Source organism: Comamonas sp. Tr-654 (assembly GCF_011752915.1).
In the GTDB taxonomy this organism is placed as follows: domain Bacteria; phylum Pseudomonadota; class Gammaproteobacteria; order Burkholderiales; family Burkholderiaceae_C; genus Comamonas.
The window spans coordinates 285752-342729 of the sequence record NZ_VWWQ01000007.1 but is presented as its reverse complement, the minus strand read 5'-3'; the positions used below and the strand labels follow the sequence as shown (position 1 = coordinate 342729).

Below are 56978 nucleotides of genomic sequence, written 5' to 3'. Positions count from 1 at the left end.
TGTCGCGGCATTGGGCACGGTGCTGGTGCATGTGCTGGTGGGGGCTGCCATCGGCGGGGTTGTCGTTATCTGTCTGGCGCTCTGGCGCAAGCTGCGTCCGGCCAAGGTCACGCACCAGTAGCGCATCTAGCATTGCCGGCAGTGCAGAGGTTTGCGCTGCATCAGCATTCAAGACTGGCGTGGCCGAAGGGCAACGCCGGTCTTTTTCTTTGAGGTGTTGGTCTGCGGGTTGACGTGGAACAAAGCTGCCAGGCAGTGGCTTTGTTTCAATCACTACCAAGGAAGGCGAACAAGCTTTCTGCCCATCTCTTCAAGGAAAAGCTCATGAAAAAAACTCTGATCGCGATTGCCGCTGCTGCCAGCGCCCTCACTGCCGGTACCGCTTTTGCCCAGTCTTCGTTTGACGGCTCCAGCTCCTGGATGGTCCGGGCGCGTGCCGTGCATCTGAACAGCGAAAACGGCGGCCCCGCAGGTGATGCCGGCGTCAGCATCAACAACAAATGGATGCCCGAGCTGGATGTTTCGTACTTCTTCACGCCCAATATCGCCGCCGAGCTGATTCTGACCTTTCCGCAGAAGCACGATGTACGCCTGAATGGCGACAAGATCGGCACGCTCAAGCATCTGCCTCCCACCTTGCTGGCGCAGTACCACTTCACCAACCTCGGTGCCTTCAAGCCTTACGTGGGTGCAGGTGTCAACTACACACGCTTCTCGAATGTGAGCATTCTCGATGGCGCCGTGACCGTGAAGAAGAACAGCGTCGGTGGCGCGCTGCAGATCGGCTTTGACTATGCGCTGGACAAGAACTGGTCGCTGAACTTCGACGTCAAGAAGGTCTATCTGGGCACCAAGGTTACGGGAGCCGGCGTGTTCCAGGACACCAAGTTCAAGGTCGACCCATGGCTGGTCGGCGTGGGCGTGGGCTATCGCTTCTGATAGTTTCACGGCAAAGAGTGTTCTCATCTGCGGCCTTCTTCCCGCAGGTGAGGCACGCACCGCAGGCTCTGTGGTGCATCGGGGTCAGCAGGCCGACATGGTCTGATGGCTCCGGAGGCTAGGGTGTATGTTTAATCGGTGTTCCGCGAGTGCGGGATACCGATTTTTTTTGGTGAGCTCCAGGATCAGTATTGGCTTTGTCAGCATTGCTGCAGGCACATGCAGTAAAAGTATCGCTGGCTTCAGTCCTACTTGCGCCTGTCGTCGACAGCGCTAGGCTTTAGGGCCCAAAGCAGTCTTGGCAGTGATGGCGCGGGCAATGGCTGTATCGCGCGATCGACTCATCAGGAGAATCAGCATGCGCGCGATACCGGACAGGCAGGCAGCATCCATCGAGTCTTTGTCTCGCGCAGGGCGCATTCCATTGCCTCTGGCCTCCTTGCTCCTGCCCGCAGAGCCTTGCACAGCCCCGCAGATGCCGCTGTGTGAAGAGCTGGCACAAGGGCTGATGCAGCGGCAGGCACAGATTTCCCCCAAATTCCTATATGACGCGCGCGGCTGCGCCTTGTTCGAGCAGATAACCGAGCTACCCGAGTACTACCCCACAAGAACCGAGGCTGCCATCATGGCCCGGTACGATCTGGAGATCGCCCAGGCTATGGAAGGCTGCCAGGTGCTGATAGAGCTGGGCGCGGGCAATTGCGAAAAGGTGCGACGCCTGTGCCGCAGCGTGGGGCCGCAGCAATTTCTGGGGGTGGATATTGCGGTCGAGTTCCTGCAGGCCGCGGTGGCCAGGCTGGAGCAGGACTTTCCTCGACTGAGGGCGCGTGCGGTTGCGGCGGATTTCACGGGGGACTGGCATTTGCCGCCGGGCGTGCCGAAGGCGCGGCGTGAGCTGTTCTATCCGGGCTCTTCGATCGGTAACTTCGACACCCAGCAGGCGCTGCATATGCTGCGGCACATGCATTCGCTCGTAGAGGGTGACGGCGGGCTGCTGATCGGTATCGATCTGCCCAAACCGGTTCCGGTCTTGCTGGCTGCCTACGATGATGAACAGGGCGTTACCGCCGAGTTCAACCTGAATGTGCTCAATCATGCAAACCGTCTGCTGGGCAGTGACTTCAATCTTCAGGATTGGGCGCATGAGGCGCGCTTCGACAGCCGGAACTCTCGCATAGAGATGCATTTGCGCGCCCGTCGCCCCGTCATGGTTTGCTGGCCTCAAGGTGTGCGTTACTTTGCCCAGGGCGAGACCGTCCACACGGAGAACAGCTACAAGTATCCTCTGTCTGATTTTCTCTCCATGCTGGCGCATGCGGGCTTTTCCGCTCCCCAGGTCTGGACCGATGAACAGCAATGGTTTGCCGTCATTCATGCACGTGCCTGAAGCCATGGTTCAGCCCCTTTTCGTCTCGTCCGAGGCAATGGACTGGACGGCGCTGGCGCTTCAGTTCGAGCGGGTGAGAGCCTGTACGCAAAAGCTGGCAGCGCCACTGTCCGCCGAAGATGCCTGCGTGCAATCCATGCCCGATGCCAGTCCCGCCAAATGGCATCTGGCCCATACCAGCTGGTTTTTTGAAACCTTTGTACTGGCTGCGCATCAGCAGGGGCATCAGGTTTTCGATGCCAGCTATCGCATGCTGTTCAACTCCTACTACCAGCAGGTGGGGGCACGGCATCCGCGAGCCCAGCGGGGCTTGTTGAGCAGGCCGTCCCTGGCGCAGATCATGACTTATCGCGCCGTGGTGGATGAGCAGATGCTGGCGCTGATGGCGGCCATGAAAGAGAGAAAGCCTGCGACGCAGCAGGCGGTGGCCCAGCTCATCACGTTGGGCCTGCAGCACGAGCAGCAGCATCAGGAGCTGCTGCTCACCGACATCAAGCATTTGCTTTCCTGCCACCCGCTTTGGCCTGCTTATGCAGCGGACTCACCGGCCGAGACGGATTCCGGGCCGGCCCATGCAGACCTCACATGGCAGCCGGTGGAGGCCGGCATCTACCGCATAGGCTATGGCGATGGCGATTTCGCCTTTGACAATGAGATGCCCAGGCACAGCGTCTATGTGCAGACTGCACAGATTGCATCGAGGCCGGTGAACAATGGCGAGTTTCTGCGCTTTGTGCTGGATGGCGGCTACCGCCAGCCGCAATGGTGGCTGGCCGAGGGCTGGGACTGGTGCCAGGCCCAGCAACTGAGCCACCCCTGCTACTGGAGGGATGCCGAAGGCCATGCAGGTGACGGGGGCTGGCAGGAGTTCAGCCTCTATGGCGTGAGGGCTCTGCACGCGCTGCGGCCTGTCTGTCATATCTCCTATTTCGAGGCCGATGCCTATGCGCGCTGGGCTGGTGCACGCCTGCCGACGGAGATGGAGTGGGAGGTGGCCATGGGCCTGCATGAATGGCCTGTATCCCGGCCCGGCCTGCATCCCGAGGCGTCGGCTGGCTGTCAGGGATCGGGAATCGGCCAGGTCTGGGAGTGGACGCAGTCATCCTATGCCGCCTACCCGGGCTTTCGGGTGGCCGAGGGCGCTGTGGGGGAGTACAACGGCAAGTTCATGGTCAACCAGTACGTGCTGCGCGGAGGCTCCTGCCTCACGCCTGCCGGCCATGCGCGGCTGACCTACCGCAATTTCTTTCCTGCAACGGCTCGCTGGCAGATGACGGGACTGCGCCTAGCGCGCGATGTGTGAAGTCGCGCGCCAGAGTGGGAAGCCGCTTCAGACCTGTTCCAGCGCCTGGTTCAGATCGGCCAGCAGATCGTCAATATGCTCGATGCCCACCGACAGGCGCACCATGCCTTCGGTGACGCCGGCCTTGGCCAGCTCATCGGCATCCAGCTGGCGGTGGGTGGTTGAGGCAGGGTGGGTCGCCAGCGACTTGGCATCGCCGATATTGACCAGGCGCGTGAACAGCTGCAGCGCATCCAGGAAACGCGCACCGGCCGCACGGCCTTCGTTGCCCTTGAGGCTGAAGGAGAGAATGCCCGAAGCACGGCCACCGGACTGCTTTTGCACGATGGCGTGATCGGGGTGGTCCTTGAGTCCGGCATAGCGCACCCATTCCACTTTCGGGTGTTGCAGCAGGGTTTCGGCAATCTTCTGCGTGTTTTCGCAGATGCGGTCCATGCGCAGAGCCAGGGTTTCAATGCCTTGCAGGATCTGGAAGGCGTTCTGCGGCGAAATGGCTGCACCCATATTGCGCAGCGGTACGACGCGGGCGCGGCCAATAAAGGCGGCGGGGCCCAGTGCTTCGGTGTAGACCACGCCGTGATAGCTGACGTCGGGCTCGTTGAGGCGCTTGAAGCGCGCCTTGTGCTCGGCCCAGGGGAACTTGCCGCTGTCCACGATCGCCCCGCCCACGCTGGTGCCGTGGCCGCCCAGGTACTTGGTCAGCGAGTGCACCACGATGTCTGCGCCATGTTCGAACGGCCGCAGCAGATAGGGCGAAGATACGGTGTTGTCGACAATCAGCGGAACGCCATGTCGGTGTGCCACGTCGGCCAGCGCACGGATATCGGTCACGTTGCCCAGCGGATTGCCGATGGATTCGATGAATACCGCCTTGGTCCTGGCGTCGATCAGCTTGCCGAAGCTTGCCGGATCGCGTGGATCGGCAAAGCGCACCTCGATGCCTTGCTGCGGAAAGGTGTGGGCAAACAGGTTGTAGGTGCCGCCATAGAGCGTGCTGGCCGACACGATGTTGTCACCCGCTTCGGCCAGAGTCTGGATCGCGGCGGTGATGGCGGCCATGCCCGATGCCAGTGCGAGTGCGGCAATGCCGCCTTCGAGTGCCGCGACGCGCTTTTCCAGCACGTCGGTGGTGGGGTTCATGATGCGCGTGTAGATATTGCCCGGGACCTTCAGATCAAACAGGTCGGCACCATGCTGGGCACTGTCAAACGCGTAGGCTACCGTCTGGTAGATGGGAACGGCCGCAGCCTTGGTGGTGGGATCTGGGGAATAGCCGGCATGTACGGCCAGTGTCTCTAAGCGCATATATGTGTCTCTTTGGCAAGTTATTCGAAGGCCGCAGCCCGGGCTTTGGCATCATTGATTATGGGCAGGTCGTCGACTCAGGAGAACGACCTAATGGCTATGTGCTTATGCCGCAGTGAAAGCCGGAGATACTTCTCTCCGGAGAATGGTTGACGTTGAATTCACAGTTTCCTGCGCGGAGAACCTAAATTGGGCCAGCCTGCAGATTTGTACTTTGCCTTGATCGCGCCGGCTTGCGTGATGCTGTTCGGGCTTGCCTTGCTGGCTTGCTGGTATGTGCAGCGCCGACAGCCGCGTGCCTTGTTTCTGCTCTGGCTGGTGGGCGGCTATGTGCTGCTCGCGACGGCTCTGGCTGCGCAAAGCCTGATGAGCAATGCGCAGCTGAGCCAGTTTGCCATGGTCACGGCATGTCTGTATCTGCTCGGTACCTGGTCGCTGGCGCAAGGCGTTTCCCTTAGGCTGGGGTCTGCGGGGGCGAGTGTGCCCGGCGGTATTCTGATCGCTGTCGTCGCCCTGTCCGTACTGTTCTACTTTTCGCGGATCGAGAATAACTTGTGGGTCCGCGTGCAATGTCTGGCTCTGGCGATGGCGCTGCAGCTGACCCTGGCCATACCGGCCTTTCTCAGAGCCGATTCCTCAAAGGACTGGCTGGAGCGCGGAGTGCGCTGGGCCTATGGGCTCAATGTCTGCAATGCCTTATTCCGGCCGGCTGCCGTCAGTTTGCTGCCTGTGCACGAAGTGCAGGAGCTGACCCGGTCCGGATACTGGCTGCTTACCCAGGCCATAGCGCTTCTGTTTGCAATGTGGTTTGCCGTAGGACTGCTGGCCTGTTCGGTCAGGGATGTGATGACGACATTGCGCGAAGAGCGCAACCGGGACTCCTTGACGCGCCTGCTCAATCGTCGTGCTTTCATGGAGGCCGCAGAGTCGCGCCTGGCCGATCAGCGGCTGGTGCCCTGGGCCGTGGTCGCCGTGGACATCGATCATTTCAAGTACATCAACGACAACTGGGGCCATGCGGCCGGCGATCAGGTGCTGCAGCAGCTGGCACAGCTGCTGACTCAGCAGGTCAGAGACTGTGACCTGGTTGCCCGCTTCGGCGGAGAGGAGTTCGTCTTGCTGCTCTCGCGAGTACAGCTGTTCGAAGCACAAGCCATTGTGGAGCGTGTGCGTGAGCGCTTGCAAAGCCATGAGCTCGGAGGGCTGCCTGCGCAACTGAGGGTGACAGCCAGCTTTGGCATTGCTGCACTCAGTTCCGCGCAGGATTTCGAGCAGGCACTGGCTCAGGCCGATGCGCTGCTCTACCAGGCCAAGAAGGCCGGGCGGGATTGCGTCATTAGCTCTGCGCAAGACGAGAGCCAGCCGCAATGGAAAATGATTGCCTGAGTTCCGCCTTCAGGCCCGGATCCCATGGCACCTTGCCTTCAGGATTCGGCTAGCGATCCGAGGCCCGAAACTTCAGGACCTCGGACTTCTGGGGGCGCGCCTTGGAAGGACGGGGAGGGTGCGTTCCCAGGCGGGCAGGTGCGCATAGATCACGGCCGGGGCATGGGCGTCATTGGCGGCATAGCGTCGCTGGGCCGGGCTGAGTTCTGCGGCGGCCCAGTTGGAGGTGGTGGTGCGCTTGGACTTGCGAAAGCTCTGCTGGAGTACCAGCGCTGCGGCGGCACGCACACCCACCGATGGGCCATAGCCGAGCCGCTTGAAGCGGCTGTCCAGATCCTGAATGTTGATCAGCGGCGCTCCCAGCCTGCGGGGCAGGGAGTGTTTATCGTTATCGAGCCCGAAGCCGACCTTGCAGATATGTTCTGCAGCCAGCACCATGCGCGACACTTCCAGAGCCATGGGTCTGTGCAGCTGCAGCAGCCAGACCTGGCTGGCCGTGGCGAGCTGCACTAGATGAGGGCCGTTATCCTGCTGGCCGATATTGAAGATGGGTTTGCTTTCCGTGTCAAAGCCGAGCACAGGCTCGGCATTCATGGCCTTGAAGGCGGCTTCAAATTCGGCTTCGGACTGTGGAAGGTGGATTGCATGTTCGGGCAATTCCAGAAATGGGGGGAGCAGGGCACTTTCGTCCTTGCTGGGAGCAATCAATCGGGGCATGCCGGTGATTACACACCAGCTTGGTGCTTATCCCCAGAACATGTGGTCTGGCCTGTGGGTAAATATCGGAATAAATGCGCAAAGCCTTGACTGGCAAGGCTTTGCCTGGGTTGCCTAAAAAATAGGCGGTCGATTCAGCGACGCTGAAACACGGGCCTGCGCTTTTGCAAGAAGGCAGTCACGCCTTCGAGGCTGTTGCTGGAGCGTGCGCAGGCCAGCATGGCTTCGCGCTCGGCACCCAGTTGCTGCTGAAGATCCTGTCGATGTGCCGAATCACAGAGATTCTTGATGCCCGCCAGGGAGTTGGTGGGGCCGCCGGCAAGTTCCTCGGCCAGCGCGGTTGCCGCTTCCAGCAGCTGTTCGGGCTCGTGCAGCTCGTCGATCAGGCCCATGCGCAGACAGTCCTCGGCGGCGATGGCGCGGTTGCTCATCAGAATGTATTTGGCCTTGGCTGCACCTGCACGGTGAGTGAGATAGCCCGATACCCCCAGATCGGGGCTCAGGCCGATGGCCGAATAGCCTCCGCGCAAGAACATGTGACGGCTGGCCAATACCAGGTCCGCACACAGCGCGAGCCCGATGCCGCCGCCGCCGACAGGGCCTTGAACGGCGCTGATGACTGGCAACGGCAGGCTGGCCAGCTGATGCATGACAGGATTGAGTACATCCAGCATGGCTCCGATCAGCGGTGCCAGCCGCTCGCGATGTTCGTCAAACTCGCTGATGTCACCTCCGACGCAGAACTGTTTGCCGCTTGCGGAAATGAGCAGGGCACCGATATCCGCATTCCAGGCCTGCTCCACCACCGCCTTCAGGTCGTGTGCCATGGCTGTGCTGATCACGTTGCCCCGCTCGGGCTGGTTCAGGACCAGATGACCTACGCCGTTGCGAACTTCCCAGAGAACCAGATCTAACATCAGGCGACCTTTCTTTCATATGCAGTCCATAAGATGGCACAGGACGGCCCTTGGCGTCTTGCGGATCTGGACAATGAGGGTGAATCGGTGAGGTTGGAAAAGCACATGCGCTGCTTTCGGTCAAGGCTGCATGCAGTGGCACACAGCCGATGCCTCGTCCTTGTCTTGCCGGTCATGCCGGCTTTACTCAGACGCGCTCATACAGAGTGACCACGCAGGCGCCACCCAGGCCCAGGTTGTGCTGCAGGGCCAGGCGTGCCTCTGGCACCTGGCGTTGATCTGCCTTGCCGCGCAGCTGCTGGACCAGCTCGGTGCACTGAGCCAGACCCGTGGCACCCAGCGGATGGCCCTTGGAGAGCAGACCACCCGAAGGGTTGGTGACGAATTTGCCGCCATAGGTGTTGTCGCCATCGAGCACAAACTTTTCTGCACCGCCGACGGGGCACAGCCCCAGAGCCTCGTAGGTCAGCAGCTCATTGTGGGCAAAGCAGTCGTGCAGCTCCACCACATCCACATCCGAAGGGTCGATGCCGGCTTGTTCATAGACTTGCCTGGCTGCGTTGCGGGCCATGCTGCAGCCCACCACTTCACGCATATCCCGGGCGGCAAAGGTTTCGGGGCCGTCGGTGGTCATGGCCTGGGCACGAATGCGCACGCTATGGTCCAGCCCGTGCCTGCCTGCATAGGCCTCGGACACCACGATGGCGGCCGCCGCGCCGCAGGTCGGCGGGCAGGCCATGAGACGGGTCATCACGCCTTGCCACATCATGGGCGCGGCCATGACTTCTTCCTCCGACACCTCGGTGCGAAACAGCGCCAGTGGATTGCGCGCCGCATGGCGGCTGGCTTTGGCACGAATCTTGGCAAAGGTGGACAGCTTGGTGCCGTACTGCTCCATATGGGCCTTGCCTGCTCCGCCGAAATAACGCAGCGCCAGAGGCACTTCGGCGTTGCCGACCAGTGCGTCCGTGGCTTCATCGAAGCGGTCAAACGGGCTGGGGCGGTCGCTGTAGACCGAGCCCAGTGCGCCAGGATTCATCTGCTCGAAACCCAGGGCCAGCACGCAGTCGGCAGCGCCGCTGGCGACTGCCTGGCGTGCGAGGAACAGAGCAGTGGAGCCGGTGGAGCAGTTGTTGTTGACGTTGACAATGGGAATGCCGCTCATCCCCACCTCGTACAGCGCGCGCTGGCCGGCAGTGGAGTCTCCGTACACATAGCCCACATAGGCCTGCTGCACCGAGGCATAGGAAATGCCGGCATCGGCAAGCGCCAGTTGTGTCGCGGTGGAGCCCATCTGGAAATAGGGATCGCTCCTGCCCGGTTTGGCAAAGGGAATCATGCCGACACCGGCAACAAACACATCGCGACTCATGGGGGCTCCTGAAAGGGGTTGGGACCTTATGCATGCTAGGAAAACCTCTTGCATTTGCCCATGGCGGAGTACATCGTCGATATGTCAAAAGACCTCATGTTGATCTGATGAAGACCCTTAAGAATATTCCCTATACCGTGTCGATGGAGCTGGTGCGGGGGATTGTGCAATCCATCGCGCGCAAAGGACATGCGCCGGAGCCCTTTCTTCTGCAGGCCGGCATAGCACCGCAGCTGCTGGAGCAGCCGGGAGCGCGTGTCAGCTCGGATCAGTACATTGCATTGATGTGGCGCGTGATCTCCGCGCTCAACGACGAGGCACTGGGCCTGTTCTCGCGCCCGCTCAAGCGCGGAAGTCTGGAGCTGATCGCGCGCGTGGCATCTGCAGAGCAGACGGTTGAGGGGGCTCTGGAGCGCATGTGCGAAGTCCACAATCTGCTGCAGGACGATGTGGAAGTGAGTCTGCTGGTCAGCGCCGGTGAGGCCGCCATCAGCGTGCGTTCCCTGAGCAACCGGCCTGCGGCCAACTTTCTGTACGAGTACCTGCTGCGCATTCTGTGGCGTATTGCTTCCTGGTTGATGGGGGGTGGGCTCAAGGTGCGACAGTTTGACTTTGCGTTTGCGCAGCCCGATTACGTCAGGGATTATGGGGAGGCCTTCCCCGCCCCCATGCGCTTCGGACAGGCAGTGGCGGCGTTCTGGTTTGAGGCCGGCTTGCTGCGGCGTGTATGCCGGCGCGACGAGAGCGCGCTGCGCAGCTTTGTCGCGAGCTGGCCTGCGGCAGCCGTCATCCCGGCGCGTGCCGGCAATGGCGTTGCGACTCTGGTGCATGCGCACCTGCAGCAAAGCCGACCGCTCTGGGCGGGGCTGGAGGCCACCGCAGCGGCGCTGCATATGTCGTCCCCTACCTTGCAGCGCAAACTGAGTGCTGCAGGCACCTCGTTTCAGGCCATCAAGGATGGGTTGCGTCGCGATATCGCCATCTCCCGTCTGGGTACCAGCACGGTCAGCTTTGCCACGCTGGCGGCGGATCTGGGCTTTGCGGATGCGGCCGCGTTCCAGCGCGCCTTCAAAGGCTGGACCGGGAGCCCACCGGGTCTTTACCGGGCCAGGGCAGTATAGAAATCGGTCTTCGGGTGCACTCGGGGTGGCTCGTTCGAGCTGCGGAAAACCCTTGCGTGAAAGTCCCAGATATTTTTGCCAATCAAGTGATTGGTAAAAATAAAAGACGCCGATATGCTGCATCCCATGCAAGCAGTTCATGAAGAATTTCCGACCGTCAAACGCGGACGCGGCAGGCCGCCCAAGTCCACCGAGGAACGCAATGAGAGCACGCGCCGCAGCGAGTTGGTGCGCGTCGCCGCCAGGCAGTTTCGCCTGCGCGGTTTTCACGGCAGCAGCACCCGCGACATTGCCGCTGCTGCAGGCATGCAACCGGGGTCCATCTTTTACTTTTTTGAGAGCAAGGAAGCAATACTGCACGCGGTGATGCAGGATGGAATGGCCCAGGCTGCGCAGAGCCAGAACGCCGCGCTGCAAGCGCTGGGGGCACGTGCCAATGGCGTGGAACGACTGCGCGCTCTGGTGCGCAACCACCTGCAGGTCATGGTGGGCGGCGAGAGCGACTTCATTCCCGTGATGCTCTATGAATGGCGCTTGCTCAGCGATGCGCAGCGCATGGAGGTCAGCGCACAAAAGGATGCCTACGAAGCGCAATGGATGCCCGTGCTGCAGGCGCTGCATCGCACCGGCAAGCTCAAGGCCCGTCCCGAAATCGCGCGACTGCTGATCTTCGGCGCGCTGAACTGGACCGCACAGTGGTTTTCCGAGGGCGGCAGCCTGAGCCTGGATGCGCTGACCGATCAATCTCTGGCCTTGTTCATTGGAGAGAGCTGATGTACCAATCCGTTTTTCGCCCTGAGCTGTTTGCCGGGCAAGTGGTTGTGGTTACCGGTGGCGGCTCGGGCATAGGCCGCTGCATCGCGCATGAGCTGGCTGCGCTGGGTGCACATGTGGCCCTGGTGGGGCGCAATGCGCAAAAGCTGCGCAGCGTGCAGGACGAACTGGCGCAGCAGGGAGCGCAAGCCAGCAGTCACAGCTGCGATATCCGCGACGAGGCGGCAGTCAAGGCAGTGGTCGAAGAGATACTGGCCCGGCACGGGCGTATCGACGCCTTGGTCAACAACGCGGGCGGACAGTACCTTTCGCCGCTTGCGTCCATCAGCGCCAAGGGCTGGCAGGCGGTGCTGGACACCAATCTCACCGGCGGCTTTCTCATGGCGCGCGAATGCTATGCACAGCACATGGCGCGGCAGGGTGGCTCCATCGTCAACATGGTGGCCGATATGTGGGGCTCCATGCCGGGCATGGGACATAGCGGCGCTGCGCGGGCGGGCATGGTCAGCTTCACCGAAACTGCTGCCGTGGAATGGGCCGCCCAAGGTGTGCGCGTCAACGCCATCGCACCGGGCTACATAGCCTCCAGCGGCATGGACCACTACCCGCCCGAGGCTGCGGCCATGTTGCGCAAGATGCCGGCAACCGTGCCCGCAGGGCGCTTTGGCAACGAGGCCGAAGTCTCCGCTGCCGTGGTCTTTCTGCTCAGTCCGGCGGCCAGCTTCATCAGCGGAACGGTTTTGCGGGTCGACGGCGCCCGCCCTCAGGTGCGCATGGGTATGGGCCCGGTGGCTGCCAGCGCCGAAGCGCAGCAGCGCGGCGCAGTGCGTGCATTTGACGGCTTCTCTCTCTACCAGACTCCCAAGGTGTTTCAGTCATGAACGTCTTTGCATCCCAATGGAATGCCGGTGGCGAGCTGGCGCAGCAGCGCCGGGCAGCCACGCTGGGTCGCATCGCCGCGCTGCGTGAGCTGGAGCAGCGGGCGGCTCTGGCATCGCAGCGGGCCAAGCCGCAGTTTGAAAAACGTGGCCAGCTGCTGCCGAGAGAGAGAGTGGCGCTGCTGCTGGATGCTGGCAGGCCATGGCTGCCGCTATGCACGCTGGCGGGCTTCATGCAGGACCAGGACGACCCGGCCAAGTCGGTTCCCGGAGGCGGAATGCTGGCGGGCATCGGTTTTGTCAGCGGTGTGCGCTGCATGGTGGTGGCCAGCGACTCAGGCATCGAGGCCGGAGCCATCCAGGAAAAAGGCCTGGACAAGATGCTGCGCGTGCAGGAGATCGCGTTGCAGAACAAGTTGCCCTTCATCCATCTGGTAGAGAGCGCGGGTGCCAATCTCATGCGCTACCGCGTCGAGGGCTTTGTGATGGGTGGCGCCTTGTTTCGCAACCTGGCGCGGTTGTCCGCGGCAGGTCTGCCGGTCATCACCGTGCAGCATGGCTCGGGAACGGCCGGCGGGGCCTATATGCCCGGGTTGTCGGACGTGGTCATCATGGTGCGCGGTCGCTCGCGTGCATTTCTGGCCGGGCCGCCCCTGCTCAAGGCGGCGACCGGCGAGATCGCGACCGAGGAGGAACTGGGCGGTGCCGAAATGCATACCAGTATCTCGGGGATGGGCGAGTATCTGGCGGAGGACGACCGCCATGCCCTAGGCCTGGCACGTGCCGTGGTGTCTCAGCTGTCTTCGTGGAGGGCGCCTGAGACGATTGGTACATATGCGAAGACTGCTATTGATTCAGGAGTTTTGGAGCCACGTTATGACGCCGATGAACTGCTGGGGTTGATGCCGGCACACCACCGCGAGCCGGTGGATATGCATGAGGTCATGGCGCGGCTGGTGGACGGCTCCGAGCTGCTGTTGTTCAAGTCCGGCTACGGAGCCGCCACGCTCTGTGCGCAGGCACACATCGGGGGCCATGCCGTGGGCCTGATCTCCAACAACGGCCCCATCGATGTGGCAGGTGCCAGCAAGGCCGCGCACTTCATTCAGTGGATGTGCCAGCTGGGCCACCCCATCATCTATCTGCAGAACACCACGGGCTATATGGTGGGCAAGGACAGCGAGCAGGCCGGCATGATCAAGCACGGCAGCAAGATGATTCAGGCCGTGACCAATGCCACCGTGCCGCAGATCACCATCCAGTGCGGCGCCAGCTTCGGTGCAGGCAACTACGGCATGTGCGGCCGAGGCTATGCGCCGCGCTTTCTTTTCAGCTGGCCCGGGGCCAAGACGGCGGTGATGGGCGGCGAGCAGGCGGCCAGCACCATGCGTCAGGTCACCGAGGCCGCCATGGCACGCAAAGGCCTGGCCGTCGATGCCGAGCTGATGCAAAAGCAGTACGACCATATCGTGGCCATGTTCGAAGCCCAGGCCGATGCGCTGGTCACCAGCGGCTTGCTGCTGGACGACGGCGTGATCGATCCGCGCGACACGCGCGCAGTGCTCTCGTTCTGCCTGCAGACCTTGCACGAAGCGCAGCAGCGAACGGTGCGCCCCATGCAGTTCGGGGTCGCGCGCATGTAGTGCCGCGCCGCTTCCCCCATTTCTTCCAAACAGAACTCGACGGAGACAAGCCATGCAATGGACCCATGAACATCTGGAAGTGCGCAAGACCCTCAAGCGCTATATCGACGAGAAGATCAATCCTCATGTCGATGAATGGGAGGAAGAGGAAATCTTTCCTGCACACCAGGTATTCAAGGGTCTGGGCGATCTGGGTCTGCTGGGCCTGACCAAGCCCGAAGCCTATGGCGGCTCGGGGCTGGACTATTCCTACAGTCTGATGATGGCCGAGACGCTGGGCCATATCCGCTGCGGCGGCGTGCCCATGGCGATTGGCGTGCAGACCGATATGTGCACGCCCGCTTTGGCCCGCTTTGGCAGCGATGGATTGCGCGAGCAGTTCCTGGCTCCCGCCATCGCGGGCGAGATGGTGGGCTGCATAGGCGTGAGCGAGCCCGGTGCGGGCAGCGATGTGTCGGGCATCAGAAGCCGTGCTCGCAAGGATGGCGACGACTACGTCATCAGCGGCCAGAAGATGTGGATCACCAACAGCATTCAGGCGGACTGGATGTGCATGCTGGTCAACACCAGCGAGGGGCCGATTCACAAGAACAAGAGTCTCATTATGGTGCCGCTGCGGGAGGGCCCGCGCGGCAAGCTGACCAAGGGCGTGGAAGTGGCGCAGAAGCTGCGCAAGATCGGCATGAACTCCTCGGACACGGGCCTGCTGTTCTTTGACGAGGTGCGCGTGCCGCAGCGCTATCTGGTGGGGCAGGAGGGTCAGGGCTTCATCTATCAGATGCAGCAGTTTCAGGAGGAGCGGCTCTGGGCCTCGGCCAGCGGCCTGCTCGCCATGGAGGACTGCATTCAGCAGACCATAGAGTGGGCACAGCAGCGACAGATGTTCGGCAGCACCCTGATCGATCAGCAATGGGTGCAGTTCAAGCTGGCCGAGCTGCAGACCGAAGTCGAGGCGCTGCGCGCGCTGACTTACCGTGCCGCCCAGATGTATATGGCGGGCCAGGATGCGCTGCAGCTGGCCAGCATGGCCAAGCTCAAGTCGGGGCGGCTGACGCGCGAAGTGGCTGACACCTGTCTGCAGTTCTGGGGCGGCATGGGCTTTACCTGGGACAACCGTGTCTCGCGTCTGTACCGCGACGGGCGTCTGGGCTCGATAGGCGGCGGTGCCGACGAGGTCATGCTGGGCATCATCGGCAAGACCATGGGGCTGATCAAGCGCCAGGCACATTGAGGAGCGGTGCATGACTCAGGTTCTTGAAATCGAACGCCTGCCCTTGGGCAACGGCTTTGTGGAATGGTGGCGGCTGAACTCGCCGCAAACTCGCAATGCGCTGACCGACGAGCTGGTGCAGGCCTTGCGCGAACAGGCCACAAGAGCGCAAAAGGATGCGCAGCTGCGCGTGGTGGTGCTGTGCGGCGCGGGCGGGCATTTCTGTGCCGGCGGCAGCCTGGGCGGCTTTGCCAGCAGCATAGGCTCGCCGCTGCCTGCGGGGGCGAAGGACCCGCTGGTTCAGGTCAACCGCGAGTTTGGTCAGCTGCTGCAGCAACTGGCAGAGCTGCCCCAGTTGCTGATCGCTGCCGTGCAGGGCGCGGCCATGGGCGGCGGTGTGGGGCTGGTCTGCGTGGCCGACTGGGTGGTGGCTGATCAGCAAGCCGTCTTCGCCACGCCGGAGGTGACGCTGGGCATCGTGCCTGCGCAGATTGCGCCTTTTGTGCTGCGCAGGCTGGGCGATGGCTTGGCGCGCCAATGGCTGCTGGGCGGTCAGCGTTGGTCCGCAAGTCAGGCACAGCAGGCAGGCCTGGTACAGGCCGTGATCCAGGCTACAGACGCTGTCCACTGGCAGAGCCAGCTGCAGCAGCAGCTCGAGATCTGCGCACAGGCCGCACCTCAGGCGGTTGCCGCCACCAAGAAGCTGCTGGCAGCCATTGGGGGGCAAAGTCTGGATGCATCGCTGAACCAAGGCGCGCAGGCCTTTGCCAGTGCGCTGCGCAGCGCTGAAGCGGGGGCAGGGCTCAAGGCCTTTTCCAGCAAGCAGCCCGCTCCCTGGACCTGCAAGGCAGGAGGCACATCATGAAGCGCATTCTGATTGCCAATCGTGGCGAGATTGCGCTGCGCATCATGGTCACGGCCAGGCGTATGGGCATAGAGACCGTGGCGGTGTACTCGGATGCGGATGCGCAAAGCCTCCATGTGCAGAAGTCCACGCAGGCCTATGCACTGGGCGGGTTGACATCGTCCCAGAGCTATCTGGACGTGAACAAGCTGCTGGAAGCCGCCAAGGCCACAGGGGCCGATGCCGTGCACCCCGGCTACGGCTTTCTCAGCGAGGATGCGGGCTTTGCCGAGGCCGTGCAGCAAGCGGGCCTGATCTGGATTGGCCCGCCGCCGGCGGCGATCCGCCAGCTCGGCAGCAAGGCCGCCGCCAAGCAGCTGGCCAAGGCCCATGGCGTGCCCTGTCTCCCGGGCTACGAAGGTGACGACCAGAGCGATGCGCGCTTTTCCGACGAAGCAGCCATGATCGGCTACCCCGTCATGGTCAAGGCCGTGGCCGGTGGCGGCGGGCGCGGCATGCGGCTGGTGGAAAGTGCCCAGCAACTGCATGGCGCTCTGAACAGCGCACGATCCGAAGCCCTGGCTGGCTTCGGCAATGGTGACTTGCTGGTGGAGCGTGCCGTCATGCATCCGCGTCATGTGGAAGTGCAGGTGTTTGCCGACGGGCATGGCCATGTGATTCATCTGGGGGAGCGCGATTGCTCGGTTCAGCGCCGCCACCAGAAGATCATCGAGGAAGCCCCCAGCCCGGCCGTCAATGCCGAGCAGCGCGAGCACATGGGCAACTGCGCCGTGGTCCTGGCCAAGGCCGCAGGATATGTGGGGGCAGGCACGGTGGAGTTCCTGGTCGAAGGCCGGCAGTTCTATCTGATGGAGATGAATACCAGACTGCAGGTCGAGCATCCTGTGACCGAGGCGTTGACGGGCCTGGATCTGGTCGAGTGGCAGATTCGCGTGGCGCGCGGCGAGGCCCTGCCGCTGACGCAGCAGCAGGTTCGGCTTGACGGCCATGCCATCGAGGTGCGGCTGTGCGCCGAAGACGAGAGCTTTCAGCCCCATACCGGCGTGGTGCGGCATTTCTCGGCACCCGAGGCTGCCGTCTTCAGCCGCGCGCCGCTGCGCTTTGACCATGCGTTGCATACCGGCAGCGAAGTCACTCCCTATTACGACGCCATGTTGGGCAAGCTGATCGTCCATGCGCCAACGCGAGAGCAAGCCATCGACCGGCTGATTCATGCACTGTGCAGCCTCTCGGTGCTGGGCTTGCCAACCAATCGCGCCTTTCTGATTGAGTGCCTGAACGACGAGGTGTTCAGGCGGGGCCAGGCTCTGATCTCCTATCTGGCGAGCGATGCGCCACGCTTGCAGCAGCTGCTGCGGGAAAAGGAAGTCCTGGCTCACCAGCGCTGGGGAGCGCTGTGCGCCGTGGGCCAAAGGCCTGGGCCGTTGGCTTGCAGCTATGCCCAGTTGCGCAAGCTGCAGCACCGGGGGCGGACGCAGGAACTGATGCTGCGCCCCGAGACCGCAGACAGCTGGCTGCTGCAGCGGCACGGCGCCGAGCCTGCGCTGCTGCAGGTCGACGCGTTGCTGGCCCATGGCTGGCGAGCGAGATGCGCGGGCCTGAGCCAGACCGTGCAGGCCGTGGAGCTGTCCGCCGGGCAGGGCGGGACGCGCTGGCATCTGCAGACGGGCGGAGTGGACTGGTGGGTCGAAGATGCAAGCTATGCCCCGCCCGAGAATGCGGCGACAGCGGGCCAGACCGCAGAGCTGCGCGCGCCGTTCAACGGCCGGGTAGTGCAACTGGCCGTGCAGGGCGGACAGGTGCTGAAGGCCGGCGATGTGGTCGTAGTCATTGAGTCCATGAAGCTGGAGCACAGCCTGAGCGTGAAGGCCGACTGCCGGGTGGAGGCCGTGCTGGTCCATGCCGGCCAGCAGGTGGCGCCGGGTCAGGTGCTGCTGAAACTGGTGCCCATGCCTGGAGGACCCGCATGACGGATGCCGCCGAACGCGAAATGCTCTATGACCTGGTGCGCCGCTTCGCGCGCGAGCATATTGCTCCCCATGTCACGGCCTGGGACGAGGCTGGCGAGTTCCCGCGCCAGCTCTATCGCCAGGCCGCCGAGCTGGGGCTGCTGGGCATCGGCTACCCCGAGGAGCTCGGCGGTACCGCGGCCACGCGCAGCCTGCGCGCCGCCCTGTGGCTGGCGCTGTGCCGCCACGGCGGCAGCGGCGGCGTGCTGGCCAGCCTGTTGTCGCACAACATCGGGCTGCCACCTGTGGTGGCTCTGGGCAGCGATGCGCTCAAGCAGCAGGTGGTGCCCGATGTGCTGGCAGGCCGCAAGATCGCGGCGCTGGCGATTACCGAACCTGGCGGCGGATCGGACGTGGCGGCGCTGCGCACCAGGGCCAGGCGTGAGGGCGACGAGTATGTGATCGAGGGCGAGAAGACCTTCATCACCTCGGGCATGCGTGCCGACTGGATCACGGTAGCGGTGCGCACGGGCGAGGAGAGAGGTGCTTCCGGCATCTCCCTGATCCTGGTGCCCGGCGACAGCGCGGGACTGCGCCGCAGCCAGCTGCACAAGATGGGCTGGCAATGCTCGGACACGGCCCATCTGTTTTTTGATGGCGTGCGCGTGCCTGCCAGTCATCTGCTCGGGGTTGAGGGCGAGGGCTTTCGCGCCATCATGCACAACTTCAACGGCGAGCGCCTGGGCATTGCCTGCGCTGCGCTGGGCTTTGCCCAGGCCTGCTATGACGAGGCGCTGGCCTGGGCACAGCAGCGCCAGACCTTTGGCGTGACGCTCAACCAGCATCAGGTCATACGGCACAAGCTGGTGGACATGCAGCAGCGCATGCGCAGCACCGAAGCCTGGATCAACGCCGTCTGCGCGCGCGCCGATGGCGGCGATAGCGGGGCGGACTGGGTGGGTGAGGTTTGCGTGCTCAAGAACCACGCCACCCAGACCATGCAGTTCTGCGCCGATACGGCGGTACAGATTCTGGGCGGCATGGGCTTTATGCGCGGGACTCTGAGCGAGCGCATTTACCGCGAAGTCAAGGTGCTGACGATTGGCGGCGGCACCGAGGAAATCATGAAAGAGCTGGCCGCGCGCCAGTGGCGTATCTAGCGCGGCTGTCGCGGCGGCAGCCGTCGTTGTCGGGAAATTTGAGCGAAATCAGCCTGAAACGCTTATGTGTAAAGCGTTGTCAGCTTCTATTTAAGGTGCGATATGTCCGATAAAGCCATTATTACCTGTTCCATTACTGGGGTGCTGACCGACCCGAATCAGCATCATGTGCCTGTGACGCCAGAGCAACTGGCGCAGGAAGCACGCCGAGCCTATGACGCGGGTGCATCGGTGGTGCATGTGCACTTCAGGCGCCAGGAGGAGGGCAAGGGGCATCTGCCCAGCTGGGACCCGGCAGTGGCCAAGGCCTGCGTGGATGCCATGCGTGCAGCCTGCCCCGAGCTGATCATCAATCAGACCACCGGCGTGGTCGGCCCCGATTACCAGGGGCCGCTGGATTGCCTGCGTGCCACGCGACCCGAGATGGCGGCCTGCAATGCGGGCTCTCTCAACTATCTCAAAACCCGCAGCAACGGAAGCTGGGCCTGGCCGCCCATGTTGTTCGACAATCAGCCCGCCAAGGTGCAGGACTTTCTCGATGTGATGGCCGAGACCCAGACGCTGCCCGAGTTCGAGTGCTTTGATGTGGGCATCGTGCGCTGCGTGGGTATGTATGTGGAAACCGGCATGTACCGGGGCCTGCCCGAATACAACTTCGTGATGGGTGTGGAGTCCGGCATGCCGGCCGATCCTGATTTGCTGCCCATTCTGCTCAGGCTCAAGATCAAGGATGCGCCCTGGCAGACCACGCTGATCGGGCGCAGCGAGATCTGGCCCACCCATCTGCGCACGGCCGAGCTCGGCGGACATCTGCGCAGCGGGCTGGAAGACACTTTCTATCTGCCGGACGGCAGCAAGGTCGCATCCAACGCTCCGCTGATCGAGCAGCTGGCGCGCTATGCACGCGATGTGGGGCGTGAAGTCGCCACTCCCAGGGAAGCCAGGCAGATGCTGCATCTTGCAGCCTGAATCGGGAAGAGCTTGCAGATGAACGCTTGTACTCCTCCCCGCACCGTGGCGCAGGCATTGGCGCAGACCGTGGCCGCGCACCCAGACAGGACCGCCTACATCGACCAGGGGCGCAGCTACAGCTGGCAGCAGGTGGATGTGATGGCCTGCGCCTGGGCCGCTCATCTGTCTTCGCTGGGTCTGCGGCCCGGTGAGCGCATCGGCATCATCCTGCCCAATGGTCTGCCCTGGGTGCTGAGCTATCTGGCGGCGGCGAAGACGGGGCTGGTCGTGGTGGGCCTCAGCGTCCGATACCGCGATGTCGAGCTGGACTTCATGCTGCAGGACAGCCAGGTCAAGGCCGTGCTTGCGCCACGCGAGTTTGCCGGCTTCGACTACCAGAACTATCTGGCGCAGGCCCGTCAGCGTCTTGCGGCGCTGGAGCATCTGCTATGGCTGGACGAAGGATTCGAGCAGCCGCTGCAGTCCGGCGCAGAAATCCTGCTGGCAGGCCCCGGCCCTGCACCGGATGACCTGCTGATGATCATCTACACCTCGGGCACCACCGGCAGGCCCAAGGCGGCGGGGCTGACGCATCGCTCCCAGCTGGGCTCCGCGCTGGCCCAGCATGCGCATGTGAAGGCTGCGGCGAACGATATGGTGCAACTGGCCATGCCGCTCAACCATGTGGGCGGCATCACCTGCGGGGTGCTGACCATGCTGCTGGCGGGTGGCTGCTGCGAGCTGGTGCCCATGTTCAGCCCCGAAGCCTTGCTGAGGATGGCGCAAAAACACCCGCCGACCTGGCTGGTGGGCGTGCCCACCATGCTGACACTGCTGCTCATGCATCCACTTCTGGCCGAGGTGGACATGAGCCAGCTGCGCCTGATCGTGGTGGGTGGATCGAATGTGGAGCCGGTGTTGCTGCAGCGGCTGCAGCAGCAGTTTCCGGGCGTGAGCATCATGAATCTCTACGGCTTGTCCGAGACTTCGGGTGCCATCGCTATGACGCCCTGGCAGGCAGATCAACAAGCCCTGCTGCACAGCATAGGCAGGCCGCTGCAAGGTGCACAGCTGCGTGTGGCCGGGGCCGATGGCGAGGAGCTGCGGGCCGGAGAGGTGGGTGAGCTTTGGTTCCGCGGTGCTGGGGTGATTCCGGCCTATGTGGGGCAGCAGCAGGGCGAAGAGGTATTTGCCGGCGGCTGGCTGCATTCGGGTGATCTGGGACTGGTCGATGAACAGGGCCTGATCCACCTCAAGGGGCGGCAGAAAGACATGTTCATACAGGGCGGCTTCAACGTCTATCCCAGCGAAGTGGAAGGCGTGATTGCCAGTCATGCGGGCGTGCTGATGGTTGCCGGCATCGGCGTCCCGGACCCCGTGCTGGGCGAGGTGGGACGCTATTACATCGTGACCAGACCTGGCGTCAGCGTGGACGAGGAGGCGCTGCTCGCGCATTGCCGCCAGCAACTGGCGGACTACAAGCTGCCGCGCCAGCTGGTGTTTCGCGCCGAGCTGCCGCTGACCCCGGCAGGAAAGATCCAGAAAGTCCTGCTGCGTGGAGAGGAGTGCCTTCCATGAATGTGCAATTCGACTTTTCGGGCCGCCACGTGATGGTGTTTGGCGGCACTACCGGCATCAACCTGGGCATTGCCCAAAACTACGCGATGGCCGGGGCCAGGGTATCGGTCGTCAGCCGCAAGCAGACCAATGTGGATGCAGCCCTGGCGACGCTGGGCGCTCAGGCCTTCGGCGTGGTGGCCGACGTGCGCGATGAGCTGGCGGTGGGCGCGGCGCTGGCGCAGGCCGTGGCCTGCCATGGGCCGGTCGACGTGTTGGTGTCTGGCGCAGCCGGCAACTTCCTCGCCCCTGCGGAGCAGATGTCGTCCAACGCCTTCAAGGTGGTGGTGGACATCGATCTGCTGGGCAGTTTTCATGTCGCGCGTCAGGCTCTGGCGCATCTGCGCCAGCCCGGGGCGAGCCTGATCTTCATCACCGCACCGCAGTCCACCGTGCCCATGATGTATCAGGCCCATGTCTGTGCCGCCAAGGCTGGAGTGGACCATCTGGCGCGTGTGCTGGCGCTGGAGTGGGGCGCCAAGGGCATTCGTGTGAATGCCATTTCGCCCGGACCCATCGAGGGCACGGAAGGCATGCGCCGCCTGGCCCCGCAAGGTGCCGAGGGGGATGCGTTGGTGCGCGCCATGGTGCCGCTGGGGCGCATGGGAACGACTGCAGATATTGCCCAGCTGGCCATGTTTCTGGGCAGCGATGCTGCCAGCTATATCTCCGGCACGGTCATTGCCTGTGACGGCGGGGCGCAGGGCCAGCTCTCGCCCATGGTTGCCGCCGCCGCCATGGCAATGCCGAAGCAGGCTTAGAGACACAACAAGAAAAAGCGTGGGTTATGGGTTCCGGGTTGCACACTATCAAGGAGACAAACCATGATCGAGATGAGTCTGACGAAGGAGGCACGGCGCATCCGGCGCATTGCGCTGGGTGATCTGCTCTACCGCACGGCGCGCAAGTTCGGCAGCCGTACGGCGCTGGTCGATGGCACCGAACGCATCAGCTATGCCGAGCTGGATGCGCGAAGTTCGCGTTTCGCACGCTATCTGCTGTCAACGCTGGGCGCGGGCAAGCAGATCGGCATGCTGTGCGCCAATTCCATAGACATGGTGGTGGCCTGCAACGCCATTCACAAGGCCGGGCAGGTGTGGGTGCCCGTCAATATCAAGCTGGAGGTATCGAGTATCGATTACATCCTGCGGCATGCAGAGGTGTCGGCAGTAGTGGTCGATCAGGAATTACTGGCCCTGCCAGGACTGGCAGAGCTTTTGCAGCAGCTGCAGTTGCCGCTCATCATCGCGCGCGTGCAGCAGCCGCAAGTGCAGCAAGTGCAGCAAGTGCAGCAAGTGCTGCCGGGCCTGTCTCTGGCGCAGGCAGAGGCAGGTCAGGCCGATACCTTGCCCGAGGTCGATATCGACGACAACCAGGCCGCCTTGCTCATGTACACCAGCGGCACCACGGGCAATCCCAAGGGCGTGGTGCATTCCCATCTCTCTGTCTATGCGGCGGTCAAGGGCAATATCGACGAGATGAAATATGACGAGGCCGATGTGCTCAGCGGCTGGCTTCCCCTGTTCCACTGCGCTCAGCATGCGCTGGTACAGACCGCGCTGGCGACAGGCGCCTGCACCGTGCTGACGCGGCAGTTCGTGCCTGCCGAGGTGGGACAGTTGGTCATCAAGGAGGGTGTGACGATCTTTGTCGGCCTGCCCCTGATGTATGCGGCGGTACTGGCGGATCCGGGTTTTGCGCCGACCACCATACGGCAATGCATCTATGCCATGGCGCCCATTCCAAAGCCCCTGATCGCCCTGATTGCGCAGCGCATGTGCCGCAATATCTCCCTGGCCACGGGGCAGACCGAGATCTATCCGGCCACCATGACTTTCCACCCCCTGCTCAATGTCGAATGCGATGCCAATTTCTGGGGGCGTTCCCTCAGTACTTGCGAGACCGCCGTCATGGATGATGGTGGCAATCTGCTCGGGCCGGGCCAGATCGGCGAGATCGTGCATCGCGGCCCCAATGCCATGCTGGGCTATTTCAAGGACCCCAAGGCGACGGCCGAGGCGCAGAAGTTTGGCTGGCACCATACCGGCGACCTGGGCATGTGGGACGCGCAGGGCCGTATGGAGTTCATCGACCGCAAGAAGGACATGATCAAGACCGGCGGTGAGAACGTTGCCAGCGTGAAGGTCGAAGCCGTGGTGCTGGCTCACCCGGAAGTGGCGGCCGCTGCCGTGTTCGGCCTGCCGCATCCCCACTGGAGCGAGGCAGTCTGTGCCTTTGTCATGCGCAAGCCGGGGGCGCAGGTGGACTCGGAGTCGATTCTGGCCCATTGCCGCCATCACCTCAGCGGGTTCGAGATGCCCAAGCTGGTACATTTCGTGGAGGCCTTTCCGTCCACGGCCACGGGCAAGGTGCAGAAGAACGTCATGCGCCGCCAGTTCGAGCAACTGGCCAGGGAATTGTGGGGCACCTGATCTCTGGCCTCTCACTGCATGGGCTGTCAGGGCTGGCCAAGGCCGGCCCTGGTTTCACGCGGTCTCGCGCGCCCAGCTCAGGACCGGATCGGCGCGGGTTTCGATGAGCTTGTTGCGTGCCTTGAGCAGCGGGTCCAGCATCTCGGGCTGGGGCACGATCCAGTATTCACCGCGCTCGATGGCTGTAAAGACGCGCTCGGCAAACTCCTCGGTGCTCAGGCCGTTTTCATCGAGCATATGGGTCATCATGCCGTGAAACTGCGCCGAAGCCGCATCAGGTGCTTCCCGGAAGATGGCGGTCTTGACGGGGCCAGGTGCCAGCAGCGAAACCTTGATCTGCGGATTGATGGCCGCGAGTTCGCCAGCCAGGCCTTCGGTCAGCGCCACCACCGCAAACTTGGTGGCGGAGTAGGGCGTCATCATGGCGCTGGGGAGAAAGCCGCCCACCGATGCCGTGTTGATGATGCGGGCAGGCCGTTTGGCCTTGAGCAGACGCGGCACAAAAGCGCGCAGGCCGTTGACGATGCCGTTGACATTGACCTGCCAGGCCTGCTGCCACCTGGCATCGCTGATTTCCCAGCTATTGCCGGTGCTCAGCACACCTGCGTTGTTGAACAGCAGATCGACCTGACCGAAAGCGGCATAGGCCTTGTCGGCCAAGGCATCCAGCGATGCCTGACTGGTGACATCGGTGACCACGGCCAATGCCTGATCTCCCAACTCCAGCACGACTTTCTCAAGACCCGCCTGGTCGCGGTCGGCAACCACGACCTGCATTCCAAGGGCGACGGCTTTTTTGGCAAGGCCTGCACCAATTCCACTGGCTGCGCCGGTGATGACAGCAACTTTCATGATTTCCTCATTGGATAAATAGGAGTGGATTAAAGCATTGCCGGCTTGTCGATATTTCCCGCGAATTCCCGCTTGACAGTTATTGGCGGTGTTCACAGTCCATATTGATTTGTTTACTGAAAACACCTGCTTGACATATAAAAAAACCGGGCACAGTACGTCCGAATGGATTAATGGTTTTCACCAGGGGCTGTAAACACAAACTGTTTTTGTAAAGAGGAAAATTCAGAGTGAATTGAATCGGAAAAAAACCAAAAATCTCAATCCTCATCGCCAAGTGGTGGCGGTCAGTCAGTATTGAGGCTTGAAATGAATCCATTCATCAGTGGTTTGAAAGACAAAGTGATCCTGGTCACGGGCGGCGCGTCGGGCATCGGCCTGGCCAGTGCCCAGGCTTTGGCCGCCAGCGGCGCCAGGGTGGTGTGTGCCGATCTGCAGCAAAACCAGGATTTGCCGCAGGGCTGCGAATTTCACAGGCTCGACGTGAGCAGCGAGAAGCTGACCCATGAGCTGGTGGCTTCCATGCTGGAGCGCTACGGGCAGATTGACGGGCTGGTGACTTCGGCTGGCATCTCGCGTGTCGGCGATCTGGAGAACATGGCGCTGCAGGAGTGGGAGCAGGTGCTGCAGGTCAATCTGACGGGGACCATGCTCAGTGCCCGTGCCGTGGCCAGCCACATGAAACAGCGAGGCCAGGGCTCCATCGTCGCCATCGCCAGCATCAACGGCATGCTGGGCAACCCGAGCAATCTGGCCTATTGCACCTCCAAGGGGGCGGTGATCCAGATGGTGCGCAGTCTGGCAGCGGAACTCGGTCCCTGCGGCGTACGGGCCAACAGCATCAGTCCCGGCTATATCCGTACGCCCATGACCACCATGCTGGATGAGCAGCCCGTGGGCCAGGCTTTCGAGGCCATGCATTTGCTCAGGCGGGCGGGCAAGTCGCAAGAGGTGGGCAATACCGTGGCATTTCTGCTTTCCGATATGTCTTCATTTATTACCGGGGTCAATCTCCCGGTGGATGGCGGGTTTTCCGCAGCCAAGGTAATTGCTATTTAAGGATTCCCAATGAAATATGATGTCATCGTGATTGGCTGTGGAATGTCCGGTATTCTGGCGGGTATTCACCTCAAGAATAGCGGAAAGAAATTCATTATTCTGGAAAAGGAGAAAACATTGGGCGGAACCTGGAGAGATAATACCTATCCAGGTTTGACTTGCGATGTGCCATCGCACGCTTATACCTATTCTTTCGAGCCCAATCCCGAATGGTCCCGGGTGCTTCCGCCCGGAGCCGAGATTCAGCAGTATTTCGAAGGCGTGTTCCGGAAATACGGTATTTCCGATTTTTCTCAGTTCGATACCGAAGTCACGCATGCCGAATGGACGGGCGAGGCCTGGGCGCTGCAGGATCAGCATGGCAAGCACTACCAGGGCAAGGTGGTGATTGCCGCCACAGGTGTGCTGCACCACCCCAACTATCCGCAGCTCAAGGGCCTGGAGGAGTTCGAGGGGAATACGATTCACAGTGCGCGCTGGGATCATTCGGTACCGCTGGATGGCAAGAGGATCGCCATCATCGGCACCGGATCAACGGGCGTGCAAATTGTCTCGGCACTCGCATCGCGTTCCAAGGTGCGGCATTTTCAGCGCACGGCCCAATGGATCTTCCCGGTCGAGAATCCGGCTTTCAGCGAAGAGCAGCGCGCCGAGTTCCGCAGCAACCGCGATCTGCTGGTTTATCTGCAGCGCGAACCCACCTATCTGGCCAATGTGGAGCGTTTTACCGAAGGGGTGCTGGATCCGGATTCCGAGCAGATCCAGGAAATCCAGAAAATCTGCCAGGACAACCTCGATGCTTCGGTGGCCGATGCGGCCTTGCGACAAAAGCTGCAGCCCCATTACCGCGCCGGTTGCAAGCGTCTGATTTACTCGCCTGACTATTACCAGGCGATCCAGCAGCCGGATTCCGAGCTGATCACCGAAGCTATCGCCCAGGTCGAGAAAAGCGGCGTGCGAACCAGCGACGGCGTGTTGCACGAGGTGGACATCATCGTGCTGGCGACCGGATTCAAGACCGACCGCTATGTGCGCCCCATGAATGTGAAAGGTCTAAACGCTGCGACGCTGGAGCAGGCCTGGAGCGATGTGCCCACGGCCTACAAGTCCATCTCGGTGCCTGGCTTTCCCAACTTCTATTTCATGAACGGGCCGACCTCTCCCGTGGGCAATTTCTCGCTGATCGATACCTCGGAAATGCAGTGGGGCTATATCTCGCAGCTGATAGAGCGCGGCGAGCAAGCCGGTGTGGCTGGGCTATCGGCCAGGCCCGAAGCGCTGGCGCAGTACGACCGTGAGCGCTTGCTGGCCGCCAAAGGCTCGGTCTTCGGCTCGGGCTGCAGCAGCTGGTACCTGGACAAGAACGGCGTGCCCAACACCTGGCCCTGGTCGCAGTCGCGCTTCAGGCAGGAAATGAGCAAGCCGGTATGGCAGGACTACATCCATCACCAGACCGAAGAGCTGGCGGCCTGATTGCCACCTTGCGCCCGGTCAGACCCGAGCGGGCGCGCTCCATCCACCTCAAGGAGTCCCGATGCAGATACACCCCGAAATGGCAGCCGTGCTGGAGCAGTTCAAGGATGCTCCGTCCATGGATTTTGTGACCACTCCGGTGCCCGAAATCCGCAAGCTCATGGACCATATGGCCTTCCCGCCTGTCGACCTGCCCATGCATGAGGTGCGCGAGCTCTGCATTCCCGGCGGCGACGGCCAACCGCTGAAGCTGCGCCTTTACCGTCCCGGCACCGCGCAGGCAGCGCCGGTCATGGTCTATTTCCACGGCGGCGGCTGGTGCATAGGCACGCTGGACACGCATGACAATCTGTGCCGTCACTTGGCGCGCCTGACCGGCATGAATCTGGTGTCGGCCGACTACCGCCTGGCTCCCGAGCATGTCTTCCCTGCCGCGCTGGACGACGCCTATGCCGCTACGCGCTGGGTGGCACAGCATGCGGCCGAGCTGCATTGCGACGCGCGGCAGCTGATGGTGGCGGGCGACAGCGCGGGGGGCAATCTGGCCGTAGCCACCTGCCTGCGCGCGAAGGAGGAGGGCTGGAAAGGCATAGCCCGGCAACTGCTGCTCTATCCGGTCTGCGATGCGCATATGGACGCGCCATCGCATGCGCTGTACGGGCAGATGCCGTTTCTCACCACCGAAGCCATGGCCGCGATGTGGCATCACTATCACCCCGCCATGCCGGCACATCCTCTGGCCTCCATCATGCAGTACCCCGATCTTGCGGGTCTGCCCGCTGCGGTGCTGGTGACGGCGGAGCTGGATATATTGCGCGACGAGGGTGAGGCTTTTGGCCAGCGCCTGCAGCAGGCCGGCGTACCCGTTTCCAGCCTTCGTGCGCAAGGCATGTTGCATGGGTTTGCCAACTTCAGTACCCTGGTGCCGGCGGTGGCAAGGCTGCTCGAAGAGGCTTGTGCAAAGCTGTCCCCAGCCGAGACCTCGGCGCTTGTCAGGCACTGATTTCTGCAACTGTTCATGCATACAGTTGTGTGTGATGGATGCCTCAGTTTTTATCCCCGCATCATGTGGACGCTCTTGTGGAAAACTATGCTTTCAAGCTCTGAAAGCCGCACCAGATGGTGCTTTGCACGGATTGCCTAAAAAATAGACGATTTGCGTGAAGGGATTAAACCAAGGGTTTTTACCAGTGGTTTAGAGCCTGTAAAAAAGCCCGCCAACCGTTGCCGGTGGCGGGCTTTTTTTGGGGCTGGCGCACGCTCAGGAAGGCTGCTGAGGTGTGGGGCGCGTGCGGTAGAACTGCATGGGAGACTCCTTCATTTCCCTGGCATGCTGGTTGAGCACCGACTTCTTCATCTTGCCCACCACATGCATTTCGCAGGGCTTGCAGTCAAAACGCAGTGTGAGCTTTTCCTTGCCGTTGATCAGCTGCAGCGGCTCGGCCTTGATGGTGCCCTTGACGCCGATCACGCCCTTAGCCTGCTTGGGGCACAGGCTCATCGAGAAGCGCACGCAGTGCTTGGTGATCATCAGCGAGACTTCGCCTTCCTCTTCCTTGCTCTCGTAGGCAGCGTCGATGATCTTCACGCCATGTTTGACATAGAAGTCATGGGCCTTCTGGTTGTAGACATTGGCCAGATAGGTCAGCGTGTCTTCAGGGAAGGGCACGGGCGGCTCCACGGGCTTGGCGCGGGGCAGGCGCATAAAGCCGTCGGCGCGGGCTTGCTCCAATGCGGCAACGGCATCGCGGCGCAGCTGGTTAAGTACCGATGCCGGGACAAACCAGGGCTGGCTCAGGCTCAGCGAAATATCGTTCACCTCGAAGACCGTGGCGCCAAAGCGTCCCAGTTGCTCGCGCAGCGAGGCCTGGGCCTTTGCGGCATCGGTAGCGCTCTGGTGTTCCTGGTCAATGGCGGCAGTGCCGACAAAGCCGTCCTCATCGGTAAGCGTCAGCGCGAAGCCGGAAGCGGTCTCCTTGAACTCGGCCCACAGACCGATGCGGCGTTCGCTGGACTTCTTCTCCAGTGTGCGCACCCAGTCCATATCGCGGTTGCGGTTGATTTCCAGGCCCTTGCGCAGGTCCTTGAACTCGGCAATCTCGTTCTTCGGGAAGACGCGCCAGATGCCTTTTTTGGCACTCACGCATTCGGCACGGTTGATGTGCACGCCGACCAGTTCCTTTTGCAGATCGTAGTAGCACAGGCCGTCGCCGTTGTGCAGCTCGGCGGCCTTGTCGCTGGTCTCGATCTCGAACCATTTGTCGCCGACCTGGGTCACCCAGCCGATGGCACGACCCGGTGTCTTGGGCGTGTCGAAGGCGCCGATGTCATCCTTGCGGCCGTTGACGAAGTAGTCGGTGAACTCGCGGTTAAAGTTCTGGTCCGGATCGGGTTCGAACGAGAAGGTGGTGCGGCCTGACGACGAGCGCGCCAGCGGCTGATCCGAGAACTCGCGCTCCTCGATGATTTCGTCGAGCAGCTTGCGGTAATGGGCCGTGATGTTCTTCACATAGCCCATGTCCTTGTAGCGGCCCTCGATCTTGAAGCTGCGCACGCCGGCGTCGATCAGGGCACGCAGGTTGTCGCTTTGGTTGTTGTCCTTCATGGACAGCACGTGCTTTTCATGCGCGATGATGCGGCCGCTGGCATCCGTCACCTCATAGGGCAGACGGCAGGCCTGGTTGCAGTCGCCGCGATTGGCGCTGCGCCCCGTATGGGCATGGCTGATGAAGCACTGGCCCGAATAGGCCACGCACAGTGCGCCATGCACAAAGTATTCGATGGTGGTGCGGCTCGGGTCTGTTGCGGCGCGCACAGCGGCAATCTGCTTGAGGTCCAGTTCGCGCGCCAGCACGATCTGCGACAGACCGGCGTCCTGCAGAAAGCGGCCCTTCTCGGGCGTGCGGATATCGGTCTGGGTGGACGCGTGCAACTGGATGGGTGGCAGGTCCAGTTCCAGCAGACCCATGTCCTGAATGATCAGTGCATCGGCTCCGGCGTTGTAGATCTGCCAGGCCATATCGCGCGCGCCTTGCAGCTCATCGTCGCGCAAGATGGTGTTGAGCGTGATGAAGATGCGGCTGCCGAAGCGGTGGGCATGCTTGATGAGCCGCTCCAGGTCGCGGATGTCATTGCCTGCCGTCGCGCGCGCGCCAAAGGCCGGGCCGCCGATATAGACGGCGTCCGCGCCATGATTGACGGCTTCGATGCCGATATCGGCATCACGCGCCGGGGACAGGAGTTCGAGCTGGTGGGGCAGGAGAGACATAGGGGCAGGATTATCTCAGCAAGCCCCGGTTTCGGCACAGCGGTGGGTAATCGCCTGTATCAGTGGCCGCGTGGGCTGAAGGTTCGGGGGAAAACCACGGGCCCGCTGCGGTCCGCCAGCCGGTAGCCCATGGCGGGACGATTCGACGTGCCTTCCACATGGCCGGCCTCGATCAGAAAGTTCGCTGCCAGCATTCGGGTGCGAAAGCCGCTCTTGTCCACATTGCGCCCCAGCACGGTTTCATAGACTTGCTGCAACTGGGGCAGGGTAAAAGGCTCGCTCAGTAAAAAAGCGGGCAGCGAGGTGTACTCGACCTTGCTGCGCAGACGTTCCACCGCCGCCTGCAGGATGCAGCCATGGTCGAACGCCAGTGTAGGGCGGGCCAGCAGCGTATCCACCTCGAACCAGGCCACATCGGCCGCATTGGCGCCTTTGGTCAGTTGCAGCTCATGGGCGGGAATCAGCGCGAAGTACACATGGGTGGCCGACCAGCCACGGGGATCGCGCAGGGCGCTGCCCCAGCTGCCGAGCTGCTCCAGATAGGGGCTGTCCACACCCGTCTTCTCCTTGAGCTTGCGCGCGGCACAGGCCTGCAGATCGGCATCTAGATCCACGTTCACAAATCCGCCGGGCAAAGCCCAGAGGCCGGGAAATGGGTCATCTTCGTGGCCTGGGCGTTGCACCAGCAATACATTCAAGCGGTCTTGCGCAATCGTGAAGATCACCACATCCACCGTGGTGTAGGGGCGAGGAAAGTCCGGCGCTGGCTTGGAGTGACGCTGTGTAACGCTCATGAATCAGGCTTGACGGGATGAATGATGGATTGTATTGTACAACTTGCTTAAGTTGCTCAATGCAACTTAAGTAGAGCAAGCTAGGCAGGCCCTGGCTGCCCCGGTAGCGCAAGCACCTGCCGAGCACCAGGCAGGCCGCCTGGACCAAAGAGAAAAAGAGAACAAGAAAATGAAAGACCAAAACACCACCGCGCGCAGCAAATTCCTCAGCCTGGTTCTGAAGCATAGCCCTGAGACCATAGGACTCAAGCTCGACGAGGCGGGCTGGGCCCGGACCGATGAGCTGCTGGCCTGCCTGGCGCGCTCTGGCCGGCCGACCCGTCTGGAAGAGCTGCAGCGCATCGTGGCGGACAACAACAAGCAGCGCTATTCCTTCAGCGCGGATGGCAAGCGCATACGCGCCAATCAGGGCCACTCCATCAAGGTCGAATTGGGTCTTGAAGCCAGCAGTCCTCCTGCAGTGCTCTACCACGGCACGGCCACGCGTTTTCTGGATGCGATTTTTCATGAGGGTCTGAACCGGCAGTCACGTCACCATGTCCATCTGTCCGAAAGCGTGGAAGTGGCCGCTCAGGTCGGCAGTCGCCATGGCAAGCTGGCCCTGCTGCAGGTGGACGCCGCGCGCATGCAGGGCGAGGGCCATGTGTTCTACCGCTCCGATAACGGTGTCTGGCTGACCGATGTCGTTCCGGTCCGGTATCTGCTGAAGCTGGTGCCATGAATGCCTCGGGAATCATCGCCGTTGACGCGGATGGCGTTTTGCTGGACTACAACCTGGCATATGCATCAGCCTGGGAGCGGGTATTTGGCGAGCGGCCCGCGCTGAAGCGGCCTGATGCCTACTGGGCCATGGACCGCTGGGGTGTCGCCAGCCTGCAGGGCGAAGCCTTGAGCTGCTTTCGCGCCAGCCTTGATGCGCAGTTCTGGTCAAGCATTCCCGCGATTGCGGGTGCGCTCCAGGCTTGTGAGCAACTGTGCACTGCTGGTTATGAGTTGGTCTGCGTGTCGGCAATCCAGCCGCAGTTCGCCGAGGCAAGGCAGATCAATCTGCGGCGGTTGGGCTTTCCCATATCGCGTGTGATCGCCACCAGCGGCAGTGCCGCTCCGGGTCCCAGCCCCAAGGCAAAAGCCCTGGCGCAGTTGAAGCCTCTGGCATTTGTCGATGACTTTCTGCCGTATTTCGACGGCGTGGATGCCCGGATTCACAAGGCGCTCGTGCTCCGCGAGCAAGGCGGGTCACCCAATACGGGGCCGGGTCTGCAGGCCATTGACTCCACTCATGCCACTCTGTGGGACTTTTCCCGTTGGTGGCTCAATCAATATCAAGAAGAACAGACATGAACCGAGATTACGAAATTCGATCCGTAGCCGATCTGGTGGCCCAGCTCGACCAGGGCTACCGTCCCAAATACCTTTGTTTCTGGGGCCATCAGGCCGAAAGGAATGGCTCGGTGGGCAAAGGCTGCCTGAGCCAGTGGTTTTCTGCTCCATTCATCGTCGAGGGGGATCGCTTTGCCACGGCGGAGCATTTCATGATGGCAGGCAAGGCGCGGCTGTTTGGGGATGAAGAGGCGCGCGCGCAGGTACTGTCTGCGCCGTCTCCGGCCAGTGCCAAGCAGATTGGGCGCAGCGTGCGCAATTTCGACGAGGCACGCTGGAAGGCGGAGTGCTTCGACATCGTGGTGAGCGCCAATGTCGCCAAATTCGCCCAGAACCCGGCCATGGGGGAGTTTCTGCTGAGAACCGGTGAACGTGTGCTGGTCGAGGCCAGTCCGCGCGACCGCATCTGGGGCATCGGCCTGGGCGCCACCCATCCCGACGCCGAGCAGCCGCGCAAATGGCATGGACAGAACCTGCTGGGTTTTGCGCTGATGGCCGCGCGCGCTCAGTTGAGGGCCGGACAATGAGCACGCTGGATCGTTTTGAAGGTGCTCTGCTGGGGCTCGCTTGCGGCGATGCCGTGGGCACGACACTGGAGTTCCGGGCGCGCGGCAGCTTCGAGCCGCTGACCGATATGGTGGGGGGCGGGCCGTTTTCGCTGAGGGCCGGACAATGGACGGATGACACGTCTATGGCTTTGTGCCTGGCCGAGAGCCTGATCGTCAAAAGCGATTGCGATCCCAGGGACCAGATTACGCGCTATGCCAACTGGTACCAGTGGGGCTATTGGAGTTCCACCGGTCAATGCTTTGATATCGGCATGGCAACGCGCGAAGCGATACAGCAGTACCTGCGTACCGGCAATGCGCTCGCGGGCAGTGAGGACGCGCGCAGCGCCGGCAATGGCTCGTTGATGCGGCTGGCGCCGGTGGCCATGGCGTATGCCCACGATGAACAAAGAGTGCAGGAGATGGCGGCGCTGAGTTCTCGCACCACCCATGCGGCTGCGGAATGTCTGGATGCCTGTCGTCTGTTTGCCGTGGCGTTGAGCCGCGCCCTGCTGGGCGCCAACAAGGCACAGGTGCTGGATCTGGCTGCGCTGCCGTTTGGCAGCCCGCGCATCGCCGAGATTGCGCAAGGCAGCTGGCGCAGCAAAAGTCGCGAGCAGATCCAGAGCTCGGGCTATGTGGTGCACAGTCTTGAGGCCGCTTTATGGTGTTTTGACCGGCACGAGAGCTTTGAAGCCGTCGTGCTGGAGGCGGCCAATCTGGGCGACGATGCCGACACCACAGCGGCCATTGCCGGCCAGATTGCGGGAGCATTCTGGGCCCGCAGCGGCATTCCTGCGCACTGGCTGGAAAGACTGCACCAGCAGACCGAGATTCGCGCGCTGGCGCAGTCTGTACACGCGCTGAATCAGGTGCTGGCTGGCTGAGGGCTCCTGGCGGCAAACGTTGCGGGCTCCGTTGAAACATGAGGATCGCGAGATTGTGCGAACCGGCCCAAGCCGCCTCGGTGGAGAACGCGAAAGTGGCTTGGGGTCTGTGCGCTTTGATGCTGCTGCCAGTCTTGGGCGGGTGATGAAAAAGCTTGTACTGCGGCCAGGAAAATCCGCTGCGGCAGACGTCGTCGCCGTCAACGGGGCACAATCAAAGCGCTGACGGAGCGGCGGCGCGCGAGCGAAGTCGCCAGGTTCAGCAGCCCTATCGTCAGTAACCGGAGTCTGTGCTCAGTGCCAGCAGACCCGAGCCAGATACAGCTCTGCAGCCTTCCCACCATGGAGATCTACTCCAGGGACTGTCCTTCGGTTGCACATTGACGTGGTATGCAAGATTTGCCGACACGCAGCAGGCTCCGGTCTGGCGTAGGCTTGCATGCCACAGCCTTCCGCTTCATCAAGGAGAAAGCATGTCCATGACTGATCGCTCGGCCCAGAGCCGCCGTGTTCGCACCTCGTCTGCCCTGAGCCTGGCGCTGGTCGCCGTGACCCTGTCGTCCGCTTATGCGGCGGACGCGGAAAAGCCTCTGGTGGTGCGCATCGCTCACGGCGGCCCGGTTTCGGGTCCCATCGCAGCTCTGGGCAAGGATGAGGAGAACGGCGTGCGCATGGCGATTGACGAGCTCAATGCCCGCAAGCTGCAGCTGGGCGGCCGCCCCGTGCAGTGGAAGCTGGAGGCCGGCGACGATGCGGGCGATCCCGGCCAGGCCACGGCGCTGGCACGCCGCTTCTGCGACAAGAAGGTGGCGGCCGTAGTAGGGCATCTTCAGTCGGGCACGACCTTGCCGGCGGCCAAGATCTACAACGACTGCGGTATTCCCAATATCACCCCTGCCGCCACCAATCCCGCGATTACCGAGGCCGGCTATGACGACACCTTCCGTGTCATCGCCAATGACCGGGCCATGGTCAATGCCTTGCTGGACTATGCCGTCAAGCATCAGGGCGTCAAACGCATCGCGATCGTGGATGATCGTACGGCCTATGGACAGGGCATCGTCAAGCTGTTTGAAGCCGCAGCGGCCGAGCGCGATGTGCAGATCGTCGACAAGCAGTACACCAGCGACAAGGCCACGCAGTTCTCGTCCATCCTCACCGCCATCAAGGGCCGCAAACCCGATGCGATCTTCTTCGGCGGGCTCGATGCGCAGGCCGGACTCATGCTGCGCCAGATGTCGCAGCTGGCCATGAATCAGGTGAAGTTCCTGGGCGGCGATGCGCAATGTTCCGAGCGTCTGCCTGCCATGGCCGACAAGGTGCCGGCGCTCAAGAACGTGGTTTGCGTGATGAGCGGCAGCTCCCTGGGCAATATGCCCGGTGGTCTGCACTGGAAGCAGAAATACGACCAGCATTTTCCCGGCCAGTATCAGGTCTATAGCCCTTACGCGTATGACGCGACCATGGTGCTGGCCAAGGCCATGCTGAGCGCCGATTCGGCCCAGGCCGAGGCGTATCTGCCACGTCTGCGCCAGACCCGCCACGACGGGGTGACCGGCACGATTGCCTTTGATTCGCAGGGCGAGCTGCAGAATCCGCGCGTCACGCTCTACGGCTATGACTCCGGCGAGCGCAAGGAACTGGTGATCAGCGGCCATTGAGCGGCGCTGGTCTTTTCAAACAATTGTCATCCGGCCCTTGTCTGTCAGACGCTTAGAGCTATGAATCTTGATGCTTCCCACGAACACTTCATGCGCCAGGCGCTGGAGCAGGCACGCTGCGCCGCCGCCTGCGGCGAGGTGCCGGTGGGGGCAGTGGTCGTCAAGGACGGGCAGGTCATAGGCCGCGGCCATAACAGCCCGCTCTCGGCCCAGGACCCTACGGCCCATGCCGAGGTGCTGGCCCTGCGCGAGGCGGCACGGGCCCTCGGCAATTACCGGCTTGAGGGCTGCACGCTGTATGTGACGCTGGAGCCTTGCACCATGTGTAGCGGCGCCATGCTGCATGCGCGTGTGGACGCCGTGGTCTATGGTGCGGCCGAGCCCAGGACCGGTGCAGCGGGATCGGTGCTCGATGTCTTTGGCTACTCCGCCATCAATCACCAGACGCGGGTGTTGCGTGGCGTGCTGGCTGCGGAGTGCTCGGCACTGATGGCGGAGTTCTTCCAGCTGCGACGCCAGGAAAAAAAGGCGCAGCAGCCGCACCCGCTCAAGGACTGGGCGCTGCGCAATGCCGATGAGGCGTTTGCCGACCTGGCCGCCTGGCCCTGGCAGCCGCAGTGGCGCAGCGATCTGCCGGCGCTGCAGGGCCTGCGTCTGGCCGCGGTCGATGAAGGGCCCGAGGATGCCGCGCTGACTTGGCTGTGTCTGCATGGCAGCCCAGGATGGGGCTATGGCTTCCGGCATTTGCTGCCTGATTTGTTGGCCGCCGGTCATCGTGCGGTGGTGCCCGATCTGCCGGGGTTTGGCCGCAGCGACCAGCCCAAGAAAGACAAGCAGCACAGCGCGCCATGGCATTTGCAGATCATCACCGAGCTGATCGAAGCGCTCAACCTGCGGCGGTTGGTACTGGTCGGGCAGGGCGATGGCGGTCGCCTGGGTCTGGCCGCAGCGCAAGCCCTGCCTGAGCGCTTTGCCGGCGCGTGGCTGATTGACACCTGGCCGCTGAACACGCAGCCGCAGCAGCGTATGAAATGGTTTGAACAGGCCGCACGCAAGCCGGCCTGGGATGTGGCCAAGGCCATGAAAGAGCTGGAAGGGCCGCACAAGGCAGTGGATGCCGAAGGACCTGAAGAGGCACGCGCCTGGAACGCCCCGTTTGTGCAGCCCGGCCATCGGGCCGCACTCAAGGCATGGCCGCGCCTGCAGACCGAGCTGACGGCGCCGCCCGCCGACCTGCTGCAGCAATGGGCGCAGGCCGGCAGGCTGTGGCTGCAGCCCGCAGCCACGCAGCAGACCGTGTCTGCCGCGCAATGGCAGGCAGCCTGGCTGCAGGCCGTGCCGCAACTGGCGGCACAGGCCGGGGTCTGGCGGCAAACCCGGCCTGGCGCTCCGGTTCCTGCAGCAGGGCAGGGCGGCGGTGCAGCGGCTGTGGAATACTTTGCGCCGTAGCCTGATCGGCCAGACCGGCGGAGCAAGCATTTGAACCAGGACTTATGCAAACAAGAATGCAACAAGGGCTCGCTTTCTGAAGCAGTCGTCTTGTCTGAACTTGTTTTACGTAAGTCGTATGAACTTCTGAATCTGCAGATTCACCCACTTTTCACGGAGCATGCGGCCGGTGGCCGCATGAAAAGGCTTTGGCAACCTCGCGCAAATCCCCGGCATCCACTACCGCGCCCCAGCAGCAAGATCCCCAGCACCACGCCCACTCGCACGCGCACATGCAGGAGCCTGCCCACCAGGCACATGTGCACGACGAGCACTGCAGCCATAAACATGGCCACCACGATCATCACGACCATGTGCACAGCGCCGATGGCAGCTGCTGCGGTCATGATCACAGCCATGGTGGCAAGCATGTCTATATCTATTCGCCCTCGGGGGCGGTACGCGACAAGGCGGCCTTCAAGCGCGGCATCAAGCAGCTGGAAGCCCTGGGTCACGAGGTGGAGGTCGACACCGATGCGCTGGCCAGCAGCCAGCGCTTTGCGGGTGACGACGCCACCCGTCTGGCCGCTATCCATCGCGCCGCCGCCAGCGGGGCCGATGTGGCGCTGATTTCGCGCGGCGGCTACGGTCTCACGCGCATCCTGCCGGGCATCAAGTACAAGACCGTGGCCAAGGCTATTGCCAATGGCACCAAGTTTGTCGGCCTCAGCGATTTCACGGCTTTTCAGCTGGCCATGCTGGCACAGACCGGTTCGGTCACCTGGGCGGGTCCAGCGCTCAACGCCGACTTCGGCGTGGACAGCAAAAAGACCGGCGAGCCCGTGGACGACATCATGCTGGACTGCTTCGAGGACCTGCTCAGCGGCCAGGGCGAGGGCGCGGGCTGGCAGATGCCCAGGATTGGTGAGCTGCCCAATGGCAAGCCCCAGCTCAAGGACTTCTATGTTCCCGGCGGAGCCACCTTGTGGGGCGGCAATCTGGCGGTGCTGGTGTCCCTGCTGGGCACGCCCTACTTCCCGCAGGTCGATGGCGGCATTCTGTTCATTGAAGACGTGGGCGAACACCCCTACCGGATCGAGCGCATGCTGACACAGCTCCTGTTGGCGGGCGTGCTGCAAAAGCAGAAAGCCATCGTCTTCGGCCAGTTCACCGAATTCAAGCTCACCACGCATGACAAGGGCTTCAAGCTGCAGACCGTGATCGACTGGCTGCGTATGCAGCTCAAGCGCCCCGTGCTGCAAGGTCTGCCCTTTGGCCATGTGCCTACCAAGGTGCTGCTGCCTGTGGGCGCGCAGGTGTCGCTGTCCGTGGAAGGGCGAGATGCGCTGATCTACTGGGGACATGTCTGAAGGCAGACTGCCGCTGAGGTTGCCGAAGCGTCGTGAACATGGCCTGCGCCTTCTGCTGTGCCTAAGCGATCTCTGTTTTGATAGCTTTAAACGCAGGCTGCATATAGGATAAGTGCCGATCTGGCTTGTATTTTGGAGATTGGAAAGGACGCACGCATGGGCAAGGCTGCACTGCAGTGGACCGAGGAAATGCTGGCCTGCCTGGGTCAGGAAAAAGACTCGGTGCTGGCCGAGCGCTGGGGCACATCGGCCAAGACGGTCAACCTCAAGCGCAACGCGCTGGGCATTCCGGCTTACGGGCATTTCCAGTGGACCCCGCAAGCACTGGCTCTGCTGGGCCAGGAGGCTGATGCCGAGGTGGCAAGGCAGCTGGGCATCAGCAAGGCCAGCGTGGTGGCCAGGCGTACCGAGCTGGGGATTGCCTCGGTGACGGGCGCTGCTGCCAGCAGTGCTTTTGACTGGTGCGACGAGGCAGTGGCTTTGCTCGGCACCGCGTCCGATGCCAGGATTGCCGAGCAACTGGGCCTGAGCCGCCTGACGGTCTACAACGCTCGGATCGCCAGAGGTATTGCCGCAGCGGGACGGGGAGCGGGCAAGAGCCGCGAGCCATGAACAGCGCTGGTGCGCCAGTGAACGCGCCGGGGTTGCCCCGGCCGCAGACCCTGCTGCGCGCGCTATTGCTGGGCTGGCTGTGGCTGGCGGCCCTGGCCGGCTTTTCCCATCTGCTGACGCGCTTACCGCCCTGGGGCTGGCTGCTCGCAGTCTTGCTGCTGGTGCTGCTGCCAGCCTGGGGGCATTGGCTGCTCCTGATGCTGCGCAAAAAGCTGCTGCGCTTGCAGTTCGCGCCGCAGGGGCATATCGGCCGCTGGCTTGGTGGCGGCTGGTGGCCGGCCTGCAAGGCACTGGCACTGGCCTTGTTGCTGTGCACCAGCTCGCTCTGGCAGGCATGGTTTCTGGCGCCCTGGGAATGGGCTCTGCTGGCGCTGGCTCCCTTGCTCCATGTCTTGCTGGCCTGTGGCCTGCAGGCGGGACTGAAGCGAGAGTTTTCATCCACGGCCTTTGCCTGGGCCTGGGCTCAGCGTGGCGCCAGCTGGCTGTTGCTGGTGCTTCTGGGTGCTGGCTGGCTCTATGGCATGGCCAGTCAGCAGGATATGGGGCGTGCGCTGGCGGTCGGCATGGAGCCTGACGCGCTGAATCACGCTCTGGCCCAGATTCATGCAGCGCCCTCGGGGCTGGTGCGCTGGGGGCTGGATGCCCTGCTTGCCGTGCAACTGGCGGGCGGGGCCATGGCCGACCTGCCTCAGTTGCCCGTGCTGCGCCTGTTGCTGCTGGCGCTGTTCGGCCCGGTAGGCGTGCTGCTGTGTCTGGGGCGAGCCATGCAAGGGGCATCGGCTTCCTCGGCCCTTCTGCTGCAGGCCAGGCCTTCGGGGGGGGAGCGCCATGGCGCGGCGCCCCTGCTGAGCCTCATTGGCGTGCTGGTGCTGGGCATTCTGGTGCAGACCGCAGCCAGCATCGATGGACTGGCGCGCGCCCATGACAGTCCGCTTGCGCTCAGGCGTCTGCCCGAGTGCGAGCGCATCGGGCAGCAGCTCTACAGCCTCGGCACGCTGGAGGCCACACGCGAGCAGGTCATGCAGTTGCTGGGCCGGGCCCAGGCCGGACAGGCCCTGTGCCAGAGCATCCCGGAGATGAATCAGCAGCTGGATGCCGCCGTCGAACGCTATCTGGACTGGTATTTCAGTCTGGGCGCGGAGTGGGGTCGCATCCTCAGTCTGCTCACGGGCGATGTGAACCAGTTTCTGCAGAACAAGCTCAGCGAAACCCTGGTAGCCACGCCAGGACTGGAGGGCTGGGTTCAGACGCTGCAAAAGCAGGCACTGAGCAGCGGCGCTGCTCTGGCCGAGGGCCAGCAGCGCATCGAGGAAACCCTGGCGCGCCATCATCTGGCCCTGGGTCCCGAGCAATGTCTGGTGCGTGCCGAGGTGGCCAGTCTGCCTGCGCTGGAGCTTCTGGGCGATGCACGCCAGCGGCTGACGGCCAGCGCCCTGGTGGGCACGGGGGGCGGTGCTTTTGCTGTGGCCGTTGCGGGCAAGGCCATGGCCAAGGCTTCGATGAAGGCCGCCGGCAAGGTGCTGGCCAAAGCCGCTGCCAAGCAGGGTCTGGGCAAGGCCGGGGCAGCGGTGGCCGGTGCGGCCGTGGGCTCCGTCATTCCTGGTGTCGGCACAGCCGTGGGGGCGGTGGCGGGAGCGGTTGCCGGTGTGGTGCTGGGCGTGGGTATCGACTGGGCGGCACTGTATGCCGAAGAGCTGCTCACGCGCGAAGCCATGCGCGCCGATCTGCGTGCTGCGCTGGGCGAGCAGCTGCAGGGCCTGAGCCGGGCCATGGGCTGTCCCTAGTCGACTTCACAGTCGGCCCGGCGCTGCATCAGGGGCTGCGAAAGCCTGTGCTGCGGGTGCTGTCTAGGGCTGCATTCCCACGAGCGCAGGCGTACAGTGAAGTTTCGCTGCAGGAGTTGCATATGCTCAATTACTCCCTCATGAAACCCGAAGGCATCTTGCTGCTGGAGCCCCATGGGCCCCTGACCGAGCAGGATTTCGACGGCGTCAGCCAGGACGTGGACGATTTCCTGGCCGAGCATCCCAAACTACATGGAGTCATGATCCAGTCCAAGGACTTTCCCGGCTGGGAAAACTGGGCCGGCTTCAGCGCCCATATGGGCTTTGTCAGAGACCATCGCCATCAGGTGGAGCAGATCGCTTTGGTGACCGACAGTCATCTGGCGGGCATGGCCGAATTCGTCGGCAGGCATCTTACGCATGCCGAGGTCAGGCATTTCGCGTTTACCGAAGATGCCATGGCCATGCAGTGGCTGCATGCAGCCTGAGCTGCATATCTGAACCAGTCCGGCAACTCTGCCGCCGAGCCGCGGCCGAGTTGCCTGGATCAGCCTAGCCCTGTTTTCGGTGGCCGGCCGTCGCGCCCGAAGCACTCGCGCTGGCGGCTACCTGCTGCGGGGCCTGTGCGTAGCGCTTGAACTCCATGGTGTAGGTGGCGCGGCCCTGGGTCATGGAGCGAAGGTGCGTGGCATAGCCGAACATTTCCGATAGCGGCACCTCGGCTTTGATGGTCTTGCCGTCGCCTGCCATATCGTCCATGCCCTGCACCGCGCCGCGGCGTGAGGACAGATTGCCCATCACGGCGCCCGCGTATTCCTCTGGAGTTTCCACCTCGACGGCCATGATGGGCTCCAGAATCACCGGGTCGGCCTTTTTGCAGGCCTCCTTGAAGCCCAGGATGGCGGCCATGCGGAAGGCCTGCTCCGAGGAGTCCACCTCGTGGTAGGAACCGAAGGTCAGCCGCACCCGCACATCGACCACGGGGTAGCCGGCCAGAACGCCCGAGTTCATGGCTTCGCGCAGGCCTTTTTCCACGGCGGGGATGAATTCGCGCGGAATCACGCCGCCCTTGATTTCGTCGACAAATTCAAAGCCTTTGCCCGATTCCAGCGGCTCCACGGTCAGCACCACATGGCCGTACTGGCCCTTGCCGCCGGACTGGCGCACGAACTTGCCGTCCACATCGCTGACTGTCTTGCGGATGGTCTCGCGGTAGGCCACCTGGGGCTTGCCCACATTGGCGGCCACATTGAATTCGCGCTTCATGCGGTCGACGATGATTTCCAGGTGCAGCTCGCCCATGCCGGCAATGATGGTCTGGCCCGACTCCTCGTCGCTGCTGACCCTGAAGGACGGGTCCTCGGCAGCAAGGCGTGCCAGCGCCAGGCCCATTTTTTCCTGGTCGGCCTTGCTCCTGGGCTCCACTGCCTGGGCGATCACAGGTTCGGGAAAGGAGATCTTTTCCAGCACGATGGGCGCTTGCGGGTCGCACAGCGTCTCGCCCGTGCTCACGTCCTTGAGACCCACGCAGGCCGCGATGTCGCCGGCGCGGATTTCGTCGATCTCCTGGCGCGCGTTGGCATGCATCTGCACGATGCGGCCTATGCGCTCCTTTTTACCGCGGGTCGGGTTGTAGACCAGATCGCCCTTGGCCAGCACGCCCGAGTACACGCGTACAAAGGTCAGCTGGCCCACGAAGGGGTCGGTCATGAGCTTGAAGGCCAGGGCTGCGAATTTCTCGTCATCGCTGGCATGGCGTATCAGCGTGATGCTGGCACTATCGTCTTCGCTATGGCCTTCGACGGCAGGGACATCGAGCGGCGAAGGCATGAGCTCGATGATTGCGTCGAGCAGACGCTGAACGCCGCGGTTCTTGAAGGCCGAGCCGCAGAGCATGGGCTGAATTTCTGTGGCAATGGTACGCAGGCGCAGGCCGGTGATGATGTCCTCGGCATCGAGGTCGCCGCTGTCCAGGTATTTCTCGGTCAGGGCTTCATTGGCCTCCGCAGCTGCCTCCACCATCTTCTGGCGCCATTCCTGTGCGCTGACCAGAAGCGCGGCGGGGATCTCCTGGTACTCGAACCTCACGCCCTGCGACTCATCGTCCCAGAAGATGGCCTTCATCTTGATGAGATCGACGAGACCGTGAAAATCGGCCTCGGCCCCGATGGGAATGACGATGGGTACGGGGTGGGCCTTGAGGCGGTCCACCATCATCTGGCGCACACGAAAGAAGTCGGCGCCCACACGGTCCATCTTGTTGACGAAGGCCAGGCGCGGCACCTTGTATTTGTTGGCCTGGCGCCAGACGGTCTCCGACTGCGGCTGCACGCCGCCCACGGAGTCGTAGACCATGACCGCGCCGTCGAGCACGCGCATGGAACGCTCGACCTCGATGGTGAAGTCCACGTGACCGGGGGTGTCGATGATGTTGATGCGGTGGGCCGGGAAATTGTGCTCCATGCCCGACCAGAAGGCCGTGGTGGCCGCCGAGGTGATGGTGATGCCGCGTTCCTGCTCCTGCTCCATCCAGTCCATGGTGGCCGCGCCGTCATGGACTTCGCCCAGCTTGTGGTTGACCCCGGTATAGAACAGTATGCGCTCGGTCGTTGTGGTCTTGCCGGCATCGATATGCGCGGAGATGCCGATATTGCGATAGCGTTCTATGGGCGTGTGGCGAGCCATGATGACCTCCCTGAAACACAGTTGTGAAACTGAAATGCCGACACCATGGTGGCGGTGCCAGCAGGCAGAGGAAATGCATCGGAAATACTAGAGAGATGGCTACAAACTCACTGCCAGAGTGGGTATGACTGGCGGCTTACAACCAGCGGTGGGAAGACCAGGCCCCGGGCAAAGCGCAAGGCTTTTGGCCCGGCCGTGTCTGGCTTTTTCTCGCATCTCGCATTCAAAGGCCTTGCGGCCAAAGGACTCCTGGACATGACAGAGCAGAGCATTCAGACAGCCGCCCACAAGATGGTCTACATCCTGGTGGTGGAACAAAGCTTGCGTGCCGGCGAAGGCATGAGCGAGCAAGTGCTTGCCGCCGACCTGCAAAAGCATGGCATCGGTGAAGGCGAGCGCCAGTCTGCGTTGGACTGGGCCGTCGGCAAGGGCTGGCTGGAAAAAGCCGAAGGCGGCGAGGTACGCCTGACCGAAGCCGGCTTCGACATGAATTTCACGCAGTAGCGGCAGGCGTCGGGCAGCGGCCGCCGCCTCGGCGTCTATTCCAGATAGACGCCTTTTTCCTTCTTGCGGGCCCGCATGCCGGTGCGCAGGAACAGCTCGCTGCCTCCTTGCACAGCCAGGGGCTGGCCGGGCTTGCCGCCGTCCTGGGTCAGGTGGGCATCGGCGCGCGCATTCCAGTGCTCCAGAAGATCCTGCAGGGCAAGGCGCTCCGCTTCGTTCAGCTGCGGATGCTGCTCCAGGAACTCCTGCAGATACTGGCGTGCATCCTGCTCCAGCTGCTCGCGCGTGGTTGCTAGCGAGATATAGCTGATGTCATCGTCGCGCCCGCTGGTATGCGTGCCCAGCAGATAGCAGCCGATATAGTCGCCCCGGGGCTGACCCACGGCCGGGTCCTGGCTGAGTTTCTTGAACAGACTGAAGGGCCACATGCGTTGAATTCCTTGGGACTGACGCAAACAGGGAAGCACCACAGGCATTGAACACCTTGCCTGATCCGAGTCTGCGTAAGTCATTTACCTAACACCGGGCCATGGCCCAAACAGGTATTGTCGCCCATGGCTGGACGCGATCAGCATGTGGATGTTGCGCACCGGACGCATGACAAGAGGCGATATGGGAGACATCACTTCGGCGGCAGAACCTTCTGCCAATCCTTGGCTCAGGCGCACATGGCATCTGGCGGCTGCGGCCTGCGGACTGGTTTTGCTGGCAGGAGCCGCGTTGGCGGTCTATGGCGTGCGGGCCCAGCCGCGCCTGGATGGCAAGCTGGTCCTCGAAGGGCTTGAGCGCAGTGTGTGGGTCAGACGCGACGATTCCGATGTCACGCATATCAGCGCCCAATCGCCGCAGGATGCCTGGCGAGCCCTGGGCTTTGTCCATGCGCAGGAGCGCGGCTGGCAGCTGGAGTTCAACCGCCGTCTGATGCAGGGGCGGCTGTCGGAGACTCTGGGCCCGGCCACGCTGGAGCTGGACAAACTGATGCGTGCGCTCGACATTCATGGCGCGGCGCGCCGCCAGTACGCGGCGCTGCCGACTGCCGTGCAGGAAGCCTTGCAGGCCTACAGCCAGGGCATTGCGGCCTTCCATGCGAGGCCCGCTCAGGCTGCCGCCCCGGAGTTCCTGCTGCTGGGCACCCGGGCCGGCAACTGGGAGCCGGAAGATACCGTGGGCTGGGCGCTGATGATGGCGCTGGACCTGGGCGGCAACTGGGGCAACGAGTTCGCGCGGCTGAATCTGCTGCAGGTCCTGAGCACCGAGCAACTGTGGCAACTGATGCCGGCCTATCCGGGCGAGCCGCCCGCGACGGCGGTGGATCTGGCCAGCCTGTACCGCCAGCTCGGTGTCTACCGGGAGGCGGATGCTCAGCCCAAGGTCTCGGCACCGGCCGGGCAGATTCAGTCGGCCTTGCAGCAATGGGCGGCCTCCACGGCGAGGGATATGGGCACGAATGACGGACTGGGCAGCAATAACTGGGTGGTGGCTGGAAGCAAGACCCGAAGCGGCAAGCCCTTGCTGGCCAACGATCCGCATCTGGGGCTGAGCGCTCCGGCCATCTGGTATTTCGCGCGCCTTCAGTCGCCGCAGGGCCGGGCCGGCGACGGCAGCGTCCTGAGCGCGCTGGATGTAACGGGTGCCACCTTGCCCGGCATGCCCTTCGTGGTGCTGGGCCGCACGGCGCAGGTGGCCTGGGGCTTTACCAACACCAACCCCGATGTGCAAGATCTGTACCTGGAACAGATCAACCCGGCCGATGCCAGCCAATACCGCACGCCCACGGGCTGGGAAAATTTTGCCGTGCGCGAGGAAGTCTTCAAGGTCAAGGGCCAGAGCGACGTCAGGGTGACGCTGCGCAGCACGCGCCACGGCCCCGTGATCAGCGATGCGCAGCAGCAATACGGCAAGGTCATCAACACCGATCGCTATGCGCTGGCCCTGCGCTGGGCGGCGCTGGACACCGACAACCGCACGGTGGAGGCCGGCCTCAGGGCCAACGGGGCGCAGACCGTGGCCGAACTGTTCGAGGCGTTTTCCATCTACCACTCGCCCATGCAAAGCATTGTGGCTGCCGATGTGCAGGGCCATATCGGTTTCAAGGCCGCGGGCAGGGTGCCGGTGCGTGCGCCCGACAATGACTTGCGCGGCGTGGCGCCGGCGCCTGGCTGGGATGCGCGCTATGACTGGCAGGGCTGGCTGGGCTACGAGCAGACGCCGCAGGACGATGGCGGCACGCGGGGCTTCGTGGCTACGGCCAACCAGCGTGTGACGGAAGCGGGCTATGCACATTTCCTGACCCAGGACTGGAGCCTGCCCTATCGCCACCAGCGCATTGAGCAGTTGCTGGCGGCCGGCAACCAGCATGATGTGGACAGCATGGCGACGATCCAGAACGATGTGCAGTCCCTGGCCACCCGGGCCTTGCTGCCCGTGCTGCGCAGGGCGCAATCGAGCCACGCCCTGGCAGCGCAGGCGCAGCAACTGCTGGCGGGCTTTGATGGGCAGATGGAGCGGGACAGGCCGGAGCCGCTGATCTTCTCGGTCTGGGTCGACGAGCTGACGCGCGCTCTGGTGATTGCGCGCATTGGCGAGCAGCGCTTTGCCATGAGCTACGGCAAGCGCGACTTCCGCGCCGGGCTGGAAGGAATCCTCGCGCGCAATGACGCCTGGTGGTGCGCGCCGCTGAGCTGCGAGCAACAGGCCGGGCAGGCGCTGACCCGCACGCTGAGCAAGCTGCAGGCCGCCTACGGCAATGATCCGCGCCAATGGCGCTGGGGCGCGGAGCACCCGGCGCTCAGCGCGCACAAGCCGCTGGGCTCGGTGGCGGCACTGGCGGGGGTATTCAATGTGAGCGTGGCCTCTGGCGGCGATGCCTATAGCGTCAATGTCGGGCAGTACAACGCCAATCCGCCGCCCGCCGATGCCAAAGGCCCGCTGGCCGGGCGCTTTGTCAGCCGCCATGCGCCCTCGCTGCGCGCCATCTACGACCTGGGCGATCCGGAGTCCTCGCAGTTCATCTACCAGACGGGGCAGAGCGGGCTGGCGCTGTCGGCCCGTTATGCGGACATGAGTGCGGAGTGGGCCGACGGCCGTTACCGAAAGCTGCAAATGCAGCCGAGGCGCTGGCGCCATGTGCTGGAGCTGCAGACCGGACAGGGGGGAGGCTATAAATAAGTGAGCTTATAGCGCATGTGAAATATTGATTTCAGATATAAATAATGCTGAAAATCAACGATCGCATGTGCTACAAGCTCCTGTAGAGATAGCAAACAGCAGTCGCAGTCTCAGCAGTCACAGTCTTTCAGCGCAGGAAGTCTTCAATCAGCCTGGCCACGGCCTCTGGCTGGTCGTGGTGCAACATATGGCCTGCGTCCTGCACATGGGCGATCTCGCATTGCGGGATGTGGCGAATGCGCTCGTGGTATTGCTCCAGCGTGTAGCGGCCCTGATGCCACTGGCCCAGGCTGTCGTCCGACGCTTCCACCGACAGCGTAGGCGCGCTGATGGCGGCCAGGCAGGCCAGCGCTTCGTCCACGCGGTAGAGATAGGGGTTAGCGATCTTGTGCGCGGCGTCGCCCAGAATATGCCAGCGGCCCTGGGCATCGGGGGCCGACCAATGGTGAGCCAGCCATAGCGCCTTGTCGCGGGGCAGGCGGCGATTGGTTTTTTGCAGGCGGTTGGCAACGGCCTCCACGCTGTCGTAGGACGCGAGGCCCAGGCCGCCGGCACGCTGCTCGCGCAGCTGATCCATCCATTGAGCCAGACGCCCGGGGGCCTGGTCGGCCGTGGTCGGCGCCATGCCGAAGCCCTCGAGATTGACAAAGCGGCGAATGCGCTCGGGCCGCGCCCCGGCATACATGCAGGAGATATTGCCCCCCATGCTGTGGCCGACCAGGTCGATGGGCTGATCGGGCGAGATCTGCTCCAGCAGCATGTCCAGGTCTGCCAGGTAGTCGGTGAAGTAGTAGCTGTCGCAGGGTTCGGCGGCGCGGCTCAGGCCGAAGCCGCGCCAGTCGTGGGCCACGATGCGGCGACCCTGGACAAAGGCGTCGCTGAAAGCGTCGACCACAAACTGGTAGGAGGCGGCCACATCCATCCAGCCATGGGCCAGCACCAGCACCGGCAGATCCGGATCGAGCCGGGAGCCGGGCTCGGGCTCCCAGCTGCGCAGGTGGCACTGCATATTGCGCACGGGCAGCATCTGCGACTGCCACTGGCGGCGCGGCTGATAGGGCGGGATATCGGTGATCGGGCTGGTCTGCGTGGGGTGATGCGTGGTCATAGGGTCTCCGTTGATTTGATTATTGCTGCGCTTGCGGCATGGCCCGTCGTGCGCGGGACAGCCGGGTGCGCAAAAACAGGGAGCCCGCCGTGGTCTTACACTCTGAGGCCCTAAACTCGGGCGCATGACTTTTGCTGCATCCAACTCACGTCTTTCCATGAATCCCGTCGCTCTGGGTCAGAGCGATTTGCGCGTCAGCCCCATCTGTCTGGGCACCATGACGTTTGGCGAGCAGGTCGACGAAGCCGAAGCCTGGCGCATCATGGACCGTGCCGTGGAACGCGGCGTGGATTTCTTCGATACGGCCGAAATGTATTCCGTGCCGGCCCGCGAGGCCACCTGTGGCGCGACGGAGTCCATCATCGGCCGCTGGCTCAAGGCTCGCCCCGGCATGCGCGAGCGGATCACGCTGGCCAGCAAGGTGGCCGGCCCCTCGCGCGGTATGCCCTGGATCCGCGAAGGCTCGGGCCTGTCGGCGCAGGACATCGTGCGCTCTTGCGACGCCAGCCTTGAGCGCCTGCAGACCGAGGTGATCGACCTCTACCAGATTCACTGGCCAGAGCGCCATGTGCCGGCCTTCGGCGGCATGTACTACGACCCTGCCAAGGAAAGCTCGCTCACGCCCATCCACGAACAGCTGCAGGCCCTGGCCGGTCTGGTCAAACAGGGCAAGATCCGCCACATCGGCCTGTCCAACGAGACGCCTTATGGCGTGCATGAGTTCGTGCGCCTGGCCGAGCAGCACGGGCTGCCGCGCGTGGCCGCGATTCAGAATCCCTATTGCCTGGTCAACCGCAGCTATGAGAACGGGCTGGACGAAACCTGCCACCGCCTCGATGTGTCGCTGCTGGCCTATTCGCCGCTGGCGTTCGGCCTGCTGACGGGCAAGTTCGACCAGTTCGCACCGACCGAGGAGGGCGCGCCCAAGCAGGCACGCATCGCCAGGTATGAATCGGTGCAGAGACAGCGCTGGGGCCGCCCCGATGCGCTGGCCGCTGCGCGCCGCTACAACGCGCTGGCTCAGCAGCATGGCCTGACGCCGGTGCAACTGGCGCTGGCTTTCTGCTACACCAAATGGCAGGTGGCCAGCACCATCATCGGTGTGACTTCGGTGGCCCAGCTCGACGAGGATCTGAATGCCTGGGGCACGCAGCTGCCAGCCGAGCTGCTGGCCGCAATCGACACCATCCGCTGGGAGATGCGCGACCCCGCTGTCTGAGCATTTAATGAGGGAAAATGGCTGCAGGCCCATGTGGAGCATGTGCCAGCAGCTATCAAGATTGAATCATGGCAAAAAAAGACAAGAACGCCCATGTGAGCGAGACGCCGGCCACGCAGATGCTCAAGGCCCACAAGGTGGAGTTCACCGAGCACCCTTATGACTATGTGGAGCATGGCGGCACCGAGGAGTCGGCGCGTCAGCTGGGGCTGGACGAGCATGCGGTCATCAAGACCCTGGTGATGCAGGATCAGGATGCCAAGCCGCTGATCGTGCTCATGCATGGCGATTGCAAGGTATCCACCAAGAACCTGGCGCGCCAGATCGGAGCCAAGAGCGTGGAGCCCTGCAAGCCCGAAGTGGCCAACCGCCACAGCGGCTATCTGGTGGGCGGCACCTCGCCGTTTGGCACCAAGCGCGAAATGCCGGTCTATATCGAGGAAACCATACTCGCGCTGCCGCGCATCGCCATCAACGGCGGGCGGCGCGGCTATCTGGTGCAACTGGCCCCTGAGGTTTGTACCCGTCTGCTCGATGCCCGGCCGGTGCACTGCGCGCTGGCAGAATAGGGGGCTAGCCAGCCGGGGGCAGACGTCGGCTGGCAAAAAACGCAAACAACAAGGACTTACGCCAACCAGGATGCACACAGGGCATGACGGTCTAAAAAGCCGCCATGCCTGATCCGGGTTGCGCAAGTCGTGACAACAATCGGTGCCGTCGACCTTGGTTGGCGAGCCTTAGGGCCAGTCTCTGGCCGAGGAATTCCTTTGAACGCCCTCTATCCCGTTATCGCCGTCATCGCGGCCTATCTGATTGGTTCGCTGTCCTTTGCCGTCATCGTCAGCCGCGTGATGGGCCTGAACGACCCGCGCACCTATGGCAGCGGCAACCCTGGGGCCACCAATGTGCTGCGCTCGGGCAGCAAGGCGGCTGCGGCCGTCACGCTGCTGCTGGATGCCCTCAAGGGTCTGGTGCCCGTGGTACTGGTCAAGGCCTTTGGCGAGCCTTTCGGTCTGGGCGACAGCACGGTGGCACTGGCCGGCCTGGCGGCTTTCCTGGGCCATCTGTATCCGGTGTTCTTCGGCTTCAAGGGCGGCAAGGGCGTGGCCACGGCGCTGGGCGTGCTGTTGGGCATCAGCGGCTGGCTGGGTCTGGCGACGGCGCTGACCTGGGTCATCGTGGCCGTGTTCTTCCGTTACTCCTCCCTGGCGGCGCTAGTGGCCTCGGTGTTCGCGCCCGTGTACTACGTGCTGTGCAGCGGCATCGTCTGGGATGCGGAAACGCCCATCACCGCTGCGATTGTGGTGATGGCGATCTTGCTGGTCTGGCGTCATCGCGAAAACATCCAGCGCCTGATCGCCGGCAAGGAGTCCAGGCTGGGTCAGAAAAAGACCGAGGGCTCCAAGCCTGCAGAGGGCGCGGCCCGCAAGAGCGGCAAGAGCAAGCATCGCTAGGGCGCGACTGCTACATTTCGCCGAGGCCGCCTTCAGGCCTCTTCCATTCAAGCGCAAGAAGCTCCTGATTAAATAGCAAAAAGATATGGCTTCCAGCCCATCGCAGCGCGACTACAGCGCTCCCTGTCCTGGTTGTGGCGCGCCGGTCCACTTCGCGAGTGCGCAATCGAGTTTTGCCGTCTGCGAGTTCTGCCGCAGCACCGTGCTGCGCGATGGCGAGACGCTCAAGCGCATTGGCTCCATGGCCGAGGTGTTCGAGGATTACAGCCCGCTGCAGCTCGGCGCTTCGGGCATGGTCAAGCGCAACGGCAAGCCCGAGCCCTTCAGCATCGTGGGCCGCGCGCAATACAAAAGCGCGGCAGGCAGTTGGTCGGAATGGGTGGCTGCGCTCAGCAACGGCGAGCTGGCTTGGTTGAGCGAGGACAACGGCAGCTTTGTCTTTGCCGTGAGCTGGCAGCCGCCGGGCTGGAAGGTGACCGAGTTCCAGCAGCGCGAGTGGCGCATGGGCCGCGAGCTCAAGGCCGGTACGGAATCCTTCACCGTCACCAGCATTCAGGATGCGCAGCTGATGGCGGCTCAGGGCGAGCTGCCCCAGTTGCCCCAGCTGGGCAAGAGCTTCAAGCTGGTGGAGCTGCGCAGCGAGAAGAACCAGATTCTCTCCATCGACTTCAGCGACAAGACACCGGCCTTCAGCCTGGGGGCCGCCGTGGCGCTGGAGGCATTGCAGATGCAGGGCCTGCGCAGCAGCGCCCAGCAAAAAGCCCAGGGGCGGCACTTCAACTGTCCCAAGTGCGGTGCGGTGGTGCCCGTGCGCTTTGATACCACCAAGGCCCTGAGCTGCCCCAGCTGCGGCAGCCTGATCGACATGTCCAAGGGCATGGGGGCGGAGCTGAGCTATGCCGAGCAGCGCAGAAAGGTCAAGCCTCTGATTGCGCTGGGCAGCGAAGGCACGCTCGATGGCCTGAAATGGCAAGTCGTGGGTTTTCAAAGGCGCAGCGGGCGTGGCCTGGGCGAGGATGAGGACGACAGCTTCACCTGGGACGAGTACCTGCTCTACAACAAGAAGGCGGGCTTTTCGTTCATCGTCGATTCGGAGGACGGCTGGAGCACGGCGCGCGTCATCACGGGTGCTCCCAAGCTCAGCAAGAACGGCGCCACTGCGACCTATCTGCAGCGCAAATACCAGCGCGACTATGCCTATCTGGCCGAGACCGAATATGCCGAAGGCGAGTTCTACTGGCCCGTCTTCAAGGGCGCAAAGTCCAGCAATGTGGACTTTGCCAATGGCGGCAAGCAGTCCACGCTGGCGCTGGAGACCGCCAATCAGGAAACCACCTGGACCCACGGGCAGCGTGCGTCGGCAGAGACCATTGCCCAGGCCTTCGGCACCGGCAAGCTCAAGGATCGCTCCCAGGCCAGTCCTCTGTCGGGCAGCGGCTTCAGCTGGGGCACGATTCTGTTCTGGCTGTTCCTGCTGCTGTTCATACTGCCGTTTCTGCGCGCCTGCATGTCCAGCTCCAACTGCGATCCGCGCACCGACCCCAACTGTAGCTACAGCCGCTCCAGCAGCGGCTCCTATGGTGGCTATACCTCCGGCGGAAGCCACAAATAGCACCCCCATCTCATTCGAGGAGAGAGATCATGTTTGACTGGTTCAACCCCCAGAGTTTCTTCGGCTCCATCATCTACGCCTTGGTGGGCGTGGTGGTGTTCTGGCTGTGCTTCATCATCATCGACAAGATCACGCCCGTGGACATGTGGGCCGAGATCGTGGAGAAGCACAACAAGGCGCTGGCCATGGTGGTGGCGGCAATGTGCCTGGGTATCAGCATCATCGTCGCTGCGGCGATACATTGAGGCTCCCCCTGAGGCGCTGCGCGCCTTCCCCCTCTCTCTACGCGCTGGGCGCTAGGGGAGGGGGACGACAGCTTCGCTGCGGGGCGGCCCTTGCTTGCTGCCCCTGGCTTGGGGCAGCGCGCGTTATGGCAGAGGACGGCGCGCGCCTGTTTTACGGTTAAAGGAATTAGATGACTTCGATGGTGGCCGAGGAGCATAGCGCTGGCCAGGGGCCTAGGCCCATTGATGTGGCGCTGCTGGCCAGCGTGTTCGTGATTGCGGCCTGTGGTCTGCTCTATGAGCTGGCAGCAGGGGCGCTGGCGTCCTATCTGCTCGGCGATTCGGTGCTGCAGTTCTCCACCATCATCGGCACCTATCTGTTTGCCATGGGCATAGGCTCGTGGCTGTCGCGCTATTTCGAAGACCAGCTGCCTGCGCATTTTCTGCGCGTGGAGCTGATGGTGGCGCTGGTCGGTGGTGCCTTGCCGGCCGTGCTGTTTCTGGCCAATGCCTATGCGCCGGGTGCGTTCCGCTTTCTGCTCTACGGCATGGTGATGGTGGTGGGCACGCTGGTGGGGCTGGAGATTCCGCTGGTGATGCGCATCTTGAAGCGCAATGCATCGCTCAAGGATCTGGTCTCCAAGGTGCTGACCTTCGACTATCTCGGAGCCCTGGCCGTGTCGCTGGCCTTTCCCATCGTGCTGGTGCCCAAGCTGGGGTTGGTGCGCACAGGTCTGCTGTTCGGCTTTATGAACGCAGCCATTGCGGTCTGGGCCCTGGTGCTGTTCAAGCATGAGCTGCGCAATCTGCGTGCCCATGCCTGGGCCTGCGCGCTGGTACTGCTGGCTCTGGGCGGCGGCATCGCGGGCGCGGATCTGCTGACCCGGCTGGCCGACGATCATTTCTATCAGGATCGCATCGTGCTGAGCAGCAGCTCACCCTACCAGCGCATTGTGGTGACACAGGGACGCCAGGGCGCGCGTTTGTATCTGAACGGCAATCTGCAGTTTGCCCAGAGCGACGAGTACCGCTATCACGAAGCGCTGGTCCACCCCGCCATGGCCGCACATGGCGCACCGAAGAAGGTGGCGGTGCTGGGCGGCGGCGACGGCATGGCTGTGCGCGAGGTGCTCAAGTATCCGGGTGTGGAATCTGTCGTGCTGGTGGAGCTGGACCCGGCCATGACCGATCTGTTCAAGAGCAATGCCATGATGACTGCGCTCAATGGCAATGCGCTCAACGACGCCCGCGTGAGCATCGTCAATACCGATGCGTTTCACTGGCTGCAGCAAAGCGCGGAGACCTTCGATGTGATCGTGGTGGACTTTCCCGATCCCACCAATTTCGCCATAGGCAAGCTGTTCACCAATAGTTTTTATTCGCTGCTGGACAAGCGTCTGGCGGCCAGCGGCTATGCCGTGATCCAGACCACCTCGCCGCTGATTGCGCGCCAGAGCTTCTGGACCGTGGTGCAGACCGTGGAGTCCGTGGGTCTCAGGGCCAGTCCCTATCACGTGCATGTGCCCAGTTTTGGCGAATGGGGCTTTGTGCTGGCCAGCCACCGTCCCTGGCGCGAGCCTGAGGCCTTGCCCGCCGGCATGCGTTTTCTGACTCTGCCCACGCTGCGCCTGATGTTTGACTTCCCTCTCGATATGGCGCGCGTGCCGACCGAGGTGAATCGCCTGTCCAATCAGGTGCTGGTCAACACCTATGAGCGCGAGTGGGGCAAGGTGGAGCATTGATGCGGGCCGATCTGAAGCGGCGCGACTGGCTCGGGCTGGCGGCCGCCAGCGCTTTGGGTGCTGCGGGCCTGACCGGCTGCAAGCAGCCAGCGCCCAGGCTGGAGGACCTGCCGGGCGGCTTCAGCGGCGTGGCGCTGGAGCGCGGTCATGGCCTGCACCCTTTCTGGCAGCGCTTGGCGCAGGGGCTGGAGCTGCCTGCGCCTGCCGTGGTGCACAGGGCGCCGGTCGTGATAGCGGGCGGCGGCATGGCCGGGCTGGCGGCGGCGCGCGCACTGGAGCTGGCCGGCGTTCAGGGCGCAGCCTTGCTCGATACCCAGACCGCCATGGGCGGCAACAGCCAGGGTGGGCAGGTCAAGGGCATAGCCTGCCCTCTGGGGGCACACTATCTGCCCGTGCCCGGCGACGATGCCCATGAGGTGCAGGACTGGCTGGAGGAGCTGGGCGTGCGCCAGCGTGCAGCCGGCCGCTGGCGCTATGACGAGCGCTATCTCTGCCATAGCCCGCAGGAGCGTTTGTACTGGCAGGGCGGCTGGCATGAGGGACTGCTGCCAGTGCGGGGCGTGAGCCAGCGCACGCTGGAGCAATATGCGCTGTTTGAAAAACTGGTCGAGGCAGCGTCTCGGGCCGCAGCCTTTGCCATGCCTTCCATCCGTGTCTGGCAGCGCGAAGCGGGTTTGCCTGCCGCCCACGCCGAGCTGGATGCGCAGCGCCTTGACCAGTGGCTGGCGGCGCAGGGGCTTGATGACGAAGGTCTGCTCTGGTATTTGGACTACAGCTGCCGCGATGATTTCGGCGCCGGTCTGAGCCGCGTCTCGGCCTGGGCGGGGATTCATTATTTCGCCAGCCGCCATGGTTTCCACGCACCGCGTCCGAAGTCAGAGCACGAGAGTGAAGCGGACGGCGAGCAGGTGCTGACCTGGCCCCAGGGCAATGGCTGGCTGGCCCAGCAACTGGTGGCGGGACTGAAGGCCACGCAGCTGCAGACCGATTGCAGCGTGCTTGCCGTCACCGAGGATGCGGACGGCGTGCAGATCGATGTCTATCACCATGGGCGCCAGCAGCATGAACGCTGGCTGGCGCGCCATTGCGTGGTGGCGCTGCCCAGTTTTGTGGCCGCACGCGTGCTGCGCGATGCGCCCGATTTTCTGCGCACCGTGTCGGCCCGCCTGGACTGGGCTCCCTGGCTGGTGGCGAACATCCATATCGACCGGCCGCTGGCCGACTATCCGGGGGCGGAGCCTGCCTGGGACAATGTGCTGTACCGCGACGGCAACGCGGGCGGGCTGGGCTATGTGGATGCGGGCAATCAGCGGCTGGACCGCGTCAGCCGCCAGCCCACGGTGCTGAGCTACTACCAGGCGCTGGGGGACTGGGTCGATGGGCGCAGGCAATTGATGCAGCAGCCGTTTGCCTTCTGGCGCGACCGCATCGTGAACACACTGAGTGAGCCGCACCCTGATCTGCTGCAGCATGCCACACGCATGGAAATCACCCGCTATGGCCATGCCATGGCGATTCCGCGCCCTGGTGATCAGCGGATATTGAGCGAAATCACTCTGAAGTTCAATGCTGGAAAGCGAAAGCTGCTATTGAATGGGGAGCGCGTGCAGGGTCTGCCCACACCTGCAACGGCGCGGCTGAGTTTTGCGCATGCGGACTGGGCTGGCTATTCGGTGCTGGAAGAAGCGTTCACGCGGGGCCATCATGCAGGGGTGATGGCGGCACAGGGCATTTAGAGCGCAAGGCCTCAGCGTCTGCTGCCCGGCAGCTTGACCATGCGGTATAGCTCTGCATTGCCGCGTGCGCTGTGAATGCCTAGCTGCGCCATGGAGCGCAAATCCAGATCCAGTGTCAGCGAGGAACGCGCCAGTGCCGAGGTGATCGCCGGCCTGCGCCCGTCCAGATGCCAGATGGGCGGGTACATGCTGTGGCCATCACTGTCGATCACGCTGGCTATCTGGGGCTCCTCCAGGCTTTTGCCACGGCGCAGCACGACGGCCACTTCGCCATTGCCCAGCTGCACATAGGTGCCGGGGGGGTACAGACCCACGACATCGATCAAGGCCTGCTTGACTTCGTCGGCGTATTGTCCGCCTTGCTGCAGCACCTGCAGCGACTCGGTGGCAGAGCGCCCGCTGCGGGTCTTGCGCGGGCTGATCAGGGCCGCATAGCGATCCACCGTGCCCAGAATGCGCACCAGACGCTCCAGCGGCTGCAGCT

50 protein-coding genes (2 of these 50 running past the window's edge) are annotated in these 56978 nt (G+C 63.1%); 39 read left to right on the top strand and 11 right to left on the bottom strand.

Annotated elements, in window-relative coordinates; genetic code table 11:
• The 4 genes from F3J24_RS21365 to egtB form a co-directional block, all read left to right on the top strand.
• Window positions 1-121, top strand: partial view of a DUF808 domain-containing protein gene (locus F3J24_RS21365; protein ID WP_167010437.1) — the 3' end only. The gene continues 896 nt to the left of window position 1, outside the view; only the last 121 of its 1017 coding nucleotides appear in the window; its start codon lies beyond the left edge, outside the window; it ends in the stop codon at window positions 119-121.
• A 203-nt stretch (window positions 122-324) separates the two neighbouring features.
• The gene (locus tag F3J24_RS21360; protein WP_167010435.1) at window positions 325-939 is read left to right on the top strand and encodes an OmpW family protein; all 615 of its coding nucleotides are present in this window, start codon (window positions 325-327) and stop codon (window positions 937-939) included.
• Window positions 940-1414: 475 nt separating this feature from the next.
• A complete protein-coding gene (egtD, locus tag F3J24_RS21355; protein WP_167010514.1) occupies window positions 1415-2326 on the top strand; it encodes an L-histidine N(alpha)-methyltransferase in 912 nt (303 codons plus the stop codon).
• 4 nt (window positions 2327-2330) lie between these two features.
• Entirely contained in the window at window positions 2331-3629 is a 1299-nt protein-coding gene (gene egtB, locus F3J24_RS21350; RefSeq protein ID WP_167010433.1) for an ergothioneine biosynthesis protein EgtB, read from the top strand.
• Window positions 3630-3656: 27 nt separating this feature from the next.
• Here egtB and F3J24_RS21345 read toward each other — a convergent pair whose 3' ends face one another.
• Window positions 3657-4934, bottom strand: a complete 1278-nt coding sequence (locus tag F3J24_RS21345) for an O-acetylhomoserine aminocarboxypropyltransferase/cysteine synthase family protein (RefSeq protein ID WP_167010431.1) — start codon at window positions 4932-4934, stop codon at window positions 3657-3659.
• Between the two features lie 189 nt (window positions 4935-5123).
• Here F3J24_RS21345 and F3J24_RS21340 point away from each other — a divergent pair, with 189 nt between their 5' ends.
• Window positions 5124-6320, top strand: a complete 1197-nt coding sequence (locus F3J24_RS21340) for a diguanylate cyclase (RefSeq protein ID WP_167010429.1) — start codon at window positions 5124-5126, stop codon at window positions 6318-6320.
• A gap of 72 nt (window positions 6321-6392) precedes the next feature.
• Here the strand turns inward: F3J24_RS21340 and F3J24_RS21335 are convergent, their stop codons facing one another.
• From F3J24_RS21335 to F3J24_RS21325, 3 genes are all read right to left on the bottom strand, one after another.
• A complete protein-coding gene (locus tag F3J24_RS21335; protein ID WP_205244884.1) occupies window positions 6393-7037 on the bottom strand; it encodes a 3'-5' exonuclease in 645 nt (214 codons plus the stop codon).
• Window positions 7038-7171: 134 nt separating this feature from the next.
• Window positions 7172-7954, bottom strand: a complete 783-nt coding sequence (locus F3J24_RS21330; RefSeq protein ID WP_167010427.1) for an enoyl-CoA hydratase/isomerase family protein — start codon at window positions 7952-7954, stop codon at window positions 7172-7174.
• Window positions 7955-8141: 187 nt separating this feature from the next.
• Window positions 8142-9326, bottom strand: coding sequence for a lipid-transfer protein (locus F3J24_RS21325; RefSeq protein WP_167010425.1), 1185 nt, complete (start codon window positions 9324-9326; stop codon window positions 8142-8144).
• Window positions 9327-9433: 107 nt separating this feature from the next.
• Here F3J24_RS21325 and F3J24_RS21320 point away from each other — a divergent pair, with 107 nt between their 5' ends.
• The 12 genes from F3J24_RS21320 (at window position 9434) to F3J24_RS21265 (ending at window position 23926) form a co-directional block, all read left to right on the top strand.
• The gene (locus tag F3J24_RS21320; RefSeq protein WP_167010423.1) at window positions 9434-10447 is read left to right on the top strand and encodes an AraC family transcriptional regulator; all 1014 of its coding nucleotides are present in this window, start codon (window positions 9434-9436) and stop codon (window positions 10445-10447) included.
• Window positions 10448-10561: 114 nt separating this feature from the next.
• Window positions 10562-11221 (top strand): TetR/AcrR family transcriptional regulator, encoded by a 660-nt coding sequence (locus tag F3J24_RS21315; RefSeq protein ID WP_167010421.1) that lies wholly within the window; start codon window positions 10562-10564, stop codon window positions 11219-11221.
• Window positions 11221-12102, top strand: coding sequence for an SDR family oxidoreductase (locus F3J24_RS21310; protein WP_167010419.1), 882 nt, complete (start codon window positions 11221-11223; stop codon window positions 12100-12102). The genes F3J24_RS21315 and F3J24_RS21310 overlap by 1 nt, the downstream gene beginning before the upstream one ends.
• The gene (locus F3J24_RS21305) at window positions 12099-13742 is read left to right on the top strand and encodes an acyl-CoA carboxylase subunit beta (protein WP_167010417.1); all 1644 of its coding nucleotides are present in this window, start codon (window positions 12099-12101) and stop codon (window positions 13740-13742) included. Before F3J24_RS21310 ends, F3J24_RS21305 begins: the two co-directional genes overlap by 4 nt.
• A 52-nt stretch (window positions 13743-13794) precedes the next feature.
• On the top strand, window positions 13795-14973 hold the full coding sequence (locus F3J24_RS21300; protein ID WP_167010415.1) for an acyl-CoA dehydrogenase family protein: 1179 nt from the start codon (window positions 13795-13797) through the stop codon (window positions 14971-14973).
• Between the two features lie 10 nt (window positions 14974-14983).
• A complete protein-coding gene (locus F3J24_RS21295) occupies window positions 14984-15817 on the top strand; it encodes an enoyl-CoA hydratase/isomerase family protein (protein WP_167010413.1) in 834 nt (277 codons plus the stop codon).
• Window positions 15814-17787: a biotin carboxylase N-terminal domain-containing protein gene (locus F3J24_RS21290; RefSeq protein ID WP_167010411.1), complete on the top strand. Its 1974-nt coding sequence runs from the start codon at window positions 15814-15816 to the stop codon at window positions 17785-17787. The genes F3J24_RS21295 and F3J24_RS21290 overlap by 4 nt, the downstream gene beginning before the upstream one ends.
• On the top strand, window positions 17784-18926 hold the full coding sequence (locus F3J24_RS21285; RefSeq protein ID WP_167010409.1) for an acyl-CoA dehydrogenase family protein: 1143 nt from the start codon (window positions 17784-17786) through the stop codon (window positions 18924-18926). The genes F3J24_RS21290 and F3J24_RS21285 overlap by 4 nt, the downstream gene beginning before the upstream one ends.
• A 102-nt stretch (window positions 18927-19028) precedes the next feature.
• Window positions 19029-19895, top strand: a complete 867-nt coding sequence (locus F3J24_RS21280; RefSeq protein ID WP_167010407.1) for a 3-keto-5-aminohexanoate cleavage protein — start codon at window positions 19029-19031, stop codon at window positions 19893-19895.
• An 18-nt stretch (window positions 19896-19913) separates the two neighbouring features.
• The gene (locus tag F3J24_RS21275; RefSeq protein WP_167010405.1) at window positions 19914-21455 is read left to right on the top strand and encodes a class I adenylate-forming enzyme family protein; all 1542 of its coding nucleotides are present in this window, start codon (window positions 19914-19916) and stop codon (window positions 21453-21455) included.
• A complete protein-coding gene (locus tag F3J24_RS21270; RefSeq protein ID WP_043372085.1) occupies window positions 21452-22255 on the top strand; it encodes an SDR family oxidoreductase in 804 nt (267 codons plus the stop codon). The genes F3J24_RS21275 and F3J24_RS21270 overlap by 4 nt, the downstream gene beginning before the upstream one ends.
• 63 nt (window positions 22256-22318) lie before the next feature.
• Window positions 22319-23926: a class I adenylate-forming enzyme family protein gene (locus F3J24_RS21265; RefSeq protein ID WP_167010403.1), complete on the top strand. Its 1608-nt coding sequence runs from the start codon at window positions 22319-22321 to the stop codon at window positions 23924-23926.
• 54 nt (window positions 23927-23980) lie between these two features.
• Here F3J24_RS21265 and F3J24_RS21260 read toward each other — a convergent pair whose 3' ends face one another.
• Window positions 23981-24778: an SDR family oxidoreductase gene (locus tag F3J24_RS21260; protein WP_167010401.1), complete on the bottom strand. Its 798-nt coding sequence runs from the start codon at window positions 24776-24778 to the stop codon at window positions 23981-23983.
• Window positions 24779-25087: 309 nt separating this feature from the next.
• Between F3J24_RS21260 and F3J24_RS21255 the strand changes: the two genes are divergently transcribed.
• The 3 genes from F3J24_RS21255 to F3J24_RS21245 all read left to right on the top strand — a co-directional run bounded on the left by F3J24_RS21255 (window position 25088) and on the right by F3J24_RS21245 (window position 28313).
• Window positions 25088-25837, top strand: coding sequence for an SDR family NAD(P)-dependent oxidoreductase (locus tag F3J24_RS21255; protein ID WP_167010399.1), 750 nt, complete (start codon window positions 25088-25090; stop codon window positions 25835-25837).
• Between the two features lie 9 nt (window positions 25838-25846).
• A complete protein-coding gene (locus F3J24_RS21250; RefSeq protein WP_167010397.1) occupies window positions 25847-27310 on the top strand; it encodes an NAD(P)/FAD-dependent oxidoreductase in 1464 nt (487 codons plus the stop codon).
• A gap of 61 nt (window positions 27311-27371) precedes the next feature.
• On the top strand, window positions 27372-28313 hold the full coding sequence (locus F3J24_RS21245; protein ID WP_167010395.1) for an alpha/beta hydrolase: 942 nt from the start codon (window positions 27372-27374) through the stop codon (window positions 28311-28313).
• A gap of 258 nt (window positions 28314-28571) precedes the next feature.
• Here the strand turns inward: F3J24_RS21245 and F3J24_RS21240 are convergent, their stop codons facing one another.
• Window positions 28572-30578, bottom strand: coding sequence for a U32 family peptidase (locus F3J24_RS21240; protein WP_167010393.1), 2007 nt, complete (start codon window positions 30576-30578; stop codon window positions 28572-28574).
• A 59-nt stretch (window positions 30579-30637) separates the two neighbouring features.
• Window positions 30638-31372 (bottom strand): NUDIX domain-containing protein, encoded by a 735-nt coding sequence (locus tag F3J24_RS21235; RefSeq protein ID WP_167010391.1) that lies wholly within the window; start codon window positions 31370-31372, stop codon window positions 30638-30640.
• A 169-nt stretch (window positions 31373-31541) separates the two neighbouring features.
• On the opposite strand from F3J24_RS21235, the gene F3J24_RS21230 reads away from it, so the two are divergent.
• The 10 genes from F3J24_RS21230 to F3J24_RS21185 all read left to right on the top strand — a co-directional run bounded on the left by F3J24_RS21230 (window position 31542) and on the right by F3J24_RS21185 (window position 41530).
• A complete protein-coding gene (locus F3J24_RS21230; RefSeq protein WP_167010389.1) occupies window positions 31542-32093 on the top strand; it encodes an RNA 2'-phosphotransferase in 552 nt (183 codons plus the stop codon).
• A complete protein-coding gene (locus F3J24_RS21225; RefSeq protein ID WP_167010388.1) occupies window positions 32090-32713 on the top strand; it encodes an HAD family hydrolase in 624 nt (207 codons plus the stop codon). The genes F3J24_RS21230 and F3J24_RS21225 overlap by 4 nt, the downstream gene beginning before the upstream one ends.
• On the top strand, window positions 32710-33279 hold the full coding sequence (locus F3J24_RS21220) for an NADAR family protein (RefSeq protein ID WP_167010387.1): 570 nt from the start codon (window positions 32710-32712) through the stop codon (window positions 33277-33279). Before F3J24_RS21225 ends, F3J24_RS21220 begins: the two co-directional genes overlap by 4 nt.
• Window positions 33210-34187, top strand: a complete 978-nt coding sequence (locus tag F3J24_RS21215; protein ID WP_370527755.1) for an ADP-ribosylglycohydrolase family protein — start codon at window positions 33210-33212, stop codon at window positions 34185-34187. Before F3J24_RS21220 ends, F3J24_RS21215 begins: the two co-directional genes overlap by 70 nt.
• Before the next feature lie 473 nt (window positions 34188-34660).
• Window positions 34661-35848, top strand: a complete 1188-nt coding sequence (locus F3J24_RS21210; RefSeq protein ID WP_167010384.1) for a branched-chain amino acid ABC transporter substrate-binding protein — start codon at window positions 34661-34663, stop codon at window positions 35846-35848.
• Window positions 35849-35908: 60 nt separating this feature from the next.
• Window positions 35909-37297: a tRNA adenosine(34) deaminase TadA gene (gene tadA, locus F3J24_RS21205; protein WP_167010383.1), complete on the top strand. Its 1389-nt coding sequence runs from the start codon at window positions 35909-35911 to the stop codon at window positions 37295-37297.
• A 299-nt stretch (window positions 37298-37596) separates the two neighbouring features.
• A complete protein-coding gene (locus tag F3J24_RS21200; RefSeq protein WP_370527759.1) occupies window positions 37597-38646 on the top strand; it encodes an LD-carboxypeptidase in 1050 nt (349 codons plus the stop codon).
• 156 nt (window positions 38647-38802) lie between these two features.
• Window positions 38803-39258: a hypothetical protein gene (locus tag F3J24_RS21195; RefSeq protein ID WP_167010381.1), complete on the top strand. Its 456-nt coding sequence runs from the start codon at window positions 38803-38805 to the stop codon at window positions 39256-39258.
• Window positions 39255-41042 carry a hypothetical protein gene (locus F3J24_RS21190; protein WP_167010379.1) on the top strand — a complete coding sequence of 596 codons (1788 nt, stop codon included), beginning with the start codon at window positions 39255-39257 and terminating at the stop codon, window positions 41040-41042. The genes F3J24_RS21195 and F3J24_RS21190 overlap by 4 nt, the downstream gene beginning before the upstream one ends.
• Before the next feature lie 122 nt (window positions 41043-41164).
• A complete protein-coding gene (locus F3J24_RS21185) occupies window positions 41165-41530 on the top strand; it encodes an STAS/SEC14 domain-containing protein (protein WP_043372113.1) in 366 nt (121 codons plus the stop codon).
• A gap of 64 nt (window positions 41531-41594) precedes the next feature.
• On the opposite strand, the gene fusA is transcribed toward F3J24_RS21185, so the two are convergent.
• A complete protein-coding gene (fusA, locus tag F3J24_RS21180) occupies window positions 41595-43727 on the bottom strand; it encodes an elongation factor G (protein ID WP_167010377.1) in 2133 nt (710 codons plus the stop codon).
• 255 nt (window positions 43728-43982) lie between these two features.
• Here fusA and F3J24_RS21175 point away from each other — a divergent pair, with 255 nt between their 5' ends.
• Window positions 43983-44231, top strand: a complete 249-nt coding sequence (locus F3J24_RS21175) for a hypothetical protein (protein WP_043004447.1) — start codon at window positions 43983-43985, stop codon at window positions 44229-44231.
• Window positions 44232-44266: 35 nt separating this feature from the next.
• Here F3J24_RS21175 and F3J24_RS21170 read toward each other — a convergent pair whose 3' ends face one another.
• Window positions 44267-44659 (bottom strand): hypothetical protein, encoded by a 393-nt coding sequence (locus F3J24_RS21170; RefSeq protein WP_167010375.1) that lies wholly within the window; start codon window positions 44657-44659, stop codon window positions 44267-44269.
• A gap of 184 nt (window positions 44660-44843) precedes the next feature.
• Between F3J24_RS21170 and F3J24_RS21165 the strand changes: the two genes are divergently transcribed.
• Window positions 44844-47399 carry a penicillin acylase family protein gene (locus F3J24_RS21165; RefSeq protein WP_167010373.1) on the top strand — a complete coding sequence of 852 codons (2556 nt, stop codon included), beginning with the start codon at window positions 44844-44846 and terminating at the stop codon, window positions 47397-47399.
• Window positions 47400-47526: 127 nt separating this feature from the next.
• Here F3J24_RS21165 and F3J24_RS21160 read toward each other — a convergent pair whose 3' ends face one another.
• Window positions 47527-48507, bottom strand: a complete 981-nt coding sequence (locus tag F3J24_RS21160) for an alpha/beta fold hydrolase (protein WP_167010371.1) — start codon at window positions 48505-48507, stop codon at window positions 47527-47529.
• 157 nt (window positions 48508-48664) lie between these two features.
• Here F3J24_RS21160 and F3J24_RS21155 point away from each other — a divergent pair, with 157 nt between their 5' ends.
• The 7 genes from F3J24_RS21155 (at window position 48665) to F3J24_RS21125 (ending at window position 56494) form a co-directional block, all read left to right on the top strand.
• On the top strand, window positions 48665-49726 hold the full coding sequence (locus tag F3J24_RS21155) for an aldo/keto reductase (RefSeq protein ID WP_043372126.1): 1062 nt from the start codon (window positions 48665-48667) through the stop codon (window positions 49724-49726).
• A 68-nt stretch (window positions 49727-49794) separates the two neighbouring features.
• Entirely contained in the window at window positions 49795-50295 is a 501-nt protein-coding gene (gene ybaK, locus F3J24_RS21150; RefSeq protein WP_043372128.1) for a Cys-tRNA(Pro) deacylase, read from the top strand.
• Window positions 50296-50493: 198 nt separating this feature from the next.
• On the top strand, window positions 50494-51180 hold the full coding sequence (gene plsY / locus F3J24_RS21145) for a glycerol-3-phosphate 1-O-acyltransferase PlsY (RefSeq protein ID WP_167010370.1): 687 nt from the start codon (window positions 50494-50496) through the stop codon (window positions 51178-51180).
• Between the two features lie 85 nt (window positions 51181-51265).
• On the top strand, window positions 51266-52792 hold the full coding sequence (locus F3J24_RS21140) for a DUF4178 domain-containing protein (protein ID WP_167010368.1): 1527 nt from the start codon (window positions 51266-51268) through the stop codon (window positions 52790-52792).
• A 29-nt stretch (window positions 52793-52821) separates the two neighbouring features.
• Window positions 52822-53037, top strand: a complete 216-nt coding sequence (locus F3J24_RS21135) for a DUF350 domain-containing protein (RefSeq protein ID WP_167010366.1) — start codon at window positions 52822-52824, stop codon at window positions 53035-53037.
• 170 nt (window positions 53038-53207) lie between these two features.
• Complete coding sequence (locus tag F3J24_RS21130; protein WP_167010364.1) at window positions 53208-54758, top strand: polyamine aminopropyltransferase; 1551 nt, start codon at window positions 53208-53210, stop codon at window positions 54756-54758.
• Window positions 54758-56494 (top strand): NAD(P)-binding protein, encoded by a 1737-nt coding sequence (locus F3J24_RS21125; protein ID WP_167010362.1) that lies wholly within the window; start codon window positions 54758-54760, stop codon window positions 56492-56494. Before F3J24_RS21130 ends, F3J24_RS21125 begins: the two co-directional genes overlap by 1 nt.
• 11 nt (window positions 56495-56505) lie before the next feature.
• On the opposite strand, the gene F3J24_RS21120 is transcribed toward F3J24_RS21125, so the two are convergent.
• Window positions 56506-56978, bottom strand: the final stretch of a protein-coding gene (locus F3J24_RS21120; RefSeq protein WP_167010360.1) for an HD-GYP domain-containing protein. 520 nt of this gene lie beyond the right edge of the window; the window shows 473 of its 993 coding nt (coding positions 521-993); its start codon lies beyond the right edge, outside the window; its stop codon occupies window positions 56506-56508.

What these genes read in the sequence shown, in the direction of transcription:
- F3J24_RS21360 (WP_167010435.1), top strand. Translation starts at nt 325, where the DNA reads ATGAAAAAAACTCTGATCGCGATTGCCGCTGCTGCCAGCGCCCTCACT.
- egtD (WP_167010514.1), top strand. Translation starts at nt 1,415, where the DNA reads ATGCCGCTGTGTGAAGAGCTGGCACAAGGGCTGATGCAGCGGCAGGCA.
- egtB (WP_167010433.1), top strand. Translation starts at nt 2,331, where the DNA reads ATGGTTCAGCCCCTTTTCGTCTCGTCCGAGGCAATGGACTGGACGGCG.
- F3J24_RS21345 (WP_167010431.1), bottom strand. Translation starts at nt 4,934, where the DNA reads ATGCGCTTAGAGACACTGGCCGTACATGCCGGCTATTCCCCAGATCCC.
- F3J24_RS21335 (WP_205244884.1), bottom strand. Translation starts at nt 7,037, where the DNA reads ATGCCCCGATTGATTGCTCCCAGCAAGGACGAAAGTGCCCTGCTCCCC.
- F3J24_RS21330 (WP_167010427.1), bottom strand. Translation starts at nt 7,954, where the DNA reads ATGTTAGATCTGGTTCTCTGGGAAGTTCGCAACGGCGTAGGTCATCTG.
- F3J24_RS21325 (WP_167010425.1), bottom strand. Translation starts at nt 9,326, where the DNA reads ATGAGTCGCGATGTGTTTGTTGCCGGTGTCGGCATGATTCCCTTTGCC.
- F3J24_RS21320 (WP_167010423.1), top strand. Translation starts at nt 9,434, where the DNA reads ATGAAGACCCTTAAGAATATTCCCTATACCGTGTCGATGGAGCTGGTG.
- F3J24_RS21315 (WP_167010421.1), top strand. Translation starts at nt 10,562, where the DNA reads ATGCTGCATCCCATGCAAGCAGTTCATGAAGAATTTCCGACCGTCAAA.
- F3J24_RS21310 (WP_167010419.1), top strand. Translation starts at nt 11,221, where the DNA reads ATGTACCAATCCGTTTTTCGCCCTGAGCTGTTTGCCGGGCAAGTGGTT.
- F3J24_RS21305 (WP_167010417.1), top strand. Translation starts at nt 12,099, where the DNA reads ATGAACGTCTTTGCATCCCAATGGAATGCCGGTGGCGAGCTGGCGCAG.
- F3J24_RS21300 (WP_167010415.1), top strand. Translation starts at nt 13,795, where the DNA reads ATGCAATGGACCCATGAACATCTGGAAGTGCGCAAGACCCTCAAGCGC.
- F3J24_RS21295 (WP_167010413.1), top strand. Translation starts at nt 14,984, where the DNA reads ATGACTCAGGTTCTTGAAATCGAACGCCTGCCCTTGGGCAACGGCTTT.
- F3J24_RS21290 (WP_167010411.1), top strand. Translation starts at nt 15,814, where the DNA reads ATGAAGCGCATTCTGATTGCCAATCGTGGCGAGATTGCGCTGCGCATC.
- F3J24_RS21285 (WP_167010409.1), top strand. Translation starts at nt 17,784, where the DNA reads ATGACGGATGCCGCCGAACGCGAAATGCTCTATGACCTGGTGCGCCGC.
- F3J24_RS21280 (WP_167010407.1), top strand. Translation starts at nt 19,029, where the DNA reads ATGTCCGATAAAGCCATTATTACCTGTTCCATTACTGGGGTGCTGACC.
- F3J24_RS21275 (WP_167010405.1), top strand. Translation starts at nt 19,914, where the DNA reads ATGAACGCTTGTACTCCTCCCCGCACCGTGGCGCAGGCATTGGCGCAG.
- F3J24_RS21270 (WP_043372085.1), top strand. Translation starts at nt 21,452, where the DNA reads ATGAATGTGCAATTCGACTTTTCGGGCCGCCACGTGATGGTGTTTGGC.
- F3J24_RS21265 (WP_167010403.1), top strand. Translation starts at nt 22,319, where the DNA reads ATGATCGAGATGAGTCTGACGAAGGAGGCACGGCGCATCCGGCGCATT.
- F3J24_RS21260 (WP_167010401.1), bottom strand. Translation starts at nt 24,778, where the DNA reads ATGAAAGTTGCTGTCATCACCGGCGCAGCCAGTGGAATTGGTGCAGGC.
- F3J24_RS21255 (WP_167010399.1), top strand. Translation starts at nt 25,088, where the DNA reads ATGAATCCATTCATCAGTGGTTTGAAAGACAAAGTGATCCTGGTCACG.
- F3J24_RS21250 (WP_167010397.1), top strand. Translation starts at nt 25,847, where the DNA reads ATGAAATATGATGTCATCGTGATTGGCTGTGGAATGTCCGGTATTCTG.
- F3J24_RS21245 (WP_167010395.1), top strand. Translation starts at nt 27,372, where the DNA reads ATGCAGATACACCCCGAAATGGCAGCCGTGCTGGAGCAGTTCAAGGAT.
- F3J24_RS21240 (WP_167010393.1), bottom strand. Translation starts at nt 30,578, where the DNA reads ATGTCTCTCCTGCCCCACCAGCTCGAACTCCTGTCCCCGGCGCGTGAT.
- F3J24_RS21235 (WP_167010391.1), bottom strand. Translation starts at nt 31,372, where the DNA reads ATGAGCGTTACACAGCGTCACTCCAAGCCAGCGCCGGACTTTCCTCGC.
- F3J24_RS21230 (WP_167010389.1), top strand. Translation starts at nt 31,542, where the DNA reads ATGAAAGACCAAAACACCACCGCGCGCAGCAAATTCCTCAGCCTGGTT.
- F3J24_RS21225 (WP_167010388.1), top strand. Translation starts at nt 32,090, where the DNA reads ATGAATGCCTCGGGAATCATCGCCGTTGACGCGGATGGCGTTTTGCTG.
- F3J24_RS21220 (WP_167010387.1), top strand. Translation starts at nt 32,710, where the DNA reads ATGAACCGAGATTACGAAATTCGATCCGTAGCCGATCTGGTGGCCCAG.
- F3J24_RS21215 (WP_370527755.1), top strand. Translation starts at nt 33,210, where the DNA reads ATGGCATGGACAGAACCTGCTGGGTTTTGCGCTGATGGCCGCGCGCGC.
- F3J24_RS21210 (WP_167010384.1), top strand. Translation starts at nt 34,661, where the DNA reads ATGTCCATGACTGATCGCTCGGCCCAGAGCCGCCGTGTTCGCACCTCG.
- tadA (WP_167010383.1), top strand. Translation starts at nt 35,909, where the DNA reads ATGAATCTTGATGCTTCCCACGAACACTTCATGCGCCAGGCGCTGGAG.
- F3J24_RS21195 (WP_167010381.1), top strand. Translation starts at nt 38,803, where the DNA reads ATGGGCAAGGCTGCACTGCAGTGGACCGAGGAAATGCTGGCCTGCCTG.
- F3J24_RS21190 (WP_167010379.1), top strand. Translation starts at nt 39,255, where the DNA reads ATGAACAGCGCTGGTGCGCCAGTGAACGCGCCGGGGTTGCCCCGGCCG.
- F3J24_RS21185 (WP_043372113.1), top strand. Translation starts at nt 41,165, where the DNA reads ATGCTCAATTACTCCCTCATGAAACCCGAAGGCATCTTGCTGCTGGAG.
- fusA (WP_167010377.1), bottom strand. Translation starts at nt 43,727, where the DNA reads ATGGCTCGCCACACGCCCATAGAACGCTATCGCAATATCGGCATCTCC.
- F3J24_RS21175 (WP_043004447.1), top strand. Translation starts at nt 43,983, where the DNA reads ATGACAGAGCAGAGCATTCAGACAGCCGCCCACAAGATGGTCTACATC.
- F3J24_RS21170 (WP_167010375.1), bottom strand. Translation starts at nt 44,659, where the DNA reads ATGTGGCCCTTCAGTCTGTTCAAGAAACTCAGCCAGGACCCGGCCGTG.
- F3J24_RS21165 (WP_167010373.1), top strand. Translation starts at nt 44,844, where the DNA reads ATGGGAGACATCACTTCGGCGGCAGAACCTTCTGCCAATCCTTGGCTC.
- F3J24_RS21160 (WP_167010371.1), bottom strand. Translation starts at nt 48,507, where the DNA reads ATGACCACGCATCACCCCACGCAGACCAGCCCGATCACCGATATCCCG.
- F3J24_RS21155 (WP_043372126.1), top strand. Translation starts at nt 48,665, where the DNA reads ATGAATCCCGTCGCTCTGGGTCAGAGCGATTTGCGCGTCAGCCCCATC.
- ybaK (WP_043372128.1), top strand. Translation starts at nt 49,795, where the DNA reads ATGGCAAAAAAAGACAAGAACGCCCATGTGAGCGAGACGCCGGCCACG.
- F3J24_RS21140 (WP_167010368.1), top strand. Translation starts at nt 51,266, where the DNA reads ATGGCTTCCAGCCCATCGCAGCGCGACTACAGCGCTCCCTGTCCTGGT.
- F3J24_RS21135 (WP_167010366.1), top strand. Translation starts at nt 52,822, where the DNA reads ATGTTTGACTGGTTCAACCCCCAGAGTTTCTTCGGCTCCATCATCTAC.
- F3J24_RS21130 (WP_167010364.1), top strand. Translation starts at nt 53,208, where the DNA reads ATGACTTCGATGGTGGCCGAGGAGCATAGCGCTGGCCAGGGGCCTAGG.
- F3J24_RS21125 (WP_167010362.1), top strand. Translation starts at nt 54,758, where the DNA reads ATGCGGGCCGATCTGAAGCGGCGCGACTGGCTCGGGCTGGCGGCCGCC.